The sequence below is a fragment of the Bradyrhizobium sp. BRP23 genome (assembly GCF_020194135.1).
GTDB lineage: Bacteria > Pseudomonadota > Alphaproteobacteria > Rhizobiales > Xanthobacteraceae > Bradyrhizobium > Bradyrhizobium yuanmingense.
Genome location: NZ_JADYVW010000018.1, coordinates 56,843 through 111,325, shown reverse-complemented (window position 1 = coordinate 111,325; position 54,483 = coordinate 56,843). Strand labels below are relative to the sequence as shown.

The following is a 54,483-nucleotide window of genomic DNA, read 5'->3' as shown; positions in this document are numbered from 1 at the left end:
GACGGCGCCAAAGACAACGGCGGAGATGCGGCATGAGCCACGACATCCGTGACCAGGTGCCCGCGGACAGCGCGGGGGCGCGCGAGATTGGCTTTGCCGTTCCCGACATCTACAATGCCGGCCGCGTGCTGTTCGACAATCTCGGCAAGGGCCGCGGCGACAAGCTCGCGCTCCTGGGGCCGGCAGGCACGCGCACTTATGCCGAGCTCTGCGCGGAGGCCTGCCGTTGGGGCAACGGTTTCGCCTCGCTTGGCCTGAAGCGCGGCGATCGCGTGCTGTTGTTTCTCGACGACACGCCGGCGAACCCCGCCGCCTTCTTCGGCGCCGTGCGCGCCGGCTTCGTGCCGCTGCTGATCAACACGTTGACGCCGCCGGACCTCTTGCAATTCTACCTCGCCGATTCCGGCGCGACCGTCGCGGTGGCGGATGCAGAATTCGTAACCCGCTTCAATGCCGAGGCCTGCAAGGAGACGAAGCTGCATACGCTGATCGTCGCCAACGGCGCGGCCGGCGAGCACGCAGCGCCGCGGGCGCTCGCGGCGGCGAGCTGGCTCGCGCAATTTTCTGCTGAGCTGGCGGAAGCGCCGACGCGGCGCGACGAAATGGCGTTCTGGATGTACTCCTCCGGCTCGACCGGACGGCCCAAAGGCATCGTGCACCTGCAGCACGACATGGCCTACACGGATGCCGCCTTTGCGCGGAACGTACTGAAGCTGACGCCTGACGACATCTGCTTCTCGGTGCCGAAGATTTTCTTCGCCTATGGCTTCGGCAATTCCGTCACCTTCCCGTTCTCGGCCGGCGCCGCAACATTGCTGCTGCCGGGCCAGCCGAAGCCGGCAGCGATCTTCGCGGCGATCGAGCAGTACAAGCCGACAATCTTCTTCGGCCTTCCGACGCTGTACACCGCGCTAACCAAGGCCGAGGGCGCGGACAAGACGGACTTCTCGTCGCTGCGCATGGCACTCTCCGCCGCCGAGGTGCTTTCGGCCGAGGTCTTCAACGGCTGGAAGACGCTCACGGGGCTCGAAATCGTCGAAGGCCTCGGCTCGACCGAGGTGCTGCACATCTATCTCTCCAACCGGCCCGAGCAGAAGAAGCTCGGCGCTGCGGGCCTGCGCGTTCCCGGCTACGAGGTCGCGCTGCGCGACAAGGACGGGCGCGAGGTCGGCGACAACGAGGAAGGGATTCTGTGGGTCCGCGGTGATTCCAACACGCCGCTGTACTGGAACCGGCCGGACAAATCCGCCGAGACCATCCGCGAGGGCGGCTGGATCTACACCGGTGATCGCTTCGTGCGGGATGCCGACGGTTTCCACTTCTTCCGTGGCCGCGCCGACGATCTCATCAAGATCTCCGGCCAGTGGGTCTACCCGCTCGAGGTCGAGCTGTGCCTCGCCGATCACCCCGACATCCGCGAATGCGCGGTGTTCGCCGCCGAGCTGCCGGACCGTCGCATGACGCTGAAGGCGGTGGTGGTGATGAACGGCCGAGCGGTCGACCAGAGTGAGGCGACGCGCAGGCTGCAGGACTATGTCAAGGCCAGGCTGCTGCCCTACAAATATCCGCGCGAGGTGATCTTCATCGACGAGTTGCCGAAGACGGGGACGGGGAAGATCGATCGGCAGGCGTTGCTGCGGATGTGAGGCGAGGACGGACTTCCGCGCATCGCAATCGTAGGGTAGGCAAAGCGGAGCGTGCCCACCATTCCCCAACAGAAGAGAGATCGTGGGCACGGCGCTTCGCGCCTTTGCCCACCCTACGAGATCGCGCTCCGGGCCGGCCGGGGCGCCCTCACCCAGCCTTCCCAAGATGCTCCAGCGCGTCCTCCGCGCGCAGCGGCACGCGGGAGGCTTCGTTGTTGAGATCGACCAGCTGCGCCAGCAGGCCCATCAGCGCCTTGCGGTCGGCGGGCTTGAGCGGCTCCAGCATCCGGGCCTGGGCGCGCTCGACGGCGGGGATGATCTCGCGCAGGATCGCGGCGCCGGACTTCGTCAAGTACAGGAGCTTGATCCGCTTGTCTTCCGGCGCCGGCTTGCGCTCGATATAGGCCTTGGCCTGGAGACGTTCGATCACGCTGCCGAGCGTGGAGCGGTCGAAAGCGATCACCGCCGACAGCCGCGTCGCGTCGATGCCGGGATGGGTGTGGATCGCGACCAGCGCGGCATATTGCACCGGCGTGAGGTCGAACGCCTTGCACTCCTCCATGAAGATCGAGACAGCGATCTGCTGCATGCGCCGGAACAGATAGCCCGGCGCGGCATAGACCGCGTCGATCGTGATCGGAGGGGGCGGCTTACTCGGCATCGGGCTGCTTCTCCGGCGCGGCATCGGCAAATGCCGGCAGTGCCTTGGCGGCGGCCTCGGCCTGGAGCAGGCGCGGATAGGCGGAGACGTCGACGCCGAAGCGGCGCGCATTGCCGAGCTGCGGCACGAGGCAGAGATCGGCCAGCGTCGGCGCATTGCCGAAGCAGAATGGGCCCTTCTCGTCCTTGATCAGCGTCTCGCAGGCCGACAGGCCCTCGCGGTTGACCCAGGCGGCCCAATCCTGGACCTTCTCCTCGGGCAGGCCGAGCTCACGCAGCCGCGCCAGCACTTTCAGGTTCTGCACCGGATGGGTGTCGCAGGCGATCGCCAGCGCAAACGCCCGCACCTTGGCGCGGCGCAGCGGATCCTTCGGCAACAGCGGCGGATTGGGATGGGTCTCGTCGAGCCATTCGATGATGGCGACCGATTGCGTCAGCACTCCGCCCGCATCGTCCTCCAGCGCCGGCACCAGGCCCTGCGGGTTGATGGCGAGATAGCTGGGGGCGCATTGCTCGCCCTTGCGCAGATGATGCGGCAGATGCTCGGCGCCGAGCCCCTTGAGGTTCAGCGCGATCCGCACGCGGTAGGCGGCGCTGGAGCGGAAATAGCCGTGCAGCTTCATTGAGACCTCCCTGCTTTTGTCATTCCGGGGCGACGCGCCAGCGTCGAGCCCGGAATCCATACTCCCGATCGTGGTTATGGATTCCGGGCTCGCCGGGCCACGCGTTGCGCGGCCCTTCGCCCCGGAATGACAACCTTGTATGTCATCCGTCACGTTGACGCTACCTAGATCCTCAGTATACTGTCAATCAACAAACGATCGGGAGCAGCAACCATGGAAGCCGTGACCAAGACGCCGGAACGCGAGGCGTTCTACCGGAAGATCGACGGCGAGAATCTCACCGCGCTGTGGACGGTGATGAGCGACCTGATCACGCCGGAGCCGAAGAGCGCCTGCCGGCCACACCTCTGGAAGTTCGACGTCATCCGAGACTACATGACGGAGGCCGGCAAGCTGATCACCGCCAAGGAAGCCGAGCGGCGCGTGCTGGTGCTGGAGAACCCGGGGCTGCGCGGGCAATCCAAGATCACGACCTCGCTCTATGCCGGCGTGCAGATGGTGGTGCCCGGCGACGTCGCGCCTGCGCACCGGCATAGCCAGTCGGCGCTGCGCTTCGTGCTCGAAGGCAGGGGCGCCCACACCGCGGTGGACGGCGAGCGCACCGCGATGGAGCCCGGGGACTTCATCATCACGCCGTCGATGACCTGGCACGATCATTCCAACGAGACCGATCAGCCGATGTTCTGGCTCGACGGCCTCGACATTCCACTGGTGCAATTCTTCGACTGCTCCTTTGCCGAAGGCGCGAAGGAAGACCAGCAGAAGATCACCAAGCCCGCGGGCGACAGCTTTGCCCGCTACGGCCACAACCTCCTGCCCGTTGATGTGAAGCGGAGCTCGAAGACTTCGCCGATCTTCAGCTATCCCTATGCCTACACCCGCGAGGCGCTGGAGAAGGCCAGAACGAGCCAGGAATGGGACGCCTGCCACGGCCTCAAGCTGAAGTTCAGCAACCCCGAGACCGGCGATTTCGCGATGCCGACGATTGGCACCTTCATCCAGCTGCTGCCGAAGGGTTTCAACACCGCGCGCTATCGTTCGACCGATGCGACGGTGTTCTGCCCGATCGAGGGTAAGGGTCGGAGCCACGTCGGCGATACAATGTTCGAATGGGGCCCGCGCGACCTGTTCGTGGTGCCGAGCTGGCATTGGGTGACGCACGAGGCGGATGAGGACGCCGTGCTGTTCAGCTTCTCGGATCGGCCGGTGCAGCAGAAGCTGGATCTGTTCAGGGAAGACCGCGGGAACGCGTGACGGTCGCCGGTCTCGTAGGGTGGGCAAAGGCGCCCTTGCGCCGTGCCCACGTCTTCGCGACTCATGAAGGAATGGTGGGCACACTTCGCTTTGCCCACCCTACGGCGCCGGTGATCGTATCTAGCGCCAGTGCAACAGCCGCATCTCCAGCCAGCCGATCACCTTCCCGACCGCCAGCCCAAACACCGACAGGATCACGACGCCCGCGAGCAGCTGATCGGTCTGCATCAGGTTGCCGGCCTGCAGCACGAAGGCGCCGATGCCGTATTGGGCGCCGATCATCTCGGCGCTGACGACCAGCAGCAGCGCGACGGAGGCGGTGATGCGGAAGCCGGCAAGGATCGCCGGCAGCGCGCCCGGCCAGATCACCTTGCGCACGATGGTGGCGAACGGAACGTTGAAGCTCTGCGCCATGCGGATCAGGTTGCGCGGCACGGCATCGACGCCGCTATAGACCGAGATCGCGGTCGAGAAGAATACCCCTAACGCAATGGTCGCGATCTTCGGCTCTTCGCCGATGCCGAGCCAGAGAATGAGCAGCGGCAGCAGCGCGATCTTCGGAATCGGAAACAGCGCCGAGATGAAGGTGATGCCGACGCTGCGCGCAAGGCGCGACAGGCCGATGGCGAAACCGACGGCGATGCCGGCCGCCGTTCCCAACAGCCAGCCGACGCCGATCCGCAGCAGCGAGGCCGAAACATGCTGCCAGAGTGCGCCGGAGACCGCGAGCTGGTAGATCGCACGGACAATTGCGGAAGGAGTCGGCAGAAACAGCGCGTTGACGAGGCCGACGCTGCCGGCCGCCTGCCAGATCGCGATGAGGAGGCCGAGCGCGATCCAGCCGCCGTACCGGCTCGAGGCAGGCACGAAACCGGCGCCGCGGAAGCGGACGGGCCGCGTCGCTTCGTTCTTGGCCGTGTCCGTTGCCGCGCGGTCAAGCATGCTGGACCTCGCGCTCGGCATCGATCGCCTCGTTGCGGATCAGCGACCAGATCTGATTCTGCAGCACCAGGAGCTTTTCGCGCGCCGCCGCTTCGCCGCGCGTCGCCCGCGCCATCGGCACGGTGACGACCTCGCGGATGCGGCCAGGACGGCGCGACAGCACCACGATGCGGTCGGCGAGCCGCGCGGCCTCTTCGAGATTGTGGGTGACGTAGACCGCGCCCATGCCGCCATCGGCAAGCAGGCGGATGAAATCCTCCAGCAGCAGCTCGCGGGTCTGCGAATCCAGCGCCGAGAGCGGTTCGTCCATCAAGAGGATCGCGGGCCTCACCGCAAGCGCGCGCGAGATGCCGACGCGCTGGCGCATGCCGCCGGAGAGCTGCTTTGGATAGGTTTGGCGAAAATCGGTGAGGCCGGTGCGGCGCAGCGCATCCTCGACCAGCGCGCGGCGCTGCGCGGCCGAGAGCTGGGTGTGCAGCAGCGGGAATTCGACGTTTTCCTCCACCGTCGCCCAGGGCAGCAGCGCAAAGTCCTGGAACACGAAGGTCAGCGGATTGAGACTGTCCGCCGGCGGCGCGCCGCGCAGCTCGGGCGCGCCGGAGGTCGGCTGCAGCAACCCGCCGAGGATCGACAGCAGCGTGCTCTTGCCGCAGCCGGACGGCCCGACGATCGCCACCACCTCGCCGGCACTGACGGTGAAGGAGACGTCGTCGAGCACGGCGAGATCGCCGAAGCGATGGGAGATGTGGCTGGCGATCAGGTCCATGAGGCGCACCGTTTCTGCTCGGACTGGTGTGCGCGCTCTTCACCCTCCCCTGGAGGGGGAGGGCATAGGCCGCCCATGGCGGCCGTCCCTGAGAACGCCGAAGCCAAGCTTCGGCTATGTCGTATTGAACGAAGCGAAATGCGAACCGGGGCGGGGTGACAGTCTATCGGCGCGGATGCTGGCAATTCCTGCCCCCGAAGCTCCCGCGAATGGTCGGAGCAAGCGACAGATAGACCACCGCCGTGGCTCACCCCGCCCCGCTCGCTCCGGACGATGCTGCGCATCGCCGGTGCGATCGACCCTCCCCCTCCAGGGGAGGGTGGCAGATCGCCTGCCGCGGGAGTTTGCACAATCAGCATCAATCCACCTTCACGAATTCCTTCGCGATGATCGCTTCCGCATCAAAGCCCTTGTCGACGAAGCCCTGCTCCTGCAGCCATTTGATCTGGTTGTCGACGTTCTTCACGTCGAGCTTGCCGTCGGGATCGATATAGGCGCAGTTGCCGACCACCTGCTCGACCGGCAGGTTGGTGTACTTTGCGATGATCTCCAGCAGCGGCCTGGTCTTGTCGTTGATCGGGGCGACACCGTCCTTCATCGCGGCAAGGATGACGTCGTGATATTCGCGGTCGGCTTTCGCGAGCACGCCGAGGAATTTCGTCACCAGCGCCTTGTTGGCCAACGTCTTCGGCGCGGCGAATACCGCGCCCAGCTGCCACGGCGTCTCGTCACCAACCCAGCCCAGGAATTTCGCGCCGCCCTCGTCCATCAGCTTTCGCGCAGTCGAGATCGGCAGCAACGCGGCATCGACGGTCTCGCCCTTGAGCGCGGCGGCGGCATTCGACAGCGATTGCAGCGGCACGATCTTTACGTCCGCCAGCTTGAAGCCGTATTTGTCGGCGAGCAGGCCGAGCGAATAATGGAAGCTCGATCCGACCTGCGTCATCGCCACACGCTTGCCGGCGAGGTCCTTCGGCGTCTTCAGGCCGCTCGCATAGGCATTGTTGCTGGCGAAATAGCCGATCAGGGGGTAGCCGGGCTTCTCGCGGCTCATGCCGCCGATCACCTTCAGCGTGCCCTTGCCGCCGAGATTGTAGAGCCCGGCGGTGAAGGCAGTGACGCCGAAATCGACGTCGCCCGAGGTGGTGGCGACCGCAATCGGCTGCGCTGCGTCGAAGAACTTCAGCTCGACCTCCAACCCGGCCTCACGGAAATAGCCCTTGTCCAGCGCGATGAAGACCGGGGCCGACGAAGACAGGCGGAGCACGCCGATCCTGGCTTTCGGCACATCCTCGGCCCGTGCCGTGCCCATAGCCATGATCGCCATCAGGCCCCCTACCGCGAGCCGCGCAATCCCGATCATCCCGTTTCCTCCGCTTTGTCTTGCAGTGCGTTACAGGCCTTCGGGCACCGCCTGATCCCGTCCGATGAAGGCGCCCTGTTGTTTCAACGTTTCCTGCAACTTTTCAATGGGGATTTCGCGTGGAATCCGGTTTCCGGACAGCGCCAGCGCGGCGGCGGAACCGGCGGCTTCACCCATCGCGAAGCAGGCACCGGAGACCCGGGCGGCCGACTGGCCCTCGTGGGTCATCGAGGCGCAGCGGCCGGCGACCAGGAGATTGTCGACGCCCTCAGGGACCAGCATCCGGTAAGGCAGCTCATTATAGCCGCGCGATTCCGGGATCGGCGGGAAGGTGAAGACGACGTCGCCGGGCACATGGGCCTCGATCGGCCAGCCGTTGACGCCGATGGAATCCGCGAACGAGGCGCAGCCGAGCACGTCCTCGCCGCTGAGCTGGTAGCCACCCTTGATGCGGCGGGTCTCGCGGATGCCGAGCTGTGGCGGCAGGTCGACGATGTAGGACTTCTCAAATCCGGGCACCGTGCTGCGCAGGAATTCGTACGCGGCGAGCGCCTGCTTGCGGCCTTCGATCTCGCCGCGGGTGAGATCGTCGGGCTCGATGCCGTTGATGGCATGACCGTCCTCGCGCGCCACCTGCGTAAAGTTCACCCGCCATTCGATGCCGGATTTCTGTGGCCGCACGATCGCGCTTCTGCGCGGAAACCTGTGCGTGCCGGCCGCTACGGCCTTTTCCATCAATTGCGGAATGGTGCGCCAGGCCTCGCCGGCCTTTGCGGGATCGATGCCGTTGAGACGGAGCATCATCGAGGGGTAGAGCGGATGGCCATGCTCGTCGCCGATCTCGAACGGCGCGCCGGCCCACACGGCGAGATCGCCGTCGCCGGAGCAGTCGATGAAGATCTCCGCGCGCACCGCCTGCCGGCCGGCCTTGGTCTCGATCAGCATCGCGTCGATGCGGCGCTCATCGGCCATCACGACGCTGGCGCCGAGGGCGTGGAAGAGCATATTCACCTTATGGCTGGCGAGCAGCTGGTCGGCCGCGATCTTGTAGGCGGCGGTGTCATAGGCCTGGGCAAAAACCTTGCCGAGGATCAGATGCGGCGCGTTGAGGCCGTTCAAGCGATCGATCCGCGCCAGCAGCTCCGAGGCGAGCCCCTGCACCAGCCGCCGGTGCTCGCCATGGACATTGCCGTGCAGGCCGCAGAAATTGGTGACGCCGGCCGCTGTGCCCATGCCGCCGAGAAAGCCGTAACGTTCGATCAGCAGCGTCTTCCGCCCCGCGCGCGCCGCTGCGGCTGCCGCCACGATGCCGGCCGGCCCGCCGCCGAGCACGACGACTTCATATTCGCCATAGAGCGGTACTTTGCGCGCTGGTTCGTCGATCGTCGTGGCCCACATGGCGCGTTCCTTCCCGGAATCTGGTTCGAACTGGATCACGGCTTAGCCGGCGGTCCTCATGCCCGCAAGATCGCGGTTGCTCGCTAACGGTGGACCTGAGACAAGTGCAGGCATGGATTCGATCATCGTCAGATACTGCTTCGCCGCTTCTATCGCCCTCGCGATCTCGGCCGTTCCCGCCTCGGCCGTGGAGCAAAACTGCCGCTTCATCCCCGCCAAGCCCGATCGCGAGGCCTGCTACAAGCGGCAGGAGGAAGACCTGTCGGCTAAGCGCAAGCCGGCCACGCCGGCGGCTGAGAGCACGACGCTCGACACGCTGCGCCAGTTGCGGCAGGACGACGACGCCGTCTACCGCAGCATCAACAACATCTGCCGCGGCTGCTGACGCCTAACCTTTGCCACTGCCCCAATTCGCCGCCCGCTTCTCGGCGAAGGAGGCCAGTCCCTCCGCCGCCTCCGCGCTCTGGCGCTTGAGCGAATGCAGCTCCACGAGCCGCGTGTAGGCAGCATCGTCCACGGCCATGCCGCCGAACGAGCTCTCCAGCGCGAGCCGCTTGGTTTCGGCCATGGCCTCCGGTCCGTTGGCGAGCAGCTGCTCGACGACCTTGGCGCCTGCAGCCTCGAGATCGGCGAGCGGCACCACCTCGTGGACGAGGCCGATGCGGCGGGCGTCTTCGGCGCCGAAGCGCTCGCCGGTCAGCGCGTAACGGCGGACTTGCCGTACACTAATGGCATCGCAGAGCTGCGGGATGATGATCGCCGCGGTCAGGCCCCAGCGCACCTCGGTGATCGAGAACAGGGCGTTGTCCGCTGCAATCACGACATCGCAGGCCGCGATGACGCCGGTGCCGCCCCCGAAGCAGCCGCCCTGCACCAGCGCGACGGTCGGAAGCGGCAAAGTGTTGAGCCGCTGCACGGCCTCGAACGTCGCCCGCGAGGCTGCCTCGTTCGCCTCGCGCGATTGCGGCCGCACGCTGTTGATCCATTTGAGATCGGCGCCGGCCTGGAAGTGCTTGCCGTTGCCCCGGAGCACGACGACGCGCAAATTGGGCTTGCTGCCGAGGTCGTCCATGGCCGCGAGCACGCCTGAGATCAGCGCGCCGTCATAGGCATTGTTGACTTCCGGCCGATTCAACGTGACGGTCGCAACCCCGCGTTCATCGAGGCTCCACAGGACGGGGCTGGCAGTCATCGGCGGTCCTCCGGTTGTTTGCCGCGCACTATGGCCGAGCGCGCGTGCCCTGATCCATATCTTTCCGGCGTAGGGCGGCCGCGTCCATCGCATGGCGGCTTGTGTCATGCTGGCTGCGGGCGACACCACGGGATGGATACGGGATATCAATATGCGCATCTGCATTTTCGGCGCAGGCGCCGTCGGCAGCCACATTGCGGTACGGCTGGCGCGCGCCGGCCATGAGGTCAGCTGCGTGATGCGGGGCGCGCATCTGGAGGCGGCCCGCGCGGGTGGGCTCAAGCTGCGCGTCGGCGATTCCGAGGTCGGCGCCAAGGTGAACGCGTCAGGCGACCCGGCCCAGCTCGGCCCGCAGGACGTCGTGATCTCGACCTTGAAGGCGACGGCGCTTCAGGGACTGGTTTCCAGCATCAAGCCGCTGCTCCAGGACGATACTGCGATCGTGTTCGCCCAAAACGGCATTCCCTGGTGGTACGGCATCGGCCTGCCGCCGCGGCACCCGACGCCGCCGGACATTTCATTCCTCGACCCCGGCGGACGCCTGCGCGCCTGCATCCCGAAGGAGCGGATCGTCGGCGGCGTGATCTTCTCCTCCAACGAGGTGATCGCGCCCGGCGTGGTGCAGAACCTGACGCCGGACCGCAACCGCCTCCTGATCGGCGAATGCGACGACCGCAATTGCGAGCGCATCACCAGGCTGCGCGGCGTCTTCAACGATGCGCGGCTGGAATCGCCGCCGGTCGCCGAGATCCGCGAGGCGATCTGGTCAAAGCTGCTGACCAACATGTCGCTGTCGGTGCTGTGCCTGCTCACCGGCCAGACCGCGCGCGGCGTGCGCGACGACCCCGCCTTCACGGAGGTGATTCCGCGTATGCTGAACGAAGCCAACGCGATCGCCCAATACTTCATTCCCGAGGTCAAGCGCGCCAGCCGCAGCGGCCCCGCCCCCAACCACAAGCCGTCGCTGCTGCAGGATTACGAGCTCGGCCGCGCCATGGAGATCGACGTGCTGGTGAAGGCGCCCCAGGCCTTCGCGCGCACCGCCGGCCTGTCGACACCTACGCTCGACCTGATCGCCGCGCTCGCGATCCAGAAGGCGCGCGACAAGGGGCTTTATTCCGCGTGAGCCTCAGGCGAGCGCATCGATCCAGGCCGCGAGCGTGTCCAGCACCTCGTTGAGCGCCTCGTCATTGCTACGGCCGGATTTCTTGAGCACCGCAAAGGAATGGTCGCCGCCTGCGACCTCATGCAGCGTCGCCTTACGCCCGAGCCGCTCGATGACGGGCTCGAGATGGGCAAGATCGGCAAGCTCATCGCGTGTGCCTTGCAGGAACAGCATGGGAATCGCGATTGCAGCGAGGTGCTCGGCGCGCTCGCTCGACGGCTTCTTGGCAGCATGGAGGGGAAAGCCGAGGAAGGCCAGCCCTTTGACATCGGGGAGCGGCGACTTCGACTGCGCCTGCGAGGTCATGCGGCCGCCGAATGATTTTCCACCGGCAACGAGCTTCAGCCCGGGGCAGAGCCGCCCCGCCTCCGCGACCGCGGCGCGCACGCTCGCGTGTGCGATTGCGGGCGGGTCAGGACGTCCCTTCTTCGCTTCCATGTAGGGAAAATTGAAGCGGAACGTCGCAATGCCGCGTTCGGCAAGGCCGGCTGCAACCTTCTCCATGAAGGAATGCCGCATGTCTGCGCCGGCGCCGTGCGCCAGGACGTAGCAGGCGCGCGCGTGGGTCGGCTGCGTCAGGATCGCCGAGACCGTGCCGATGCGCTCGATGTCGAACTTGAGCTCTGTCGTCTTGCCCGTCATGACCGCCTCGATTTGCATCTAAAGCGCGATGAGATCTGGATGAACGTCATCGCGCTTCAGGTTGTTGTTCGCGCATGATCTTTCCGGAAAACCGCTTCGCACTTTTCCGGATCATGCTCTATTGGCGCGTGCCGCTCGCGGGCCAGAGATAGTTCAGGACCTGATCGAGCGTCATCATGATCTCGCGGCGTCCGGCCTCATTGTTCACAGAGCCGAATTTCTCCTCGAGCGCAAGCTTGGCAAAGCCGTGAACGGTGGACCAGGCCGCCGCAGCCGCCGTCTTCGCCTCCTTCGCGGTGCCGCCGGTCAGCTCGGCGACGACGACCTCGAACGCATGGCCGGCGGCCCTGCTCGCCTGCTTCAGGCGCGCATCGTCGGCAACCAGCCGCTTGTTGGCAAACATCATCTGGAAACGGCCGGGATGCCTCAACGCATAATCGACATAGGCAAGTCCCTGGGCGTGGAGCTTGTCGCGGACGCCCTGCTTGGCGGAGGCCGCCTCGCGCAAGGCGCCGGCAAGCGCGTCGTAGCCGCGGATCGCCACTTCGGTGAGAAGGCCCTGGGCGTTGCCGAAATGATGCGATGGCGCGGCCGGCGAAACGCCGGCGCGGCGTGCGGCTTCGCGCAGCGTGAAGGCTTCCGCGCCTTGCTCGGCGAGAATGGCTTCGCTCGCGGCGATCAGCGCCTCCTGCAATTCGCCGTGATGGTATCCGACCTCCGGCTTTGCCTGGGTCGGAGCGGTGCTGCGCTTGGCGGCGGGGGGCCGTTTCTTCATGTAACTTGACACTGTTCAGATTGCAGCATATCTATCTTAACACTGTTCAGATTGAGCGGACCGGAGTTCGAAATGACCGAAATGCAGAATATCACCGCGAGCCATCCCGTAAAGCGGCGTCATCTGGTCGGGGGCGCGGCCCTCGGCATGCTCGCAGGTGCCGTCGGCGGCCTCGCCGGCGGCGTGGCGCTCGGCCAGGGCGCGGCGCTGCCGCAGCAAAAGCCGAGCGGCAAGCAAAGGTTCGCGGGCAAGGTCGTCATCGTCACGGGCGGCACCTCCGGAATCGGGCGGGCCGCAACGCTGATGTTCGCCGCCGAGGGCGGCCGCGTCGCCTTTTGCGGGCGCAACACCGACCGTGGCAAGCAGGTGGAGACCGAGGTGCGCGAGTCCGGCGGCGAGGCCGTCTTCATTCGCGCCGACCTGCGCCACGAATCCGAGGTGAAGGCGCTGGTCGATACGACCATCGCGCGCTACGGACGGCTCGACGTCGCCTTCAACAATGCCGGCATCTCCATCGAGAAGCCGCTGCATGAATTCAGCGCGGCCGAATTCGACGACGTGATCGGCACGGATCTGCGCGGCGTGTTCCTGTCGATGAAATATCAAATCCCGCACATGCTGGAGAAAGGCGGATCGATCGTCGTCACCTCCTCGTCGAACGCCATTGCGACGTCGGCCAAGCGCTCGGCCTATTCGGCTGCCAAGCGGGGACTGGTCGGCCTGGTGCAGGCCGCGGCACTCGACTACGCAAAGCATGGCATCCGCATCAACACCTTGATCCCCGGCACCACGGACACCCCGATGATCCGCCGGCTCGCCGGCATGGAGGGCCTGCCCGATGCGGCCTGGCATATCGGCATCGCGCAATGGGCCAAATCCAACGTCCCGGGGTTACAGCGCGTGGCAGCGCCTGAGGAGATCGCGGCTTTTGCGCTGGTGCTGGCCTCCGACGATCATCCCTACACGACCGGCGGCCAGTTCGTGATCGACGGCGGCAAGACGGCTCATGGCTAGATCGGACGCAGCCTGAAAACACAGTTCATGGCGATCCCGGTGGGCGTATCCGCGCGACCACGATCTGGAAAACATCAATCTTCGCGCGTCCTCGGCGCGCAGGCCGTAACGCGCGGGAGCCGTCAGCTGACCCGCCGTTCCCGCCCCTCCCAGAACGGCCTGCGCAGCTCGCGCTTCAGCACCTTGCCGGCACCGGACAACGGCAGCGGCGTCTCGGTGATCTCGATGCTGCGCGGACATTTGTAGCCGGCAATCAACGTCTTCGTGAACTCGATCAGCTCGCCGGTCGAAACCTCTACGCCGCTGCGTTTGACCACGACGGCATGGACCTGCTCTCCCCATTGCTCATTGGGAATTCCGATCACGGCGCATTGCAGCACCGACGGATGCTGCGCCAGCGCGTTCTCGACCTCGACCGAGTACACATTCTCCCCGCCCGAGATGATCATGTCCTTGACGCGGTCGACGACATAGATGAACCCATCTTTGTCCATGTAGCCGCCATCGCCCGTGTGCATCCAGCCGTCGACGACGGCGCGCGCGGTCTCCTCCGGCCGCTCCCAATAGCCCATCATCACGGTGTCGCCGCGCACCACGATCTCGCCGACGGCGCCCGCCGGCAGCGGCTGGTCGTTCTCGTCGACGATCCGCACCTCGCAACCGAGCGTGGCACGGCCGGCACCGCGATGGCGCCCCTTCCCGCGCCCCTCCCCGATGTGCTCGTCGGGATGCAGCAGCGTCGCGATCGGCGACAATTCTGTCATGCCGTAGGCCTGCGTGAAACGGACATGCGGCAGTGCGCGCGCGGCACGGTCGAGCACCGCCTCGCTGATCGGCGAGGCCCCGTAGATGATGTTCTTCAGGGACGAGAGGTCGTATTTGCCGATCGCGGGGTGATCGACGAACATCTGGATCATCGTGGGCACCAGCAGCACGTCTGTGACGCGCTCGTTCTGCATCGCAGCCATCACGCCTTCGGGCGTGAAGCCCTGAACGATCACGTTCGAGCCGCCGGAGAGCAGCAGCGAATACATCGCCGCCCCGTTGGCAAGGTGAAACATCGGAGCCGCATGCAGATAGATCGCGCTTGCCGGAAACAGGCCTTCGCCGAGTGCGTTGAGCGCATTGGCCATCAGATTCTGGTGACTGAGCATCACGCCTTTGGAACGGCCGGTGGTGCCGCCGGTGTAAAAGATGCCGGCGAGATCGTCGCTTTTGCGCATGGCGTCGGGCACCCGAGCGCTGCCCGCAACCAAAGCCTCATAGCTCTCCATCCCCGCCGGCGCCTCGCCATCGTCGGCATAGATCAGCTTCAGCCCCGGAATGGCGCCGGCGAGCTGCGCGCCGACCTGCGCAAAGGCCTTGTCGACCAGCAGAACGGACGCGCGGCAGTCGCGCAGCGCATCCTCGTTCTCCAGCGCGCTCCAGCGGATGTTGAGCGGCACGATCACGCCTCCCGCCCAGCCGGTCGCCAGATAGAGCTCGAGATAGCGGTCCGAGTTGAAGGACAGCACCGCAACACGGTCGCCGTTCCCGACGCCGCGCGTGCGCAGGCCGCCGGCCAGCCGTGTAACGCGCTCGCCGAGTTCGCCCCAGCTGCGCCGCCGCTGGCCATAAACGGTCGCCAGCCCATTCGGATTGATCTGCAGCGCCCTGCGCAGGCCGTGCGTGATGTTCATCCCGTTCCTCCTCCCGTGCGTTTCTTCCCTGTTGCTTTGCGTCCTGAGTTGCGCCCTTGCGGCGCCCTCGGCGTCTTCTTTGTCATTTGCAGCCGAACCTCGGCCGCCAGGCCGTCCGTCAGCCGCACCGTGAACTCGTCGGCGATCGCGGTCGGCGACAGCTTGCCCTCCCGTCGATACCAATGGCCGATCCAATTGAGCGAACCCGCGATCGCGAAGGCTGCAAGCTTTGGATCGCAAGGCCTGATCGAACCGTCAGCAATGCCTGCAGTAATGTATCGCCGGAAGGTGGCGTCGATCCGCCTCTTGGCGGCGCGTGCGACACCGGCGTTCCGCTCGGCCAGATCGCGCAAATCGAAACGCACCAGGCTCGCGCCGAAATCGGTCGCCATCAGTTCGGCATAGGCGTGCACCAGCTTGCGCAGCTTGGCGAGACCCGAACCGCCGCCGGCGTTGATCTCCGTGATCACGCCGTCGACGAGTTCGGCGCCCATCGACCAGCATTCGAACAGGATCTCGTCCTTGCCCCGGAAGTAATTGTACAGCGCGGGCTTGGTGATGTTCAGCCGGTCCGCAACCTCGTTCAGCGTTGCGCGATGATAGCCCTGCTCCAGGAACAGCTGCACCGCGGCGCGCAGCACCGCCTCGCGCTTCTCGTCGCGGGCGCGGCGCCGGCTCTCGAACGGCAGCCAGGGCGAAGGCGATGACGGCGGAGCGGGCGGCGCTGAATCCATGGCCGATCGGTTGACTCTGGTGGAAATCGGACGATATGTTACCCACGGGTAAGAAAAAGTCCAACGGGTAATTTATTGGGAGGAAGCGATGTCTGACGTGGTCGTCGCCGGGGTCGGCATGATTCCGTTTGCCAAGCCGGGCGCCAGCGCCCCCTATCACGAGATGGGAACGGAAGCCGTCAAGCTCGCGCTCGCCGATGCCGGCCTCGGCTACGAGAAGATCGAGCAGGCCTATGTCGGATACGTCTATGGCGATTCCACCTGCGGGCAGCGCGCGCTCTACCCCGTCGGGATGACCGGCATCCCCATCGTCAACGTCAACAACAATTGCTCGACCGGATCGACCGCGCTGTTCATGGCGCGGCAAATGATCGCAAGCGGGGCGCTGGATTGCGTGCTGGCGGTCGGCTTCGAGCAGATGAAGCCCGGCGCGCTCGGCAGCGTCTATGCCGATCGCCCGAGCGCGTTCGAGGAGTTCGACGCGGCTGCGGACCAGCTGATCGACGCCCCCGGCATTCCGCTGGCGTTGCGCTATTTCGGCGGCGCCGGGCTCAGCCACATGAAGAAATACGGCACGCCGCTCGACGCCTTCGCCAAGGTGCGCGCCAAGGCGAGCCGACATGCGAAGAACAATCCGCTCGCGCTTTTCCGCAAGGAAGTCACGGCGGACGACGTAATGAACGACCAGGTGATCTGGCCCGGCGTCATGACGCGCCTGATGGCGTGCCCGCCGACCTGCGGCGGCGCCGCCGCCGTGCTGGTCTCCGAGCGGTTTGCGGACAAGCATGGCATCGGCAAAGAAGTACGCATCGCGGCGCAGGCCATGACCACCGATACGCCCTCGACCTTCAAGGCCGGCGACATGATGCAGCTGGTCGGCTACGACATGGCAAAAGAGGCTGCCAGCCGGGTTTATGAGAGCGCCGGCATCGGCCCCGGCGATCTCGACGTGGTGGAGCTGCACGACTGCTTTGCTCATAACGAGCTCATCACCTACGAGGCGCTCGGCCTCTGCGGCGAGGGTGAAGCCGGCAAGTTCATCAATGACGGCGCCAATACCTATGGCGGCCGGATCGTGACCAATCCGTCCGGCGGATTGCTGTCCAAGGGACATCCGCTCGGCGCCACCGGGCTTGCGCAGTGCTACGAGCTGACGCGGCAGCTGCGCGGCACCGCCGGCGCCACGCAGGTCGAGGGTTCCAAGGTCGCACTTCAGCACAATCTTGGCCTCGGTGGCGCCTGCGTCGTCACGCTCTACAAGCGGCACTGATATCGGCCATGGTCGACCAGTCCGCCGTAGGGCGCAGCTTCACGCCGGTCACCGCGCGCGTGGAGCCCGGCCGTCTCCGCTACTTCCTCAACACGCTGGGTGAACAGAATCCGGTCTACCGCAATGCGGATGCTGCCCGGGCGGCCGGGTTCACCGGCATGCCGGTGCCGCCGACCTATCTGTTCTGCCTGGAGATGATGGACATCGACGATCCCTTCGAAATGTTCAGCGCGCTCGGCATCAATCTGTCCCGCGTGCTGCATGGTGAGCAAAGCTTCGCCTATCACGCGCCGGTTCTGGTCGGCGACACCCTGACGTTTCGGCCGCGCGTAACCAGCGTAACGGACAAGAAGGGCGGCGCGATGACGCTGATCGGCATCCGATGCGAGGTGACCAATCAGGACGGCGTGCATGTCGCCGATACCGCGCGCACCATCGTCGTGCGCAACGAGGCGGCGTCATGACGGCATCCGGAGACATCAAGGCCGGCGACCGCATCGTCCACAAGGTCTTTCCGCCGATCACCCGCCACACGCTCGCGCTCTATTGCGGCGCATCGGGCGATCATAATCCGATCCACGTCGACATCGACTTCGCCAAGGCCGCCGGATTTCCCGATGTGTTCGCCCACGGCATGCTGGTGATGGCCTGTCTTGGGCAGGCGCTGACGGATGTGGTGCCGCCGTCGAAGCTCCGCAGCTTTGCGACCCGGTTCGTCTCGATCACTCAGCTCGGCGCCAAGCTCACTTGCGAAGGCACCGTGACCGAGCTCTTCGTCGAGGACGGCGAGCGTCGCGCAAGGCTCGCGCTCACCACCAAGGACGATCGCGGCGAGGTCAAGCTCGAAGGCAGCGCCGTCGTCGCGCTGTGACAGCAAGAGGACTCATTCAAATGACAAAACTGCAGGGAAAGGTCGCGCTCGTCACCGGCTCAGGCCGCGGCATCGGGCGCGCGATCGCACTCAAGCTGGCGCGCGAAGGCGCCAGGGTGGTCGTCAACGACCTTGATGCCGAGCCCGGCAACGCCGTGGTCGCGGAGATCGAGGCACTCGGCGGCAATGCCACTGCCGTGAACGGCAGCGTCGCCGAGGCGGGCTTCGCCGATCGCTTCGTCGGCGCCGCGCTGGACAAGTTCGGCGGGCTGGACATCATCGTCAACAATGCCGGCTATACCTGGGACTCCACCATCCAGAAGATGACCGACGAGCAGTTCCAGGCCATGCTCGACGTCCACCTCGTCGCGCCGTTCCGGATCCTGCGCGCGGCCGCCGAGCCGATCCGCGTCTTCTCCAGGAAGGAGGCTGAAGAGGGAAGCGAGGTTTTCCGCAAGGTCGTGAACATCTCCTCCATCGCAGGTCTCTACGGCAATGCCGGGCAGGCCAGCTATTCCTCGGCCAAGGCTTCGCTGATCGGACTGACCCGAACCATGTGCAAGGAATGGGGCCGCTACAAGGTCAACGTCAATTGCGTCGCCTTCGGCCTCATCAACACCCGCCTGACCCAGCCGATCGAGGCACAGCAGAAGACCATCGACGTCGCCGGCCGGGACATCAAGGTCGGCGTGCAGCCGCACATGCTGGAAGCCATGTCGCGCATGATCCCGCTCGGCCGCGGCGGTACGCCGGAAGAGGCGGCCGACGCTGTCTATCTGTTCTGCAGTCCGGAATCCAATTATATCAGTGGTCAGGTGGTCGTCGCCGGCGGCGGCCTGATTGTCTGAGAGCGAGGCGCTGATGCATTATCGATCCTCCTGGATGACCGAAGAGCTCGACGTCTTCCGCGACCAGTTCCGCAAATATCTCGCCAAGGACCTGGCGCCGCATGCCGAGAAGTGGCGTGAGCAGAAGATGGTCGACCGCTTCGCCTGGCGCGGGCTCGGCGAGATGGGCGCGCTGCTGGCGAGCGTGCCGGAGGAATATGGCGGCCTGGGCGCGACCTTCGCCTATGACGCCGCCGTGCTCGACGATCTCGAAAGCACGGTGCCGGAGCTGACCACCGGCGTCTCCGTGCACAGCGCCATCGTCGCACATTACATCCTCAACTACGGCTCGGAGGAGCAGAAGAAGCGCTGGCTGCCGAAGATGGCGTCCGGCGAGGTGGTCGGCGCCATCGCCATGACCGAGCCCGGCACCGGCTCGGACTTGCAAGCTGTCAAGACCACGGCGAAGAAGCAGGGCAATTCCTACGTCATCAACGGCCAGAAGACCTTCATCACCAACGGCCAGGCCGCCGATCTCGTCATCGTGGTCGCGCGCACCGGCGAGCTAGGTGCCAAAGGCATTTCGCTGATCGTGGTCGAGACCGCGGGCGCGGACGGCTACAAGCGTGGGCGCAACCTCGACAAGATCGGCCTGCACGCCTCCGACACCTCGGAGCTGTTTTTCGACAACGTGACCGTGCCGCCGGAAAACCTGCTCGGCAAGGAGGAGGGCCAGGGTTTTGTCCAGTTGATGCAGCAATTGCCGCAGGAACGCCTTGCGCTCGCGGTCGGCGCCGTCGCCTCGATGGAGCGCGCGGTCAAGCTCACCACCGACTACACCAAAGAGCGGAAGGCGTTCGGCAAGCCGCTGATGGATTTCCAAAACACCGCCTTCACGCTGGCCGAGCGCAAGACCGAGGCGATGATCGCGCGCGTCTTCGTCGATTGGTGCATCGAGCGCCTGGTCGCCAAGGACCTCGATACCGTGACGGCATCGATGGCGAAATATTGGTGCTCGGAGAAGCAGGTCGAGACCGCCGACGAATGCCTGCAGCTGTTCGGCGGCTACGGCTACATGCAGGAATACCCGATCTCGCGCATCTTCATCGATTCCCGCATCCAGAAGATCTATGGCGGCACCAACGAGATCATGAAGCTCTTGATCGCGCGGTCGCTGTGAGGCGCTCCACCTCGCCCCGCTTGCGGGGAGAGGTCGATCGCGTAGCGATCGGGTGAGAGAGCCTCTCCACAGGTCCGTCTCTCACCGTATTCGCGGAAGCAGCCCCCTCACCCCAACCCTCTCCCCGTAAGAACGGGGAGAGGGGGCGCATCGAGCGAGTTGCCGCATAGTTTCCCTCAGCGCGTGCGCCAGTCGCGCGGCCGGCAGCCGAAGCGCTGCTTGAAGCGGCGGGTGAAGTGGGAGAGGTCCGAAAAACCCCAATCGAACGCGATGGCGCCGATCGCGTGCTCCGCCATCGTGGGAGTCCTGATATCCCTGGCCGCGCCGTCGAGACGATGGTCGATGACGTAGTCGGTGAAGCTGGAGCCCGATCGCGCCAGCAGCTTGTGCACGTAGCGCTCGCTGATGCCGACGGCGGCGGCGACGTCTGCGACCGCAAGTCCCGGCTGGCGGAGCCGCCGGTGGATGGCACGTTTCACCGCCAGCGTGGTTGCATCGGCGAGACTCTCGGCTTCAGCGGCGTGCAGGCGGCTGCCTCGCGACAGGCTCACCGCAACCAATTCGATCAGCGCCCGGAACAGCCGCACACCTTCGTCCTCGCCCATCTGCAGCGCACCCTCGCTGAGCGTGCGCGCGGTCTCGACAATGAGGTGGCCGACGACGGGATCGTCCGAGAGGCGTGCCGCAACGACGTCGAACGAAGCCGGCAGCCGTTCACGCAAGGCTTCTGCCGGCACCCAGAACGAGGCGACGCGCAGCTGCGGACCACGATCGTGCAGGAGCGCGAACTGGCGGTCGCTGTCGAAGATGCCGACCTGTCCGGGCGACAGGCTGATCTCGCGACCGTCCTGCTGGATGCGGCAGCGGCCGGCCAGCTTCAGGTTGAGGTAGAAGCAGCTGCGATCCGACGCCGCAATATCGGCCGCGGAACGGCGCACCAAATGCTCAGGGAAGCTGACGCGGTTGATCGCGGCATTACCGAGACGGACGTGCTCGACGCTGGCGGGAAAGCCGCTTGCCGCCGCCGGCTCCGGCGTCAGATTCATGAAAGCCTGGCAGATTGCCTCGCGATAATAGGCGAATTGCTCGTGAGGCCGTACACCCACCGTATTCCAGGCCGAGTGGCGCGACGGGACGGGGCGCTCGATCTGCTGCATCGGTTCACTCCGAGACCAATACGGTTCACTTCCAGCCAAGCGGCAAATCGGTCGCCGGTCCACACTTGCCGTGCGGCGACGCTGCGCCGATCTAACCACACCCTCGGGAGGAGCCACAATATGTCGACCTACGTTCTCGTCCATGGCGCCTGGCATACAGGCGCCGAGCTCGAGCCGGTCGCCGCGCCGATCCGCGCCGCCGGCCATCAGGTCCATACCCCCACCATCAAGGGCAACCGTCCGGGCGATGCCAAGACGACCGGGTTGAAGGAAGCGATCCAATCGATCGCGGACTACCTGGCCGAGAATAATCTGAAGGACGTCATCCTGCTCGGCCATTCCTATGGCGGCATGGTCATCACTGGCGTTGCCGACCTCGCGCCGGAGCGCATCCGCCGCCTGGTCTACTGGAATGCCTTCGTGCCCAATGACGGCGAATGCCTCAACGACATGGTGCCGCCGCATTATGTCGGACTATTCGACGCCATCGCGGCCGAGCGCGGCGACGGCTCGGTGGTGCTGCCCTTCCCGATCTGGCGCGAGGCCTTCATCAACGATGCCGATCTGGAGACGGCGCAGCGCGCTTATGACGTGCTCAATCCGCATCCGCTGGCGACCTTCAGCGACAAGATCGCGCTCAAGAGCAATCCGGCCGAGATGCCGCTGGCCAAATCCTACATCAACTGCACCGAGGATACCGCGATGCCGCACAGCCATGGCTGGCATCCGCGCCTGTCGGAGAAGCTCGGCCTGTTCCGCTTGGTGCAGGTGCCGGGAAGCCACGAGCTGTGCTTCTCGGACCCGGCGCGGCTCGCCAAGGCCATCATGGAGGCGGGACGCGATTGACGATGCGTCTCTCGACGGCGCTCCCGGTCCATGAGCGCCGTCAATTCGGATGCCACCAGCGGCCGCCGATGACGACGCCTTCGGACACGATCTTGCGATCGCCGATCAGGTGCTCGCCGACGACGTCCTCGTAGTCGAACTGGCCCTGCCGCACCGAGATCAACGTGGCGTCGCCGACGCTGCCCGGCTTGAGGCTGCCGAGCTCAGGACGCCGCAGCGCCATCGCCGCATTCACCGTCGATGCCGCGATCACATCCGGCAGCTCCATGCCCATGCACAGGAACTTCGACATGGTCGTCACCTGGTCATAGGCCGGGCCGTCGATGCAGAGCTGATGGATGTCCGAGGAAATCGTGTCCGGATGGAAACCATTGGCCAACATGGCGCGCGCGGTCTTGAACGCGAACGAGCCCTTGCCGTGGCCGATATCGAACAGCACGCCGCGCTCGCGCGCTTCCAGCACCGCCTTCTTCACGGTGCCTTGCGCCGTCGCCGGCGTGTTCGGGAAGGGGCGGAACGCGTGGGTCAGCACGTCGCCGGGACGCAGCCGCGCCAACACGTCCTCATAGCTCGGCGGCGGATGGTCGATATGCGCCATCAGCGGCATGCCGACCTCGTTCGCGACCTCGAGCGCGATGTCGAGCGGCACCGCGGCCGACGTGCCCGACGAATGCAGGCCGACGCGCACCTTGATGCCGACGATGAGATCGCGGTTGGCATCGGCCACCTCGGCCGCCTCGATCGGATTCATCAGGCGCAGCTCCTCGCTCTCTCCGACCATGATCCGGTGCGAGAAGCCGAAGATGCCGGCATGCGAGACGTGCAAATAGGCGAGGATGCGGACCTGGCTCGGCTCGATCACATGCTTGCGGAAGCCGGCGAAATTGCCGGGGCCAGCGCTGCCGGTATCGACCGCCGTGGTGACGCCGGAGAGGCGGCAGAACTCCTCGGCATCGATGCCGAGCGAGGTGCCGCCCCAATAGACATGGGTGTGCAGATCGATCAGCCCAGGCGACACGATGAACTGCGAGACGTCGCGGACATCGGTGCCCGGATCCGCCTTGAGCCCTGTGCCAACAGCGGCAACCTTGCCGTTCGAAAATGCGACATCCGTCACGGCATCAAGCTTCTGCGAGGGGTCAATGACCCTTCCGCCGCGAAGGATCAAGTCAAAAGGCATCATGGTCTCCGGGTATGGCAACGGACAGGCATGGACCGGGCTGGAAGGTGCCCCTTCCGGCCCGGTCGCTTCTGTTAGCAATTTTTGCACCAGCCGAGCAAATCAGCGGGCATCCTGTCCGCCCGGCTTGCGGGCCGCCGGATGCATGACGGCTTACTCCGTGAACGTATGCGCGACTCTACGGGAGCGAAGGACGTAGGTTATCCAAATCGCGGCACTGATCGCACCGACGACCATTCGTGCGACTTGAAGAGGTTCGATAGTGAAAAAATCACCGAACGGACGGTTCAAGCCGATGGAAAAGATCGATGCAACCCAAACCAGATCGATCAACGGCATCAGTACCGCACAGATCATCTGCACAATGAAGAACGCTGGAAATCTACGGGAATGCATGAACAGGAGCACCGCCGTCCAGATTGCGAGACCGATCAGCGCGGCGTTCATCGCTATCTCGCCCCAAAATACGATTGAGAATTGCACCCAGGTCTCGCTGGAGATCGACTGCACATATTGCGCGGTATTGACGACGAGGCGCACGATGCCGATCATTTGGCCGAACGCCAGAAGCCCGAGCCAGCCGCTGATGCCGGTCATCTCTGGCTGGACGTCCTTGAATGAAGCGCCGTCTTCTGCGGGAGCGGCCGCCTCGCGAATGACCTCAACCGGCGGCGATGCTGGGCTTGGCGGCGGCGATTGAAGGAGCTGCTGCGTGATCTCGTGCACCTCCCCGGCCGGCTTCCAATTCTCGAAGCCGTGCCGCCAGACCAGCACGCGCCGAGGATCGGCGTTACCCGCGAGAAGCGTGAGGAGTTCAGAAATCGAGAACGGGCCGCGCCGCTGCCCGCCCTCAGCGTAGTACCATGAGTCCGCCATGCAAGGCCCCCTGCACCCGCCGTATTTTAGCCGGCTGTCGGCACACGTCACGATGGAATAACGCTTGGGGGGGAATACCGGCGTTGCGTGCCCTAGGCGCGGCGTAAACGCGCGGAAAAGTGGCGATCCCGGGAAGACTCGAACTTCCGACCTACGGTTTAGGAAACCGCCGCTCTATCCGGCTGAGCTACGGGACCGCGGAACCCGTGGGTGCGGGCTCGGCCCCCTCATAGCAGAGCAAAATGCGGTTCGCCAGCCGTCAGGCGGGCGAGATCGATCGTCAGCCTGAACGGGGCGGCTATACTTCCAGGCCCCTCCCAACGGAGCAGCTCACATGATCGAAAGCATCAGCGCCATCACGCTCGGCACGCATGACATGGGGCGCGCCGTGCACTTCTACCGGTCGCTGGGGTTCGAGCTCTTGTATGGTGGCGAAGCCGCCGCATTCACGAGCTTTCGCGTCGGCCCCGGTTATCTCAACCTGACGGCACAGCCGGACGACAAGCGCTGGTCCTGGTGGGGCCGCGTCATCTTCCATGTCGCCGATGTCGACGCAACCTATGAGCAGGCGCGCGCCGCCGGATGGCAGCCGTCAACCACGCCGCGCGACGCCGAATGGGGCGAGCGCTACTTCCATCTCACCGACCCCGATGGCCATGAGCTCAGTTTCGCACGTCCCCTTCGTCGGGCATGACGGGGCCTCACGCCTTGATATTGTTGTCCTTCACGACCTTGCCCCAGGTGGCGACCTGCTTGTCGAAGAAGGTCTTGAAGGCGGCGCCGTCCTGGAGCAGCAGCGTCATGTGTTGCGTCTCCTTCAGCTGGGCGGCGGTCGCGGGCTCGCTCAGGATCTCCTTGGACGCCGCCGCGAAGGCCGCGACGACGTCCGGCGGCGTGCCCGTGGGCGCGAAGATGCCCCACCAGGCCAGCGTCTCGAAGTCCGGGAAGCCGGCCTCGATCGCGGTCTGAGTATCAGGCAGGGCCGGCAGCCGCTCGCGGCCGAGCTGCAGGATCGGACGCAGCATATTGGTGCCGAGCTGGGCGGCGACCAGCGCCGCCGATCCCGCGATGAGATCGACGTGGCCGCCGAGCACGTCGTTCATGGCCGGCCCGCCGCCGCGATAGGGCACGTGCATGATCTCGACGCCGGCCTTGCTGCCGAGCACGGTCATGGCGAGATGGCCGAGCGTGCCGATGCCGACCGAGGCGTATTTCACCGCGCCGGGGCTTGCCTTGCAGGCGGCGACCACGTCGGCGAAGCTCTTGTAGGGGCGGCCGGCGCCGGCCGCGATCACGTAAGGCGCGGTGCCGATCAGCAGCACCGGCATCAGCTCGCGCTCGACATCGACCGGCGGCTTGTCGAGAATCGACGGGATCACCGCGTGGGAATCGAAGGTGACCAGGAAGGTCGAGCCGTCGGCCGGACTCTTGGCGACCTGCGCAGCGCCGAGCGCACCGGCCGCGCCCGACTTGTTCTCGACCACCACGATGCGACCAAGCTTGGTCTGCAGGTTCGTCTGCAGCAGCCGCGCCATGGCGTCGGTCGATCCGCCCGGCGGGAACGGCACCACCAGCGTGATCTTGCCGGCCTGCGCCATCGCCGGCGTCAATGCGAGAATAGCCGGCGCGGCCAGCAGCGCCCGTCGTGTGATCGTCATGGTCCCCTCCCTTTATGTGTAGCGCTTTGCTTTTTTGCTTTTAAGCGCTAGGTCGTGCCGAAGCCTGATCCTGCTTTTCTGTATTCTGGCCGAGGCGGACTGAAGATGTCCAGCACGCGGGCGCCGTCCGGCCCGGCGCGCATGGTGTGCGGCACGTTCCCGGGCGTGCGCCAGAAATCGCCTTTCTTCACCGGGATTTCCTCCTCGCCCTGGACGCGGATGGCGGAGCCGTCGAGCAGCACGCCCCACTGCTCCTCGGGGTGATGATGCAGCGTGCCTTGCGCATGCGGTGCCAGCGTCACCACCGACAGCATCGCCTGCTCGCCTGAGAAGATGCGCGTGGTCACGCCGGCGGCAAGCTCGCGGAAGAGTCCGTCGCTGGCATCATCGAGATTGTGAAATTCTTCCTTCTGGCTCACGCCATCCTCCCTTCACGCTCCTCTGATCAGGACTTGCCGTAGGCGCCCTGGTAACGGCCCTCGCGGATCGCCTTCAGCGTCTCCTCCTCGCGCGCGACCTGGACACGCACCGCTTCCAACAGGGCGGCCGCGCCGGCAGCGGGAAACGACACCACGCCGTCCTCGTCGCCGACGACGATGTCGCCGGGCGCAATCACGCTGCCGCCGATCGTCACCGGCACGTTGATCTCGCCGGGGCCGTTCTTGTAGGGACCGCGATGGATCACTGCGCGGGCGTAGCAGGGGAAGTCGTCGGCCGCGAATGCTGCGACGTCGCGGATCGCGCCGTCGATGACGTAGCCTTCGGCTTTGCGCCATTGCGCGATGTTCTTCATGATCTCGCCGATCAGCGCGCGCGTCTCGTCCCCGCCGCCGTCGACCACGATGACGTCGCCGGGCCCGACCAGATCCAGCGCGCGGTGGATCGCGAGATTGTCGCCGGGACGGGTGCGCACGGTGAAGGCCGTGCCCACCAGCTTGCCGCCGCGGTGATAGGGCCTCAGCCCCACTGCACCGGGCAGCCGGGCGAGATTGTCCGAGATCACCGAGGTCGGCGCGTCCCTGAAACCTTCGATGATATTTGCCGGCGGCTTCGGCACGCTGCTCGCTACGATGGTGATCGTCATGTCAGTCCTTCCTTGCTTGTCTCATTCGGCATGCGCCCGCGCCTTCGAAGGCAAGATCCGGAACGCGCGCCCCTCCTTCATCCACGTCGCACGCTCATCGCGCAACAGGGTGCGCCGGACTTTTCCGGAATCGTCGCGCGGCGGGGCGCTGACGAATTCGAAGCTTTCGGGATGCTTATAGCGGCTGAGCCGGTCCTTGAGGAAATCCGCCATGCCGTCGGCAATGGCCTGCCCGTCCGCATCGGGCTCCGGCTCGATGATGGCATGCACACGCTGGCCCAATTCCGGATCGGGCAGGCCCACCACGACGCAGGAGCGCACACCGGGAGCCTCGGACACCGCGGCCTCGACCTCGGCCGGATAGATGTTGGCGCCGCCGCGCAGCACCATGTCGGCGAGGCGGTCGCCGAGATAGAGATAACCTTCGGCGTCCAGCCGGCCGATATCGCCGAGCGATTCCCAGCCGTCGGCGCGGCGCTTCGGCTCGGCGCCGAGATAATGGTAGGTGGCGTCCTTGCCGTCATTGTTGAGGAAATAGATCTCGCCGGTCTCGCCGGGCGCAACGTCCTTGCCGTCCTCGCCGACGATGCGAAGCTTCGCCATGTCGCCGATCTTGCCAACCGAGCCCTTGTGCGTCAGCCATTCAGTGCCGGAGATGATGCAGGCGCCCTGCCGCTCGGTGCCACCATAGAGCTCCCAAATCCGCTCGGGTCCGAGCCAGCCGATCCAGTTCTCCTTTAGCCACGGCGGCATCGGCGCAGCCATGTGGAAGACCGTCTGCAGGCTCGACAGATCATAAGAGTTGCGCACGCTCGCAGACAGCGCCCAGATCCGGTGCATCATGGTCGGCACGAAATTGACCCATTGCACGCGCTCGCGTTCGATCTGCCGCAGCGTCTCCTCGGCGTCGAACTTGGTCAGCCCCGTGAGCTTGCCGCCGACGAACAGCGCGTAATGCGACACGATGAACGGCGCGTTGTGGTAGAGCGGACCGGGATTGAGCAGCGATACGCCGAAGGGAATATTGAGCGCCGGCGCAGCCGCGGTATCGGTCACCGCCGGCTGATGATCCAGAATCACCTTGGGACGGCCGGTCGAGCCGCCTGAGGTCATCGCCTTCCAGTATCGCGCCACCGGCGGCGCCAGCGGCCCATCCGAAAATCCTTCCGGCACGAAGTCGGCAGGCAACCGGTTCGGCGCATTCCAGTCCGCCTCGCCTCCGACCACCAGCGCAGGCTTGAGAATGTCGAGCACGGCGGCGGCTTCGCCGCGCGGCAGCCGCCACGACAGCGAGGTCGGCGTCGCGCCGCATTTCCACACCGCAAAGGAGGTCTCGAAGAACGCGTTGCCGTTCGGCAATCCGATCGCGACGAAATCCCCGGGCTTGACGCCCTTGGCCATGAACGCCCGCGCGCGGCGGTTGGCGCCGTGCTCGAGCTCGTCCCAGGTCAGCGTGTCCTGCCCGTGACGGATCGCAATCGTGCCATGTGGTTTGCGTTCAGCGTACCAGCGCGGCACATCTGAGAGCGGCAGCAACATCAGGCGTTTCCACTTCGTGTTCTTGGCGTCGCCGCGGAGCAAGGCGCTCGCAGCACGAGTGTACCAGCCCGCGGTCCGGGCGCTGTGACTCTCGCGCCACGTCAAGCATAAAATGTCAGCATCGCAGCCCTGAATTTCCTGGGTTCCATGGGTGACAAGCCGGCAAGAAAGAGGCAAAAATCCGGCTCGACTCAGTTCGGGTTGAGTTGCGCAAGGAATGCTCTCGTAGAATGTCGTCGGTCGTTACATCGCGTCGTGCGGCGCTGCTCGCCGTAGGTACAGCAGGTTTTTTCCTGCTGACGCACGGGCATGCCGAGGCGCAATGGTGGAAGCGGGCTCCGGTTGATTTCGAGGAATGCGCCGACGCCGCCGAGAAGGCCGCAACCAAGGCGGAGAAGACGGCCGCCCTTGCCGATTGTAACGCCAAGTTTGCCGGCCGCCGCAAGCCGGGCGGCGGCTACTCCTATTACGATTTCCTCCAGGATCGCACCTTCGACATCGCCGGCCCCAATCCGACGCCGGAGGAGCAGAAGAAGATCGACGAAGCCTATACGGCCTATCTCGCCAACCAGCGCCGCAGCAACGAAGCGGCCCAGGCTATCGCCCGGCAGCAGCGCGAACAGCAGGAGCAGCAGTTGCAGCAGCTGCAGCAGGTCGCGCTGCGGACCGAAGTCGCGCGCGTGCCGGTGCCGGTCGAGCGGCCGAAGGTGCAGCAAGCCGCGGGCGCGAAGCCGAAGGCTGCATCTTGCGCCAAGGGCTCGTTCTCCTGCGAATGGCCGCGGCTGTCGGAGAGCTTGAACGACCTGAAGAAGCTGTTCAACCCGACCCCGAGCAAGCCCGCGAAGAAGGGGTGAGTTGCACCCATAACCGTCATTGCGAGGAGCCCTTGCGACGAAGCAATCCAGGGTCTTTCCGCGGTGGGATTCTGGATTGCTTCGCGGAGCCTGTCATCGGGCGGCGCTTTGCGCCGACCCGGTGGCTCGCAATGACGAGTTGGATGCAGATCAGCTCCCACCCTCAGTTCGTGCGCTTCTTCTTGCCCTGCTTCGGTTTCGCCAACGGCGCAGTCGCCGGCTCCGTCACCATCGGCGAAGCACCCAACTGCGACCGGCTCTCCTGCAATCGCCTGTCATATCCAGGTGAGTTCATCACCGTCGGCGGCCTCGCATAGGCGAGCGTCGATGTGCCGCAAAAGGCGGTCAGCGCGAGCCCGATCACAAGACCACGTTTCATCGCGCTCCTCCTTTCGGGCGCTACCCCCGAATCTGCTGCGGCGTCATACGGAGCGGACCGTTGCCGGCCGCCTCGGCTTCCTTGATCAGCGCAACAATGCGGCGCATCAGCGGCACGGCGACATGGTTCCGCTCGGCGAGCGCGATCACCGCGCCCTGCAGATAGTCGATCTCGGTCTTGCGGCCCTGCTTCAGATCCTGCCACATCGAGGAGCGCGCCTCGGGATCGATCTTCATGGTCCGGCCCAGGATTGCACCGAAGATCGCATCCGGCAGCCGCAGCAGGGTTGGAGACCAGCTCATCGGGATCGGCGTCGACGACACCGGCACGATGTGGGCGGCCTTCAGCACGGCCAGCCCTTCGGCCATCTGGTCGGCGAACAGCCTGCGCCAGTCGCGGCTGGCCAGTTGCGCGGCAAGCGGCATGTCCGACAGCGCGCTGAGCGCGTTGTTCAGGTTGATGATCAGCTTGCCCCATTGCACGCCCGTGATGTCGCTGCTCGCGCGCATCCTGAGGCCGGCGACCGAGAGCTTCCCGGCCGTGTTCTCCGCATCCTCGCCAACATGAATGTCGCCGGAGGTCGAGCGGTGGAAGCGGCCCTCGCCCATCGCGATCACGTTGAACGGCACCATGCCGGCCAGCACGCGGCGGCCGCCCAGCCGCTCGCGCAGCGCAGCGACATTGCCGACGCCGTTCTGAAGCGAGACGATGACGGCATCCTCAGGCGCATGCTGCGCGATCTGCTCGGCGACAGCAGCGGTATCGGCGCTTTTCACCGTCACCAGCACGATGCCGGCGTTGTGGAAGATCGAGGGATCCTCCGACAGCGCCAGTTGACCCGCGCCGAGCTTGTTCTCGGAGCCGTCCAAATCAGTCAGAAGCAAGCCGAACCGCTCGATCTCGGTCTTTACCCGCGGCCGCACCAGGAGCGCGACGCGGCGGCCGCTGGCGGCCAGCATGCCGCCGACGAAACAGCCGATGGCGCCGGCGCCGGCCACAACGATCGGTCGATCCGCAATCACCGAGCTCACTCCCTGAATGACCGGCCTTCGATAGCAGAGCCGAGCCCGACAACCAATCGCGGCGCATCCGACTTGTAACGGTCATGAGCGCCCCATATCTTCTCGCCCCGGGGGCAGTCAGCGGCGAGCGCTCGCCGAACGAGACGCCAAAGGAGAGCACCATGGGTCTACTCGACGTCCTCAACGGCATGCAGAACGGCCCGCGCGGCCAGAGCACACCGAGCTCCGAGAAATCCTCCGGCGGCATGTCGCCGATGACCATGGCGCTGCTCGGCCTGCTCGCCTGGAAGGCATTCAAGCATTTCACCGGCAACCAGTCCGGCTCAGCGCCCCAACCGTTGCCGACACCCGCGCCTCCGCCGGTGAACGTAGGTCGGGGCGGCGGTCTGAACGACATGCTCAAGGGCGGCCTCGGCGGCCTGCTCGCCGGCGGTGCGGCCGGCAGCATTCTGAGCGGCGGGCTTGGCGATCTCCTCAACCAGCTCCAGCAGAGCGGACACGGTGATGCCGCCAATTCCTGGGTCGGCAAGGGCGAGAACAAGCCAATCGCGCCGGGCGATCTCGCCAGCGCGCTCGGCGCCGACCAGATCGAGAGTTTGTCCGCCCAGAGCGGCCTGTCACGCGAAGAGCTGCTCTCCGGCCTCAGCCAGTATCTGCCGCAGGTGGTCGACCATTTGACGCCGGACGGACGGCTGCCGACCGAGAATGAACTCTCGGATCGGGTCTGATCGGTTCAAAGAGAGGGGAGCACTGTCATGAGCATGGGCGGCCTGTTTTGGATCATCCTGGTCGGCTTCATTGCCGGCCTCATCGCGCGCTGGCTGTCGCCGGGGCCGAACAATCCGAGCGGCTTCATCCTCACCACCATCCTCGGCATTGCCGGCGCGTTTCTGGCCACCTGGATCGGCCAGGCCATCGGCCATTACAGCCCCGACCAGGGCGCCGGCTTCATCACCGCGACCATCGGCGCGGTGGTGGTGCTGTTCATCTGGAATCGGCTGGTAGCGAGCGGCGTGATCAAGGGGTAGCGCTTAGAAGCGGTAACGACGAGAGCACGCCACCTCCTCATCGTCATGCCCGGGCTTGACCCGGGCATCCACGTCCTTCGACCCGAGCGGCCTCACGTGGATGGCCGGGTCAAGCCCGGCCATGACGCGGAGAGGGCGTATCGGGTCTCACGTAATCAAATGCATCCCCGCATCCATGCGCACGACCTCGCCGGTCATGTTGCTGGAGGCCGGCGTCGCCAGGAAGCAGACGAGCTGGGCGATGTCCTCCGCGGATGATGCGACCTTCAGCGGCACTTTCGCCACGACGCTGTCGCGCACCTGCTTGGCCTGCGCCTCGCCGCGGCCCTTGGTGAACCAGGGCGTGTCGATATAGCCAGGGCAGACCGTGTTGACGCGGATCAGCGGCGCCAGCGCGCGCGACAGCGACAGCGTCATGGTGTTGAGCGCACCCTTGCTCGCGGCGTACGCAATCGACGAGCCGACGCCGCTGATGCCGGCGACCGAGGAGACGTTCACGACCGCAGATGGCCGCCCCGAAGCCTTGGCGGCGGCTTCGAGCAGGCTGCGCGCCGCGCGCACCATCTGGAACGGACCGATGGTGTTGACGCCATAGACCCGCTGGAAATCTTCCGCCGACAGACCGTCGAGATCGGCGTGAGCCACATGCTTGGTGGTGCCGGCATTGTTGACGAGGATGTCGAGCCGGCCCCAGCCGCTCGCCGCCGCGACGATCGTGCGACAATCCTCATCCTTGGAGACGTCGCCCTGTGCGACCAAAACCTCCGCGGCGCCGGCCTTGCGGCAGGTCTCGGCCGTCGCCTCGGCTTCCTTCCGGCTCGACGAATAGTTGATGACGAGCCGCGCCCCGCTGCGGGCGAGAATCTCCGCAGTCGCTGCACCCAGCCCGGATGCGGACCCCGTCACGATTGCGCACAAGCCGTCTTTTGCCATCCGGATTTCCTTCCCCTGTATCTGGTGTGGCGTCCTGTTTAGCGAGTTTGCCGCGCCCTGCAAATCGAGCAAACTCCGCTAAGCGGAATTAGCATTTCCTGAAGCCTGGCCCCATGCCCACGCCGCAGATGGACCTGCGATCAACGCTTGTCAGGGCCATGGCTTTTTCCGATCATCGGGCGCAAGAAGAGACTGCGCACTGGCCGATCTGACCGGACGCGCCAATGGCAAGATACGGGGAACGCTGTGGCGGAGAGTGACATTATCGTCGTCGAGACCGCGGAGAAGATCTTCGCCGATCTCGCCGACCCGCAAACCATCAACAACGACAAGAACAATTCCTGGCAGGCGCCGCTGTGGCAGGCGCTGAGCGAAGCCGGCCTGCCGCTGTCCTGGGTGCCGGACGATCTCGGCGGCTCGGGCGCGAGCCTCGCCGACGGCTTTGCGCTGCTGAACGCCGCCGGCCGTTTCGCAGTCGCGGTGCCGCTGGCCGAGACCATGCTGGCGGGATGGCTGCTGGCACAGGCCAAGATCGCTTCCCCCGAAGGCGAGATGACGATCGTGCCGGCGTCCCCGAAGGACCGTATCACCCTCGATGCCGACGGTGCGCTCTCCGGTCGCGCGCGCGGCGTGCCCTTTGCAAAAGCAGCGAAGCATTTTGCGGTGCTGGCACACGGCAAGGACGGTGCTTCCATTGCGCTGATCGACGCGGCCAAGGCGCGGATCGAGGCCGGGCTCAATGTCGGCTACGACCACAGCGATACCGTCACGCTTGACAAGGTCCAGCCCGTCGCCATCAAGCCCGCGCCGAACGGCTTTGAGCAGACCCATCTGATGCTGATGGGCGGCGTCGCGCGCAGCCTCCAGATCGCCGGCGCGCTGGAATCCATGCTCGACATCTCCGTGCGCTATTCCAACGAGCGTGTCGCCTTCGAGAAGAAGATCTCGAAATTCCAGGCCGTGCAGCACAATCTCGCCCGCCTTGCCGGCGAATCCGCCGCGGCGCTCGCGGCGGCGACGTCCGCCGCCGACGCCATCGCCAATGCAAGATCGTTCAACGACGAGATCTATCTCGAAGCCGCCTCCGCAAAGATCCGCTGCGCGGAAGCTGCCGAGAAGGGCGGCGGCATCGCGCATCAGGTCCATGGCGCGATCGGCTTCACCATGGAGCACATCCTGCACCGCTATTCGCTGCGCGCGCTGGCCTGGCGCGACGATTTCGGCTCGGAAAGCTACTGGGCCGTCGAGCTCGGCAAGCTCGTCGCAAACCGCGGCGCCGACGAATTGTGGCCGCTCGTGGCATCGCGCTGATCCGGGAGAGAGACACAATGACTGCTGCCCTCCGTTTCGATCCGATCCGCCTGCCGGAGAAATGCGAGCAATTGCGCAAGGAAGTCCGCGCCTTTCTCGCCGAGGAGATCGCCGCCGGCACTTTCGATCCGCACAAGCCCAATCGCGAGGACACCGACGCGCCGGAATTTTCCCGCCGGGTCGGCGCCAAGGGCTGGCTCGGCATGACCTGGCCGAAAAAGTATGGCGGCCAGGAACGCTCCTTCCTCGAGCGTTACGTGGTGACCGAGGAGATGCGCGTCGCCAATGCGCCGACGCGGCGCTTCTTCGTCGCCGACCGCCAGAGCGGGCCGGTGCTTTTGAAATACGCGCCCGAGCACATCAAGATGGAGATCCTGCCGAGGATCTGCCGCGGCGAGATCTGCTTTGCCATCGGCATGAGCGAGCCGAACTCGGGCTCCGATTTGTTCGCGGCGAAGACGCGCGCGACCAAGACCGACGGCGGCTATCTCATTAACGGCACCAAGATCTGGACCTCGTCGGCGCATATCGCCGACTACATGATCGCGATCTTCCGGACCTCGCCGCCGACCAAGGAGAACCGCCGCCACGGCCTGACCCAGTTCCTGGTCAAGATGAAGCAGCCGGGCATCAAGGTGAATCCGATCGGCCAGATCACTGGGCAATACGAGTTCAACGAGGTGGTCTTCACCGATCACTTCATTCCCGATGACCATGTGCTCGGCGAGGTCGACGGCGCCTGGAAACAGGCGACGAGCGAGCTCGCCTATGAACGCTCGGGCCCTGAGCGTTTCCTCGAGACGTATTACGTCCTCACCGAGCTGGTCCGCGCTGTCGGTCCCAATCCCGATACGCGCAGCGCCGAGGGCATCGGCCGCCTGGTCGCGCAGCTCCACACCATGCGGCGGATGTCGGTCTCGGTGGCCGGCATGCTCGAAGCCGGCAAGGAGCCGGTGGTCGAAGCGTCCATTGTCAAGGACATCGGCACGGTCTGGGAGCAGCAGCTGCCGAATCGCGTGCGCGATCTCGCCGCCTTCGTCGAGGAGACCGCGAGCAACCGCGAGACCTTGGAGCGGCAGCTCGACTTCGCGATCAAGACCGCGCCGAAACTCACCATCCAGGGCGGCACCACCGAGGTGCTGCGCGGTATCATCGCCCGCGGATTGGGTCTGCGTTAAGTCAATCGAGGATCATCATGAGCACCTATCAAGATATCGGCGTCGAGAAGGTCGGGCATGTCGGCACCATCGAGATCCGCCGTCCGCCGCTCAACTTCTTCGATATCTCGCTGATCAACCAGATCGCGGACGCGCTCGACGAGTTCGACCGCGACATCGAGATCCGTGCCTCCGTGCTCTCCGCGCAGGGCAAGGCGTTCTGCGCCGGCGCCAATTTCGGCGATCCGGCGCGGCAGGCCCAGGAGGCGCGCGAGGCCGAGAAAAAGGGCGATCCGGCCGACAGTCTCGGCCCGATCAACCATCTCTACATCCAGGCCGTGCGCATCTTCCGCGCCAAGAAGCCGATCGTTGCCGCCGTGCAGGGCGCGGCCATCGGTGGCGGACTCGGGCTTGCCGTGTCGGCCGATTTCCGCGTCACCTGTCCCGAAGCGCGCTTCTCCGCAAACTTCACCAAGCTCGGCTTCCACCCCGGCTTCGGCCTGACCGTGACGCTGCCGGAGCTGATCGGCAAGAACAACGCCGAGCTGATGTTCTATACCAGCCGCCGCGTCACGGGCGAGGAAGCCTACAAATGGGGCCTCGCCAACGAGCTGGTGCCGCAGGACCAGGTGAAGGCGGCCGCGATGAAGCTCGCCGGCGAGATCGCCGAATGCTCCCCGCTCGGCCTGCTCTCCACCCGCGCCACGATGCGCAATGGCCTCGCCGACCGCGTGATGGCCGCGACCAATCACGAACTCGCCGAGCAGACGCGGCTGCGCGCGACGGACGATTTCAAGGAAGGCGTGAAGGCCACGGAAGAGCGGCGGGTGGCGAATTTCAAGGGAAGGTAGTTTATTACAAAGCGATCGCTTCTTTCTTCCTTCTCCCCTTGTGGGAGAAGGTGGCGCGAAGCGCCGGATGAGGGGCTGCTTCAGCGCATTCAAACGCAAGTGATTCGCTCGCGGAGAGAGACCCCTCACCCGTCTCGCCGCTCGCGGCGAGCCACCCTCTCCCACAGGGGGAGAGGGTTTGCCCGCTCAACTCACGCGGAACGTCACTCCGCCCAGCAGAAACTCGTTGCCCTCAACCGCGAGCCCTTTTGCCTTGGCGGTATGCAGCACCTGCGCCACGTCAGTCACCCGAAACTCCAGCGCACTCATGATCTCGCTGGCGCCCTTGACGAAGCGGAAGGTCGCGTTGGGTAGCTTCAGTTCGGCGCCTTCAGGCGCAATTCCGATGATCCTGCCCCAGTGCTCGGCCAGCCCTTGCGGATCCGGGCTCTGCATCTCCACCGCCGTCAGCGCCTCGGTCACATCCTTGCGAATGAATTTCTGCCAGTCCGGTCCCGCCGGAGGATACGGCCCGAGGATGTCGTCGCTGCCTTCGGTGTGATTGAACTCGATGAAGGCGGCGCGGCAGTCGCGGGGGTGGAGCTGGACGCCGTGATACGGCGCGTGGTCGATGACATTGGCGGTGCGCACGCCGAGCGCATTGGCGTTGCGGCCGCGCTCGTCCGGGTCGTCGCAGCAGAAGATCGCCATGTAACCGCCGCGGCCGCCGGTCTTCTCGATGAAGCGACCGGCCGTGGTGCCGTCCTTGAACGGCGCGACCACCTCCAGCAGGATCGTGTCGACCGGGAGCAGCGCGTTCTCGAGGCCGTATTTGGCGACATTGCCGTCGCGATAGCAGACGGCGAGGCCCATGATCCGACCGATATCCGTGATGACGGGCTCGAGCTGCGGCGCGACCAGGCAGATCTGACGCAGCCGGATATAGGGCGCCATGGTCATGCGCCCCTAAAGGTCGGCTTGCGCTTCTCGACGAAGGCCTTGGCCGCCTCCTTGTGATCCTCGGTGTCGCCGCAACGGGTGTGATGGATCGCCTCGCCGTCGAAGCAATCCTCCAGCGCCAGGTGCTCGGCGTTGTTGATGTTGCGCTTGATGAAGCCGAGCGCGATCGACGGCCCTTGCGCCAGCGACAGCGCGAGCTCGTGCGCGGCCGCGTCGATCTCGGCGTCGGGCACGACCTTCGTCACCATGCCGATCGCATGTGCCTCCTTCGCGGTGAGCACCGGCGACATCAGATAGAGCTCGCGCGCCCGCGCACTGCCGAGCAGCTGGGTCAGGAAATAGGTGCCGCCGTAATCACCGGAGAACCCGACCTTGGCGAAGGCGGTGGTGATCTTGCAGGATTCGGAGGCGATGCGCAGGTCGCAGGACAGCGCCATGGACAGGCCGGCGCCAGCCGCCGCGCCATCGAGCTGGGCCACCACGGGCTTTGGCATCTGATGCAGGATGCGCGAGACCTCCATGCCGCGGCGCAGATTTGCGAGCTTCTGCTCGAACGGCAGCGGCGCGCGCCCCTGCGCCATCGACTTGACGTCGCCGCCGACGCAGAACGAGCCGCCGGCGCCCTTGAACAGCACCGCCCGCACCTCGGGATCATCAGCCGCGCGCCGTGCCGCCTCGACCAGCCCGGCGACCATCTCGGGATTGAGCGCGTTCTTCCGCTCCGGCCGGTTCATCGTGATGGTGAGCAGCCCGCCTTCGAGCTTTTGCAAGACCATGTCGTTCATGGATGTTGGCCTCATTCTGTGGTGCCACTCTCTCACTTTGTCATTCCGGGGCGCGACGAAGTCGCGAACCCGGAATCCATCTCTCAACCGTCAATGCCGCCCAATGGATCCCGGGCTCTCGCTTTCGCGAGCCCCGGGATGACGACCTATTGTTTGGCGCGCCCCGGGATGACGGCGTGCCTTACGTCACGCCGTCACTTCTTCACCAGCGGGCAGCGCGACAGCTCCAATGACTGGAACGCCTCGTTGCCGGGGACGGTGGCGAGCAGCTTGTAATCGTCCCAGCGCCCCTTGGACTCCGACGGCTTCTTCACCTCGAACAGGTACATGTCGTGGATCATGCGGCCGTCCTCGCGGATCTTGCCGTTCTTGGCGAAGAAGTCGTTGATCGGCGTCTCCTTCATAACCTTGATCACCGCCGCCGCGTCGGTCGTGCCGGCTGCCTTCACAGCTTTCAGATAATGGGTGACGGAGGAATAGACGCCGGCTTGTGCCGAGGTCGGCACGCGCTTGGTGCGCTCCATGAAGCGCTTCGAGAATGCCCGCGTGTCGTCGTTGAGATCCCAGTAGAACGCTTCCGCGAGCAGCAGGCCCTGCGCGGTCTCGAGCCCGATCGAGTCGATATCGGTGACGAAGGCGAGCAGCGGCGAGACCTTCTGGCCGCCCTTGGTGATGCCGAACTCCGCCGCCTGCTTGATGGCGTTGATGGTGTCGCCGCCGGCATTCGCGAGCCCGATCACCTTGGCCTTGGTGGCCTGAGCCTGGAGCAGGAAGGACGAGAAATCCGACGTGTTGAGCGGGTGGCGGACGGCGCCGAGCACCTTGCCGCCGGTCTTGGTCACGACCGCGCTGGTGTCCTTCTCCAGATCCTGGCCGAAGGCGTAGTCGGCAGTGAGGAAGAACCAGCTGTCGAGACCCGACTTCACCGCCGCAAGACCGGTCACGTTGGCCTGGCCGTAGGTGTCGAACACGTAGTGGATGGTGTAGGGGCCGCAGGCCTCGTTGCTGAGACGGATCGAGCCCGGCCCGTTGAACATGATGATCTTGTTGCGCGCTTTCGCGATCTCGCCGGCGGCAAGCGCGGTCGCGGAGGCCGCGACGTCGTAGATCATCTCGACGTCCTGATTGTCGAGCATGTCGCGGGCAATGTTGGCGGAGAGATCGGCCTTGTTGAGATGGTCGGCCGCCAGCACCTGGATCTTGCGTCCCAGCACCTCGCCGCCGAAATCCTCGACCGCCATCTTCGCCGCAGTCTCGCTGCCGGAGCCGGTGATATCTGCATAAAGGCTCGACATGTCGAGGATGCCGCCGATCTTCAGCGGCGGCTTGTCCTGAGCCTGTGCGGCGCTCGCATTGAGGGCAAACGCGGCGGCAAAAATGCCGGACAAAATAGTCTTCATCGAAAACGACCTCCCTTATCGCGCCGTGCTCTGATGGCGGCTTGGTTATTGCTCTTGGGTTATTGCTCTTGGCTATTCGCTGTTGCCGCAATCATGCCGCATGCGCAAGAGCGCAGCAAGCGCAGGTGCGATGCAGATGAATGATCAATGCGCGCTTTCCGCAAAGCGGAATGCCGCGAGGACGGAAGCTGTCCCCGCATTGTCATTGCGAGCCAACGGGTCCGCGCGAAGCGCGGCCGGATGACAGGCTCCGCGAAGCAATCCAGAAATGCGTCCGCGGAAACAGTCTGGATTGCTTCGTCGCGAAGAGCTCCTCGCAATGAAGGGTGTGAGAAAGCCCCTTCGCGTCTCACCACGCATGAGTTAAGGTCCGGCCGCAATGCAACCTCTCCGGATCACGTGACGCAACGGCTTCGCTTCATCGTCGCATGTCTTCTCGTCGCAAGTAGCTCGGCATTCGCGGGCCCCTGCCAGTTCGAGTCCCAAGGCGAAGGCCGCGTCGCTGCCATCGTCGATGCGCGCAGCGTGCGGCTCGATGACGGGCGCGAGATCCGCCTCAGCGGCATCGCGCCGACCGCGACCACGAAGCAGGCGCTGACCTCGCTGCTCGCCGGCCACGACGTGATGCTGCGGAGCGCTGACGACACGCCTGATCGCTACGGCCGCCAGAGTGCGCTTGTCTTCATCGGCGAAGGCGACATCTCGGTGCAGGCCATGCTGCTCGCTCGGGGCGATGCCATCGCCTCCGCCGAGATCCTGGACAAGGACTGCGCGGCCGCCCTGATGGCGTCCGAAGCTGCGGCGCGGCGCCAAAAAATGGGCAGCTGGGCTGACCCGTCGGCCATAAAAAACGCGGAAAGTCCGGACGATATTTTGGCGGAGATCGGGCGCTTTACGGTGGTCGAAGGCAAAGTCCTGTCGGTCCGGCAAGCTGGGGCAACGACCTACCTCAACTTCGGACGAAACTGGACACGCGGCTTTGCCGTGACTATTTCAAAGCGCACGCTAGCGGCGTTCGAAAGCGCTGGTATGGCCCTTAAGTCCCTGGAGAATCGGCGTATTCGCGTTCGGGGCTGGGTTGAGGGGAATACGGGGCCACGCATCGATGTACGCCTCGTGGGGCAGATCGAGTTGCTGGGCGCAAACGAGCCGACAGGGGTAAGGCCTTAAGACAGGCCGGGCACGGGTTAAACGACGTGAATGGGGTGCTAGAACGGCACGGACTGGGCGATTGCCGCCGCCTGCGGGCTGCGCCGGCCGCGCTTTGCCTTGCGCTGGGCGGACTTCTCGCTGGCTGCGGCGATATGGGCCGGTTCCAGACTGCGGCGACCCCGGCAGCCGTCGCGATGCCGAAGCCGAAGCCCGCCGTCGCCCAAACCCCGGCCACCGAGAAGGAGCACGAGCGCATCCTGGCGAGCTATGGCGGGACCTATGACGATCCCAAGCTCGAGGCGCTCGTCAGCAAGACCGTCGACCGGCTGGTCGCGGCCTCCGAGCGGCCCGACCAGGGCTACAAGGTCACCATCCTCAATTCCGGGGCGGTGAACGCCTTCGCGCTGCCCAACGGCCAGCTCTATGTCACGCGCGGCCTGCTCGCGCTCGCCAGCGACACCTCCGAATTGTCCTCCGTGCTCAGCCACGAGATGGCGCATGTGCTGTCCAAGCACGCGGCAATGCGCGAGGACCAGGCCCGCCAGGCCGCGATCGTCACCCGCGTCGTCACCGACATGAGCAACGATCCCGACCTCACCGCGCTGGCGCTGGCCAAGACCAAGCTCACCATGGCGAGCTTCTCGCGCAAGCAGGAGTTCGAGGCCGACGGCATCGGCGTCGGCATCTCCGCCAAGGCGCATTTCGACCCGTACGGCGCGGCGCGCTTCCTGTCCGCGATGGAGCGAAATGCCGAGCTGAAGGCCGGCAAGAGCTCGCTCGATCCGCGCGCGCAGGACTTCACCTCGTCGCATCCGGCAACTCCGGAACGCGTCCAGAACGCGCAGAACATTGCCCGCCAATACACCGCGCCTGAAGGCGCCGAGCGCGATCGCGAAAGCTATCTCGCCGCGATCGACAACCTCGTCTATGGCGAAGACCCGAGCGAAGGTTTTGTCCGCGGCCGGCGCTTCCTGCATCCGAAGCTCGGCTTCACCTTCCAGGCGCCGGACAATTTCACGCTCGACAACACCGCGCAGGCCGTGATCGGCGTCCGCGAGGGCGGCGCGCAGGCGATGCGCTTCGACGTCGTGCGCGTGCCGGCCGAACAGTCGCTCGGCGACTACCTCAATTCCGGCTGGATGGAAGGCGTCGAGAAGGCTTCGACCGAGGATCTCACCGTCAACGGTTTTCCAGCGGCGTCCGCCACCGCCAAGGGCGACCAATGGCAGTTCAAGGTCTATGCGCTGCGCTTCGGCAGCGACGTCTATCGCTTCATCTTCGCGGCACGGCAGAAATCGACCGAGAGCGAGCGGAATGCGCGCGAGACCGTCAACTCGTTCCGCCGGCTGACGCTGGAGGAAATCCAGGCCGCGCGCCCGCTGCGCATCAAGGTCATCACTGTGCAGCCCGGCGATACCGTGGAGTCGCTCTCCCACCGCATGGCCGGCGTCGACCATCCCGCCGAGCGCTTCCGCGTGCTGAATGGCCTCGATCGCACCGCGCAGGTGAAGGTGCGCGACCGCGTCAAGATCGTCGCGGACTAATTTGTTTGAGCATGATCGTATCGGAAAACCGCTACACACTTTCCGGATCATGCTCTAACGCCGCTCCAAGCGCGTCTCATCCCACTGAAGAGAACTTTGCCCGCGGCTTCCCCCGCACCATGATCAGCGCCGCCGCCATCACCTCCAGCGCGATGCAGAGATAGAAGGGCAGCGTATAGCCGCCGGAGAGATCGCGCAGGAAACCGACCACGCCGGGACCGAACGCGTAGGTCACCTGGTTGATCGCGGTGTTGAGGCTGATCAGCACGCCGAAGGCGGCGGAGTCGAACTCCTGCTGCACGATAAGCGAGGGCAGCGTGATGAGATTGCCGACCGAAAAGCCGAACACGGCGCAGGCCGCGATCAGCACGTAATCGTTGTGCAGGTTGACGACGACGAGAAGCGCGGCGGCCTGGCTGAGGAACGACAGCGCGGACGCGAGGCGCTGATTGATGCGGTCGATCACCAGCGAGAACAGCACGCGGCCGACCACCGCCATCGCGGTGAGCACCGCGACGGCCACGGCGGCGCGCTCGCGTCCGATCACGGGATCGAGGAACGAGATCAGATGCACGATGAAGCCGACCTGGGCGAACAGCACCAGGGCGAAGGCGATCGTCACCGTGAGGAAGCCGGCGTCCCGCAGCGCCCAGGCGCGGATCTCAGTCGATGATTGCGGCTTCGCCTTCGCCGCCGCCTGCCACCCGTGGCGATCGGGCGGGCGGCCGACGAGAAGGAGGATGACCGGCACGAGCAGCACCAGCATGGCGCCGGCGGCGGCGTACATCGCACCGGCAAAGCCGATATGGCCGATCAACGCCACCAGCAGCGGCACGCCGGCGATGCCGCCGAAGCTGGCGCCATTGAGCGCGAGACTGATCGCCATGCCGCGCTTCTCGTCGAACCACAGGCTGATCGTATTGGTGATCATGGCAAGACTGGTGCCGGCCCAGCCGAAGGCGAGCACGGCATTAGCGAGATAGAGCTGCCAGGGCTCGCGCACCGCGCCGATCGCGACCGCAGCCGCCGCCATCGCCAGCGTCCCGGCGATCAGGCTCAGCCGCGGACCGTATTTCCGCACGGCCTCGCCGACGAAGACGACCAACAGCGCGCCGAACAGGTAGAAGAACGTGGTGCCGGAGGAGATCAGCGAGGCCGGCCAGCCCCGCGCGCGCTGCAGCTCGGCGACGTAGACGCTCTGGCCGTAGAAGCCGAGGCCCCAGCCGAAGGTCGCGAGCAGGAAGCAGACCGCGACGATGCGCCAGCCTTCATAGCGGAGCGAGGATTCGTCGATTGGCACAGCGTGGCGGGGACTGTCGAGCATTTGCGCTTCTCCTTCGCATCCCCCGCAAGCGCCTGGCTCTGCGCTCGCTTCTTCATGACGAGCATCATGTAACAACGCGGCCCTCGAAAATCACTTCGACCTGCATCGAAGTATTAACGCTGCTGACAGCCTCTTGCCAAACTAGACCGCGTCGGGGAATTCGCCCATGGCTGCCTCCAGCCGCGCCTTGCGGCGCTTCGCCCAGGAGACCAGCGAGAGCACCGCAAGACCCAGCACCACCGGCGGGAACACCACGAGGTTCACCGCGGACCAGCCGTAATTGGCGAGCAGCTGGCCCGACGAGAACGAGCCGATCGCCATCATGCCGAACACCAGGAAATCGTTGAAGGCCTGCACCTTGTTGCGTTCCTGCGGGCGATGTGTCTCCAACACCAGCGCGGAGGCGCCGATGAAGGAGAAATTCCAGCCTACGCCAAGCACGATCAGCGTCGCCCAGAAATGCATCGCCGTGAGGCCGGAGAGACCGATGATGGCGGCGCCCGCTTCCAGCAGCAGGCCGGCGGCGACGATCTTCGGAGCGCCGAAGCGCGCGATCAGCGTGCCCGTGAAGAAGCTCGGCCCGTACATCGCAACGATGTGCCATTGCAGGCCGAAATTGGAATCGGACACGGACAGGCCGCACAGCTTCATCGCAAGCGGCGCCGAGGTCATGACCAGGTTCATCATGGGATAGGAGATGACGCCGCACAGCGCTGCCGCGATGAAGCGCGGCTGCGCCACGATCGTGAGCAGCGGCCGGCCGCCGTGCAGATCGGCCGGCGCGGGCTTCGGCATATCGACGCCAGCGACGATGCCCATCGCGATCAGCGCGACGGCGGCCTGCACCAGGAAGCTGAAGGCGAACAGATAAGGCTGCCAGACATCCATGGTCCATTGCACGAGCTGCGGACCGAGCACGCCGGCGAACACGCCGCCCGCCATCACCCAGGACACGGCCTTCGGCCGGTAGGCCGCACTGGCGCCATCCGCGGCGGCGAAGCGATAGGATTGCGCCACCGCGCCGTAGAGGCCGCCGAGGAAGGTCGCGAGACAAAACAGCGCGAACGAGCCGCGCAGGATTGCGAGCGAGCCGAGCAGTCCGGTGAGCGTGCCGAGACCCGTGCCGATGACGAAGGCGGCGCGGCGGCCGAAGCGGCGCGAGATCGCGCCGGTCGGCAGCGTCCCGGCGGCGAGCCCGACCACATACATCGAGATCGGCACGGTCGCGAACGACATGTCGGGCGCGAGCGTGGCGCCGACGATCGCTCCGGTGGCGAAGATCACGGCCGAGTTGGCGCCGGTCAGCGCCTGCGCGGCGGCGAGGCGCACCACGTTGGCGCGCACGCGGGCATCGTCGGCGATCTCATTGGCGGCAGTCACGTCCAGCATCGGCATTTCCGCCCGAAGGGCTCTGTTGATTCGCGGCACTATGGAGGGGTGAGTGAGGGCCGGCAACCGGCGCAAACGGGCGCGGGCCATGCCCCTGACGCAATCGCTGGGATGATAACGCTGCACGCCCTTGACGGCTTGCGCTCGATCAAATCCTATCCGCCGCGATCTTCCCGGGAGTTACCTTCATGTCCGTCGACGACAGGCCCACGCTTCAAGCGCCCGACGACGATCCCTGGCTGTGGCTGGAGGAGATCGAGGGCCGGCAGGCGCTCGATTTTGTCGAGCGGCAGAACAGCCTGACGCTCGCCGCGTTCGGCGGCAAGGCCTTCGAGCACGATCGCGACATCCTCGCGGCGATCTATGACCGACCTGACAACATTCCCTATGTCAGCCGGCGCGGCAACGACCTGCACAATCTCTGGAAAGACGCCGCCAACCCGCGCGGCCTGTGGCGGCGGACTTCGCTTGCGGAATTTCGCAAAGCCGATCCGGCATGGGAGACCATGCTGGACATCGACCAGCTCGCGAGAAGCGAAGACGAGGACTGGTTGCTTAGCGGTATCGCCACGATGCCGGGAAGCTCGCGGGCGATCTTGAGCCTGTCGCGCGGCGGCAGCGATGCCGTCACCTTGCGGGAATTCGACCTCGCCACGAAAAGTTTCGTGGCGAACGGCTTTGCGCTGCCGGAAGCGAAAGGCGGCGTCGACTGGCTCGATGCCGACACGCTGCTGCTGTCAAGCGCGCATGGCGAGGACATGGCGACGAGCTCGGGCTATGCGCGCACCGTCCGCCTGTGGCGGCGCGGCCAACCGGTCGATCAGGCACAGATGGTCATCGAGACCACCGCCGATCACATGGTAATCTATGGCATGGCCGACGACACCGGAGCGGCGCCCCGGGTCTGGATCGTCGACCAGATCGACTTCTTCAACCACGCCATCTGGCTGCGCGATGCGGCCGGCACGACGACGAAGCTCGATCTGCCGACCGGGATTTGGATGCAGGCGCATGGCGACTGGTTCGCGATGAAGCTACGCAAGGACTGGCAGGTCGATGGCCGGACCTATGCCACCGACACCGTGCTCGGCATCTCGCTCTCGGCCTTCCTCGCCGGCAGCCGCGATTTTGTCGTCCTGTTCGAGCCCGCACCGCGGCGCGCGCTGCAAGGGTTGTTCTGGGCGGAAGGAAAGCTGGTGATGTCGATTCTCGACGAGCTCAAACCTCGCTTCGAGATCTGCACACCGTCTGCCACTAGCTGGAGCCGCGAGACACTTGGCGGCCTGCCGCAGATCGGCGTCGTCGATGTCTGGCCGCTCGACCGCCATGCATCGGAGAGCAATGGCGATCTGCTCGCCAATGTGCAGGACCCGCTGACGCCGCCGGCGCTGCTGCTGATCGAGCGCGGCGTCGCAAGCCCGATCGTGCTGAAGCAGGCGCCGAAGACGTTCACCGCCGATGGCCTCGTGGTGACGCAGCACGAGGCGATCTCCGTTGACGGCGAGCGTATCCCCTATGTGCAGACGGGCCCTGCCGGCGAGACCGGCGATGCGCCGGTCTATCTGAGCGCCTATGGCGGCTTTGGTCACTCGGTGAAGCCGTACTACAATTCCTCGCTCGGCAAGTTGTGGCTGGAGCGCGGCGGCACGATTGTGCAGGCGAATCTGCGCGGCGGCGGCGAGTTCGGCACGCGCTGGCACGATGCCGGACGGCTTGCCGGCAAGAAGCTTTCACACGACGATTTCGCCGCGGTCGCGGCCGATCTCGTCCGCCGCGGTGTGACGAGCGCAAAACGCATCGCCGCGCAGGGCGGATCGAACGGCGGCATCCTCATCACCAACATGCTGGTACGCTACCCCGAGCGTTTCGGCGCATTGTTCTGTACCATCCCGCTGATCGACATGCGCCGCTACACCAAGCTGCTCGCCGGCGCGAGCTGGATCGCGGAATATGGCGATCCCGACAAGCCCGACGAATGGGAGTGGCTGAAGACCTACTCCGCCTATCACAACGTCAGGGACGGCCAGTCGTACCCGCCGATCCTGATTGCGACCACGCGGCGCGACGACCGCGTCCATCCCGGCCATGCCCGCAAGATGGCGGCAAAGCTGCAGGCCATGGGCTATGAGGCCTGGTTCTACGAGCCGCCCGCAGGCGGCCACGGCTACGGCAAGGACAACAAGGAGCGCGCCGGTTTCGAGGTGCTGGGCTATCGGTTCTTGAAGGAGAAGATCGGGTGGCGGGATGAAGGCTAGAGTTGGGTGCGCTGACGTCTCCACATCGTCATGGCCGGGCTTGGCCCCGCCATCCACGCCTTGCCTTACCGCCCGAAGAACGTGGATGCCCGGGACAAGCCCGGGCATGACGACCTCCTAGCCTCTTGCAAACACCAGCGTCAGATTGTTCGCGGGCATCTCGATCGTGTCGACGAGGCCGAGGCCTGCCGCCTTCGCCAGCTTCTCGACGTCGACGACGTCGCGCACGCCCCATTCGGGATTGCCCTCGCGCAAGGAGGTGTCGAACACCGCATTGCTGAGCGCGGTATGCTTGCCGTCGCGCTTGAAGGGGCCGTAGAGGAACAGCTTGCCGTCGCGGCGCAGATAACGCCCGGCGCCGGCGAACAGGCCTTCGGCCACGGCCCAGGGCGCGATGTGAATGACATTGGCGCAGAACACGGCCGCGAGGCTGGTCGGCCCCTGCCCGCTTTTCATTTCCGGGCACCAGTCGGGATCGGTGAGATCGATGCGCAGGGGTGGGCGGATGTTCGGCAGGCCGGCATGCACGCGCCAGGCTTCGATGCTCTTGAGGTGGCGCTGGTTGAGATCGCTCGGCCACCAGATCAGGCCCGGCGTGTGGCGGGCGAAATGCACCACGTGCTGCCCGGTTCCACTGCCGAGTTCCACGACGCTGCCGGTCGCATCCGCGAGATGCTTTTCCAGCGCCGCCCAGATCGGTTCGTGATTGCGATGGAAGGCCGGCGCATCGAGCCGGCCATCCGGCTCGACCCGTCCGCCATCCCTGCCAAATTCGACCACATATTCAGCCAAGTGACGTCCCCAAAAAATGCGAACCGGAAAAGGCGGCCAAACGTCCGAGAATAATCTGCTAGTTCACGCCCATCCGAATGAACGAACTATCTCGTCAGTTGCAATGCGCAGGATATTAACTCCATTTCACCGCGTGCATAGTCTTGATTGTCAGGCGATGGCCTTTGTGCTTTTGAACAATTCCGCAAACGAGATCATCGAGATAACGCCGGGACGATGCCTTGACCGCCTTTCCTCGCAAGCCCGCTCTGCTTGCTGCGCTGGCCCTCCTCGCCGGCGCGGCAATGGCCCCGGCGGGGGCGCAATCCACCGTGACGGAAGGCCAGAAGCTCGCCTTCGACCGCGGCAAGGGCAATTGCCTCACCTGCCACGTCATCAAAGGCGGCGACCTGCCGGGGACGATCGGACCGGAGCTGAAGGACATCAAGGCCAAATACCCCGATCGCAACGAGCTCACCGCGATCATCTTCGACGAGACCAAGCGCAATCCGCAAACCATGATGCCGCCGTTCGGCCGGAACCGGATTTTGACCGAGCAGGAGATCAACGCGATTGTTGATTTCCTGCAGACCCTGTAACCGCCGGCGGCCCCTAGGAGACTTGAGATGACCACGACCCCCAAGCCTCATTGGAGGCCTCATCCGACGCGGCGCCTGATCCTTCAGGGCGCTACCTCCGTGGCGCTGCTCGGCCTCGGCAATCTGCCGTTCGCGCCCGCGCGCGCCGCGGCGAACGACAAATATCCGGAAGAGGCCTTCAGGCAGAAGAGCGAGGCGGATGCGATCAAGGCGCTCTACGGCAAGGCCGCCGAGCCGTCGGACAAGGTCAAGCTGGATGCGCCGGAGATCGCCGAGAACGGCGGCGTCGTGCCGATCTCGGTGACGACGACGCTGGACAAGGTCACCTCGATCTCGTTCTTCGTGGCGGAGAACCCGAGCGCGCTGGCGGCCAGCTACAGGATTCCCGATGGCACGATCCCTGCCGTCGCCAACCGGCTCAAGATGGCCAGGACCACCAAATTGACCGCGATCGTAGAGGCCGACGGCAAGCTCTACAGCGCGACCAAGGAGGTCAAGGTCACCGTCGGCGGTTGCGGCGGCTAAGCGAGGCAGTTCGACATGGCATCCAGCATTCGCGTGCGCGCAACATCGACCGGCGACATCACCGAGGTGCAGACGCTGATCCAGCACCCCATGGACACCGGCCTCGTCAAGGACTCCAAGGGCGAGTTGATCCTGGCGCATTTCATCCAGCAGCTGAAGTTCGAATGTAACGGCAAGGACGTGTTCGTCGCCGATTGGGGCACAGCGGTCTCCAAGGACCCCTACGTCAAGTTCAGCTTCAAGGGCGCCAAGAAGGGCGACGAGCTCAAGATCTCCTGGACCGACAACAAGGGCGGCTCGGATACGACCACCGCGAAGATCGCGTGATGAAGGCCCGCATCCACCTCCTGCTGGGCTCGCTCAGCGCTGCGCTCGTCGCGTTCGCGCTCGCCGCGCCGCGCGTGATCGCTGCCGACAAGGTCGATCCCGTCGCCGACGCCAAGGCGTTCCAGAACTTCTTCTTCCAGAAATTTCCGAACGTGAAGCATGAGGATTTCGTCAACGGTCCGTATTCCATGAACGAGGACATGAAGCGGCAGTGGCAGGAGAAGGAGGAATTCCCTCCTTACGAGTTCGCGCTCGAGGCCGGCAAGGAGATGTTCTCGACCCCGTTCAAGAACGGCAAGACCTATGCCGACTGCTTTCCGAACGGCGGCATCGGCATCCGCCAGAACTATCCGTACTTCGACAGCGGCGAAGGCAAGGTCATCACGCTGGAGCTCGCGCTCAACCGCTGCCGCGAGGCCAATGGCGAGGCGCCCTATTCCTACGTCAAGGACGAGATGGCCTCGCTCACCGCCTACATGGCCTACACCTCGCGCGGCAAGCTGATGGACATCAAGATCCCCGACGATCCCCGCGCGCTGGCGGCGTACGAGAACGGCAAGCGCTATTTCTACACGCGGCGCGGCCAGATGAATTTCTCCTGCGCGAGCTGCCACGTGCAGAGCCCGGGCGAGCGCATCCGCGCCGAGACCCTCGCCCCAGCGCTCGGCATCCTCAACGCGATGCCGATCTACCGCTCCGAATGGAGCGGCATGGGCACGACCAGCCGCCGCTTCGTTACCTGCAACAGCCAGACCCGCGCGGTTCCACTGGAGCCGCAGTCGGATGAATATCGCGACGTCGAATATTTCCTGTCCTACGTCGCCAACGGCCTGCCGATCTCGGGACCGGGAGCACGGCCATGAAGCTGTCACTTGGCTTGGCCATGCTGCTCGCCTTGAGCCTTGCGCCATCCGCGCGCGCGGCGAGTGAGGCGGACTACAAGGCGGCCTATGCGGCCGCCGAAGCCGCCTCCAAGGAGGCGGCGGGCATGCGCAACCAGTGGACGGTGACCGTATCTGCGCTGGCGGCCGCGAAAAGGGCTGCCGATGGCGGCGATTTCGGCCGTGCGGTGGCCGCGGCCAGGGAAGCCGAAGCGCTGGCGAGAGCGTCGATCTTCCAGGCTGTTTCCGAAAAAGAAGCCTGGAAGGCGATGGAAATCCGCTAGACTGCCCCGCGGTGAACGCAGTCCCCACGAGAGGCGCGGAGAATTCTTGAATGGCGATCCGCCGCCGCGATTTCCTGAAAGGTGCAGGCCTTGCCGCGGCAACGATTGGCCTGCCGCGGCTCGCCCGCGGCGCTGACGCCGCCAGCATCTACGACCTCGAACGGTTCGGCAATGCGCGCATCCTGCACATCACCGACACGCATGCGCAGCTCAATCCGGTCTATTTCCGCGAGCCCAGCGTCAATATCGGCATCGGCGAGATGGCGGGACGGCCGCCGCATCTGGTCGGCCGGGCCTTTCTCGAGCGCTTCGGCATCCGCTCCGACAGCGCCGATGCCTATGCCTTCACCTGCTTCGAGTTCGAGAAGTCCGCAGGCCGCTTCGGCAAGCTCGGGGGCTTTGCCCATCTGAAGACGCTGGTCGATCGCCTGCGCGCCGATGTCGGCGAGCGGCGTTCGCTGCTCGTCGACGGCGGCGATCTCTGGCAGGGCACGGGGCTGGCCAACCTGATGCAGGGCCGCGACATGGTCGAGGTCGCCAATCTGCTCGGCATCGAGGCGATGACGGGCCATTGGGAATTCACCTATGGCGAGCAGGCGCTGCGCGACAATCTCGAGCGTTTCAAGGGCGAGTTCCTGGCCCAGAACGTGTTCCTGACCGAAGAGGCCGCGTTCAACGACGCGCCCGCCTTCGACAAGGCCACTGGGCGCGTGTTCAAGCCTTCCGTCATCAAGGAGCTCGGCGGGCATCGCATCGCGATCGTCGGCCAGGCCTTCCCCTACACTCCGATCGCGCATCCCAGGAGGTTCACACCGGACTGGAGCTTCGGCATCCGCGAGGAGGAGTTGCAGAAGCATGTCGATGCCTTGCGCGGCACCGACAAGGTCGACGCCGTCGTGCTGCTGTCGCACAACGGCATGGACGTGGATCTCAAGCTCGCCAGCCGGGTCACCGGCATCGACGTCATTCTCGGCGGCCACTCCCATGATGCCGTGCCGCAGCCCATGCCGGTGAAGAACGCAGGTGGTACGACGCTCGTCACCAATGCCGGCTCCAACGGGAAATTTCTGGGTGTGCTCGATCTCGCGCTCGACAGCGGCAAAGTCAGCGATGCCAGATATCGTCTGCTGCCGGTCTATTCGGAGCTGCTGAAGCCCGATCCGGCGATGGCCGAGCTGATAGGCCGGGTCCGTGCACCACACGTGGCCGACTGGTCGGAAAAGATCGCGACGCCCGACCGGCTGCTTTATCGCCGCGGCAATTTCTCCGGCCCCATGGACGAGCTGATCTGCACCGCGCTGCGCACCGAGCTCGATGCCGAAATCGCGCTGTCGCCGGGCTTCCGCTGGGGCGTCACCGCGCTGTCCGGCCAGGCCATGACCATGGAGGATCTGCTCGCGGAAACCGCGATCACCTATCCCGAGACCTATGTGCAGGAGATGACGGGGGCCCAGATCAAGGACCTGCTCGAGGACGTCTGCGACAACCTCTTCAACGCCGATCCCTACTACCAGCAGGGCGGCGACATGGTGCGTGCCGGCGGGCTCAGCTACACCTGCACGCCGGACGCTGCGATCGGCAGCCGCATCTCGGAGCTGAAGCTCGGCAGCGGCAAGGCGCTCAGCGCCAGCCACCGCTACAAGGTCGCGGGCTGGGCCTCAGTCAACGGCCAGCAGGGCGCGCCGGTGTGGGACGTGGTCGGCAAATATCTGCGCTCGGGCCGGATGATGCCCGAACGGCTCGGCTCCGGCGTGACGCTGAAAGGCGTCGAAGGCAATCCAGGCATTGCAGGACTGGGATGATGTGTTTTGTCCGCGATCATGCGACCATAATAATAATCTTCTAAATTTTTCTGCTCATGCAGTGAATTACTTCTCTTTCCGACCCGTATTGTAGTAGAATCTTGGAAGTCAGTTCCAAGCCGGGTCCTGCCATGATCTTCCGACAGCTCTTCGACAGCGTTTCGGGCACCTACAGCTACGTCCTCGCCAGCCGCCCCGGCGGCGAGGCGCTGATTCTCGACCCCGTGCTGGAGAAGGTCGACCGCTACTGCCAATTGCTGCGCGAGCTCGACCTCAAGCTGGTCAAGGCGGTGGACACGCATCTGCATGCCGACCACGTCACCGGCCTCGGCGAGCTGCGCGATCGCACCCATTGCATGACCGTGATGGGCGACCAGACCAAGGCCGACGTCGTCGCCATGCGGGTGGCCGACGGCGACAAGGTGACGATCGAGGGCCTGTCGCTCGACGTGATGTACACGCCGGGCCACACCGACGATTCCTATTCTTATTTGATGGGCGACCGCGTCTTCACCGGTGACACGCTGCTGATCCGCGGCACCGGCCGCACCGATTTCCAGAACGGCTCGGCGCGCGCGCAATACGATTCGATCTTCAACCGCCTCTTGAAGCTGCCGGACGAGACGATGGTGTTTCCGGCCCACGACTACAAGGGCGACACCGTCTCCACCATCGGCGAGGAAAAACGCTACAATCCACGGCTCCAGGTGCGCTCGGTCGACGAATATGTCGAGCTGATGGCCAATCTGAAGCTGCCCAATCCGAAGATGATGGATGTGGCGATTCCCGCCAACATGCATGTCGGCCTGCACCAGGAAGAGCTGGAGAAGGAAGGCCGCGCGCTCAGCGCGATCGAGGCGATCCGCAGCCTCGGCCGGCCCGACATCCTGCTGGTGGACTTGCGCGAGACCAATGAGCGGATGAAGCACGGCATGCTCGAAGGCGCGCTGCACACGCCGTATCCCTCCGTCGAGGAGAGCCTCAAGCCCGGCGGCATGCTGCGCGAGGTCGCGGCCGCTAGCGGCCGCCGCGTGGTGTTCTTCTGCGCCTTCGGCGAACGCTCGGCGATGGCCGTTGCGGCTGCAAAGGAGGCGGGGCTTCTCAACACCGCACATATCGCCGGCGGCCTCGATGCCTGGAAGAAGGCGGGCGGGCCGGTGGTGCACTGACGATCTCGTCGCCCCTTGAGATAAATCAGGCGCCGCACATATTTGGCAGGTAGATTCGGATGCAGCATCACCCATCCGGGACCAGCCATGGCCAAGACCGGCAAGTCGAGCGAGCCGCCCAAGATCACCGAGAAGAAGCCCGCGGACGACAAGGCGAAGAGGGCCCCGCGCCGGCGCGAGACCGATGACGACGACTACGAAGACGGCGACATCGCAACGCCGAAGCGCGACCGCTATGGCCCGGACGACGAGCCGTTCTGAGGATGCAGCTCCGCTGTCGTTCCTGCGCTCGCCGGGGACAACGGCGTGAAGCACACCTGACCCCGCACGGCCCCGCCCGCACTACCTGCCATGCGCCTGCGTTCATGGACAAATAACCGCCAGCCCCGATAGTTTGCCGGTCCATCGGGAGTGAAACGGAACTGCAATGGTCGACGTTCTCGCCGCACCGCAACAAGGCAAGACGGACAGTGCGCTGCGCACGCTGACGGGGATCTCGATCGCGCATTGGGTCAGCCATTTCCATCTGCTGGTCCTGCCGATGCTGTTTCCGTTCCTGAAGGAGAAGCTCGGCGTCGGCTATGTCGAGCTCGGCTTCGCCCTCACCGTGTTCGCGGTGGTATCGGGGTTAACCCAGGCGCCGACCGGCTACCTCGTCGACCATTTTGGCGCGCGGCGCATTCTCTTGGCCGGGCTCGCGCTCGGCGGCGCCGCGCTGATCCTGCTCGGTCTGCATCTCAGCTACGCCTCGCTGATCGCCTGCGCAGTGCTGCTGGGTCTTGCCAACAGCGTCTATCATCCCGCCGATTACGCGATTCTTGCGGAGCACATGGACGAGGGGCGGATGGGCCGCGCCTTCTCGATCCATACCTTTGCCGGCTTTCTCGGCGGCGCCGTCGCACCGGCGATCGTGGCCGCGCTCGTAACGCTGTCCGGCGGCACCGGCGCGCTGATCGCCTCGGGCGCGATCGGCATTGCGGTGGCGCTGCTGCTGATCATCATGAACATACCCGATGCCGGTGCGCACAAGAAGAAGCCCGGCAGCGAAAGCGCGCCAAAGCAGGCCATCATCACGCCGGCGCTGATCACGCTGACTGCGCTGTTCATGCTGCTGAGCCTGTCGGTTGCCGGCATCAACAATTTCGGCGTGGTGGCGCTGATGAGCGGCTACGGCACGTCCTATTCGATCGCCAATGTCGCGCTGACGGCGTTTCTCGCCGCAAGCGCCGCGGGCGTACTCGCCGGCGGCTTCCTCGCCGACCGCACCGAGCGTCACGGCTATGTCGCCGCAGCCTGCTTCGCCGCGAATGCGGCCATCGTGCTGCTGATCGCGCTGGTGACGCTGCCGGGCTGGGCCTTGACGGCGACGATGGCGACCGCGGGTTTCCTCTCCGGCGTGATCGCGCCTTCGCGCGACATGCTGGTGCGCAATGCCGCGCCTCCGGGTGCCGCGGGGCGCGC

The 54,483-nt window shown here is 65.3% G+C and carries 58 protein-coding genes and 1 tRNA gene (2 of these 59 only partly in view); 31 read left to right on the top strand and 28 right to left on the bottom strand.

The genetic code is table 11. The features are described 5' to 3' along the window. A protein-coding gene (locus I6F24_RS32930) for an FAD-dependent monooxygenase (protein WP_225150772.1) crosses the window boundary here: on the top strand, positions 1-36 show its final stretch. Its footprint begins 1,128 nt before the window's first position; the window shows 36 of its 1,164 coding nt (coding positions 1,129-1,164); its start codon lies off the left edge, out of view; it ends in the stop codon at positions 34-36. Further along, positions 33-1,646, top strand: coding sequence for a benzoate-CoA ligase family protein (locus I6F24_RS32925; protein WP_225150769.1), 1,614 nt, complete (start codon positions 33-35; stop codon positions 1,644-1,646). Before I6F24_RS32930 ends, I6F24_RS32925 begins: the two co-directional genes overlap by 4 nt. Positions 1,647-1,794: 148 nt before the next feature. Here I6F24_RS32925 and I6F24_RS32920 read toward each other — a convergent pair whose 3' ends face one another. Together I6F24_RS32920 and maiA are read right to left on the bottom strand one after the other, a co-directional pair. Continuing rightward, complete coding sequence (locus I6F24_RS32920; RefSeq protein WP_225113689.1) at positions 1,795-2,307, bottom strand: MarR family transcriptional regulator; 513 nt, start codon at positions 2,305-2,307, stop codon at positions 1,795-1,797. Continuing rightward, positions 2,297-2,929: a maleylacetoacetate isomerase gene (gene maiA, locus I6F24_RS32915; RefSeq protein ID WP_109145513.1), complete on the bottom strand. Its 633-nt coding sequence runs from the start codon at positions 2,927-2,929 to the stop codon at positions 2,297-2,299. The genes I6F24_RS32920 and maiA overlap by 11 nt, the downstream gene beginning before the upstream one ends. A gap of 213 nt (positions 2,930-3,142) precedes the next feature. On the opposite strand from maiA, the gene gtdA reads away from it, so the two are divergent. Next, entirely contained in the window at positions 3,143-4,183 is a 1,041-nt protein-coding gene (gtdA, locus tag I6F24_RS32910) for a gentisate 1,2-dioxygenase (RefSeq protein ID WP_225113687.1), read from the top strand. Positions 4,184-4,303: 120 nt separating this feature from the next. On the opposite strand, the gene I6F24_RS32905 is transcribed toward gtdA, so the two are convergent. The 4 genes from I6F24_RS32905 to I6F24_RS32890 form a co-directional block, all read right to left on the bottom strand. Next, complete coding sequence (locus I6F24_RS32905; RefSeq protein WP_225141025.1) at positions 4,304-5,125, bottom strand: ABC transporter permease; 822 nt, start codon at positions 5,123-5,125, stop codon at positions 4,304-4,306. Then, the gene (locus I6F24_RS32900; protein WP_225141027.1) at positions 5,118-5,891 is read right to left on the bottom strand and encodes an ABC transporter ATP-binding protein; all 774 of its coding nucleotides are present in this window, start codon (positions 5,889-5,891) and stop codon (positions 5,118-5,120) included. The genes I6F24_RS32905 and I6F24_RS32900 overlap by 8 nt, the downstream gene beginning before the upstream one ends. A 358-nt stretch (positions 5,892-6,249) precedes the next feature. Then, positions 6,250-7,254 carry an ABC transporter substrate-binding protein gene (locus tag I6F24_RS32895; RefSeq protein WP_225141029.1) on the bottom strand — a complete coding sequence of 335 codons (1,005 nt, stop codon included), beginning with the start codon at positions 7,252-7,254 and terminating at the stop codon, positions 6,250-6,252. Positions 7,255-7,284: 30 nt separating this feature from the next. Then, positions 7,285-8,652, bottom strand: coding sequence for an FAD-dependent oxidoreductase (locus tag I6F24_RS32890; protein ID WP_225141031.1), 1,368 nt, complete (start codon positions 8,650-8,652; stop codon positions 7,285-7,287). A gap of 112 nt (positions 8,653-8,764) precedes the next feature. Here I6F24_RS32890 and I6F24_RS32885 point away from each other — a divergent pair, with 112 nt between their 5' ends. Continuing rightward, positions 8,765-9,037, top strand: coding sequence for a hypothetical protein (locus I6F24_RS32885; RefSeq protein WP_225113683.1), 273 nt, complete (start codon positions 8,765-8,767; stop codon positions 9,035-9,037). 3 nt (positions 9,038-9,040) lie between these two features. Here I6F24_RS32885 and I6F24_RS32880 read toward each other — a convergent pair whose 3' ends face one another. Further along, complete coding sequence (locus I6F24_RS32880; RefSeq protein WP_225141033.1) at positions 9,041-9,844, bottom strand: enoyl-CoA hydratase-related protein; 804 nt, start codon at positions 9,842-9,844, stop codon at positions 9,041-9,043. 151 nt (positions 9,845-9,995) lie between these two features. Here I6F24_RS32880 and I6F24_RS32875 point away from each other — a divergent pair, with 151 nt between their 5' ends. Continuing rightward, entirely contained in the window at positions 9,996-10,970 is a 975-nt protein-coding gene (locus tag I6F24_RS32875) for a ketopantoate reductase family protein (RefSeq protein ID WP_225141035.1), read from the top strand. 3 nt (positions 10,971-10,973) lie between these two features. On the opposite strand, the gene I6F24_RS32870 is transcribed toward I6F24_RS32875, so the two are convergent. Next, complete coding sequence (locus I6F24_RS32870) at positions 10,974-11,651, bottom strand: alpha/beta family hydrolase (protein ID WP_057027800.1); 678 nt, start codon at positions 11,649-11,651, stop codon at positions 10,974-10,976. Between the two features lie 118 nt (positions 11,652-11,769). Then, positions 11,770-12,426, bottom strand: a complete 657-nt coding sequence (locus tag I6F24_RS32865; RefSeq protein ID WP_225141040.1) for a TetR/AcrR family transcriptional regulator — start codon at positions 12,424-12,426, stop codon at positions 11,770-11,772. Positions 12,427-12,498: 72 nt separating this feature from the next. Here I6F24_RS32865 and I6F24_RS32860 point away from each other — a divergent pair, with 72 nt between their 5' ends. Further along, complete coding sequence (locus tag I6F24_RS32860) at positions 12,499-13,440, top strand: SDR family oxidoreductase (protein WP_225150768.1); 942 nt, start codon at positions 12,499-12,501, stop codon at positions 13,438-13,440. A gap of 122 nt (positions 13,441-13,562) precedes the next feature. On the opposite strand, the gene I6F24_RS32855 is transcribed toward I6F24_RS32860, so the two are convergent. Together I6F24_RS32855 and I6F24_RS32850 are read right to left on the bottom strand one after the other, a co-directional pair. After that, entirely contained in the window at positions 13,563-15,119 is a 1,557-nt protein-coding gene (locus I6F24_RS32855; RefSeq protein WP_225150766.1) for a long-chain fatty acid--CoA ligase, read from the bottom strand. Then, on the bottom strand, positions 15,116-15,853 hold the full coding sequence (locus tag I6F24_RS32850) for a TetR/AcrR family transcriptional regulator (protein WP_225150764.1): 738 nt from the start codon (positions 15,851-15,853) through the stop codon (positions 15,116-15,118). Before I6F24_RS32850 ends, I6F24_RS32855 begins: the two co-directional genes overlap by 4 nt. 88 nt (positions 15,854-15,941) lie before the next feature. On the opposite strand from I6F24_RS32850, the gene I6F24_RS32845 reads away from it, so the two are divergent. Genes I6F24_RS32845 through I6F24_RS32825 form a run of 5 tightly spaced genes read left to right on the top strand, consistent with a single transcriptional unit; the run spans position 15,942 to position 20,001 of the window. Further along, entirely contained in the window at positions 15,942-17,123 is a 1,182-nt protein-coding gene (locus tag I6F24_RS32845; protein WP_225150762.1) for a lipid-transfer protein, read from the top strand. An 8-nt stretch (positions 17,124-17,131) separates the two neighbouring features. Beyond that, positions 17,132-17,587: a MaoC family dehydratase N-terminal domain-containing protein gene (locus I6F24_RS32840; protein ID WP_109141709.1), complete on the top strand. Its 456-nt coding sequence runs from the start codon at positions 17,132-17,134 to the stop codon at positions 17,585-17,587. Beyond that, positions 17,584-17,994, top strand: a complete 411-nt coding sequence (locus I6F24_RS32835) for a MaoC family dehydratase (protein ID WP_057027456.1) — start codon at positions 17,584-17,586, stop codon at positions 17,992-17,994. Before I6F24_RS32840 ends, I6F24_RS32835 begins: the two co-directional genes overlap by 4 nt. A gap of 20 nt (positions 17,995-18,014) precedes the next feature. Further along, positions 18,015-18,842, top strand: a complete 828-nt coding sequence (locus I6F24_RS32830) for an SDR family oxidoreductase (RefSeq protein ID WP_225150760.1) — start codon at positions 18,015-18,017, stop codon at positions 18,840-18,842. A gap of 13 nt (positions 18,843-18,855) precedes the next feature. Further along, entirely contained in the window at positions 18,856-20,001 is a 1,146-nt protein-coding gene (locus I6F24_RS32825) for an acyl-CoA dehydrogenase family protein (RefSeq protein WP_225150758.1), read from the top strand. Between the two features lie 176 nt (positions 20,002-20,177). Here the strand turns inward: I6F24_RS32825 and I6F24_RS32820 are convergent, their stop codons facing one another. Then, complete coding sequence (locus I6F24_RS32820) at positions 20,178-21,158, bottom strand: helix-turn-helix domain-containing protein (protein ID WP_225150756.1); 981 nt, start codon at positions 21,156-21,158, stop codon at positions 20,178-20,180. A gap of 120 nt (positions 21,159-21,278) precedes the next feature. On the opposite strand from I6F24_RS32820, the gene I6F24_RS32815 reads away from it, so the two are divergent. Further along, positions 21,279-22,004 carry an alpha/beta hydrolase gene (locus tag I6F24_RS32815; RefSeq protein ID WP_109141713.1) on the top strand — a complete coding sequence of 242 codons (726 nt, stop codon included), beginning with the start codon at positions 21,279-21,281 and terminating at the stop codon, positions 22,002-22,004. Between the two features lie 40 nt (positions 22,005-22,044). On the opposite strand, the gene I6F24_RS32810 is transcribed toward I6F24_RS32815, so the two are convergent. The 3 genes from I6F24_RS32810 to I6F24_RS32800 all read right to left on the bottom strand — a co-directional run bounded on the left by I6F24_RS32810 (position 22,045) and on the right by I6F24_RS32800 (position 24,257). Continuing rightward, positions 22,045-23,184, bottom strand: a complete 1,140-nt coding sequence (locus tag I6F24_RS32810) for an amidohydrolase/deacetylase family metallohydrolase (RefSeq protein WP_109145515.1) — start codon at positions 23,182-23,184, stop codon at positions 22,045-22,047. A gap of 153 nt (positions 23,185-23,337) precedes the next feature. Beyond that, positions 23,338-24,060, bottom strand: coding sequence for a DUF2569 family protein (locus I6F24_RS32805; protein ID WP_225150754.1), 723 nt, complete (start codon positions 24,058-24,060; stop codon positions 23,338-23,340). A gap of 120 nt (positions 24,061-24,180) precedes the next feature. Then, positions 24,181-24,257, bottom strand: a tRNA-Arg gene (locus tag I6F24_RS32800). Positions 24,258-24,394: 137 nt separating this feature from the next. On the opposite strand from I6F24_RS32800, the gene I6F24_RS32795 reads away from it, so the two are divergent. Then, complete coding sequence (locus I6F24_RS32795; RefSeq protein WP_036014526.1) at positions 24,395-24,754, top strand: VOC family protein; 360 nt, start codon at positions 24,395-24,397, stop codon at positions 24,752-24,754. A 7-nt stretch (positions 24,755-24,761) separates the two neighbouring features. Here I6F24_RS32795 and I6F24_RS32790 read toward each other — a convergent pair whose 3' ends face one another. The 4 genes from I6F24_RS32790 to I6F24_RS32775 are packed head-to-tail and all read right to left on the bottom strand — an operon-like array spanning position 24,762 to position 28,341. Then, on the bottom strand, positions 24,762-25,718 hold the full coding sequence (locus I6F24_RS32790; RefSeq protein WP_074448067.1) for a tripartite tricarboxylate transporter substrate-binding protein: 957 nt from the start codon (positions 25,716-25,718) through the stop codon (positions 24,762-24,764). 47 nt (positions 25,719-25,765) lie between these two features. Next, complete coding sequence (locus I6F24_RS32785) at positions 25,766-26,137, bottom strand: dimethylsulfonioproprionate lyase family protein (RefSeq protein WP_036014542.1); 372 nt, start codon at positions 26,135-26,137, stop codon at positions 25,766-25,768. A gap of 26 nt (positions 26,138-26,163) precedes the next feature. Then, complete coding sequence (locus I6F24_RS32780) at positions 26,164-26,802, bottom strand: RraA family protein (protein ID WP_036026331.1); 639 nt, start codon at positions 26,800-26,802, stop codon at positions 26,164-26,166. Positions 26,803-26,823: 21 nt separating this feature from the next. Next, positions 26,824-28,341, bottom strand: a complete 1,518-nt coding sequence (locus I6F24_RS32775) for an AMP-binding protein (RefSeq protein ID WP_074448083.1) — start codon at positions 28,339-28,341, stop codon at positions 26,824-26,826. A gap of 230 nt (positions 28,342-28,571) precedes the next feature. Between I6F24_RS32775 and I6F24_RS32770 the strand changes: the two genes are divergently transcribed. Then, positions 28,572-29,195 carry a hypothetical protein gene (locus I6F24_RS32770; RefSeq protein ID WP_036026327.1) on the top strand — a complete coding sequence of 208 codons (624 nt, stop codon included), beginning with the start codon at positions 28,572-28,574 and terminating at the stop codon, positions 29,193-29,195. A gap of 163 nt (positions 29,196-29,358) precedes the next feature. Here the strand turns inward: I6F24_RS32770 and I6F24_RS32765 are convergent, their stop codons facing one another. Next, entirely contained in the window at positions 29,359-29,574 is a 216-nt protein-coding gene (locus I6F24_RS32765; protein WP_074448068.1) for a hypothetical protein, read from the bottom strand. Between the two features lie 20 nt (positions 29,575-29,594). Continuing rightward, positions 29,595-30,596 (bottom strand): 2-dehydropantoate 2-reductase, encoded by a 1,002-nt coding sequence (locus I6F24_RS32760; RefSeq protein ID WP_225150752.1) that lies wholly within the window; start codon positions 30,594-30,596, stop codon positions 29,595-29,597. 161 nt (positions 30,597-30,757) lie between these two features. Here I6F24_RS32760 and I6F24_RS32755 point away from each other — a divergent pair, with 161 nt between their 5' ends. After that, complete coding sequence (locus I6F24_RS32755; protein ID WP_036014559.1) at positions 30,758-31,324, top strand: YidB family protein; 567 nt, start codon at positions 30,758-30,760, stop codon at positions 31,322-31,324. 33 nt (positions 31,325-31,357) lie between these two features. After that, on the top strand, positions 31,358-31,624 hold the full coding sequence (locus tag I6F24_RS32750) for a GlsB/YeaQ/YmgE family stress response membrane protein (RefSeq protein ID WP_036014563.1): 267 nt from the start codon (positions 31,358-31,360) through the stop codon (positions 31,622-31,624). Positions 31,625-31,771: 147 nt separating this feature from the next. On the opposite strand, the gene I6F24_RS32745 is transcribed toward I6F24_RS32750, so the two are convergent. Then, complete coding sequence (locus tag I6F24_RS32745) at positions 31,772-32,557, bottom strand: SDR family oxidoreductase (RefSeq protein WP_225150750.1); 786 nt, start codon at positions 32,555-32,557, stop codon at positions 31,772-31,774. Positions 32,558-32,803: 246 nt separating this feature from the next. Here I6F24_RS32745 and I6F24_RS32740 point away from each other — a divergent pair, with 246 nt between their 5' ends. From I6F24_RS32740 to I6F24_RS32730, 3 genes are read left to right on the top strand one after another with little or no spacing between them, the layout of a single operon-like run. After that, positions 32,804-33,868, top strand: a complete 1,065-nt coding sequence (locus I6F24_RS32740) for an acyl-CoA dehydrogenase family protein (protein WP_225150749.1) — start codon at positions 32,804-32,806, stop codon at positions 33,866-33,868. Between the two features lie 17 nt (positions 33,869-33,885). Beyond that, complete coding sequence (locus I6F24_RS32735; protein ID WP_036026316.1) at positions 33,886-35,046, top strand: acyl-CoA dehydrogenase family protein; 1,161 nt, start codon at positions 33,886-33,888, stop codon at positions 35,044-35,046. A 17-nt stretch (positions 35,047-35,063) separates the two neighbouring features. Continuing rightward, the gene (locus I6F24_RS32730; RefSeq protein ID WP_225141058.1) at positions 35,064-35,876 is read left to right on the top strand and encodes an enoyl-CoA hydratase/isomerase family protein; all 813 of its coding nucleotides are present in this window, start codon (positions 35,064-35,066) and stop codon (positions 35,874-35,876) included. Positions 35,877-36,062: 186 nt separating this feature from the next. Here the strand turns inward: I6F24_RS32730 and I6F24_RS32725 are convergent, their stop codons facing one another. The 3 genes from I6F24_RS32725 to I6F24_RS32715 all read right to left on the bottom strand — a co-directional run bounded on the left by I6F24_RS32725 (position 36,063) and on the right by I6F24_RS32715 (position 39,000). Continuing rightward, on the bottom strand, positions 36,063-36,809 hold the full coding sequence (locus tag I6F24_RS32725; RefSeq protein WP_036026313.1) for a hypothetical protein: 747 nt from the start codon (positions 36,807-36,809) through the stop codon (positions 36,063-36,065). Positions 36,810-36,811: 2 nt separating this feature from the next. Beyond that, entirely contained in the window at positions 36,812-37,600 is a 789-nt protein-coding gene (locus I6F24_RS32720; protein WP_109141720.1) for an enoyl-CoA hydratase, read from the bottom strand. A gap of 194 nt (positions 37,601-37,794) precedes the next feature. Continuing rightward, positions 37,795-39,000, bottom strand: coding sequence for an ABC transporter substrate-binding protein (locus I6F24_RS32715; RefSeq protein ID WP_225150746.1), 1,206 nt, complete (start codon positions 38,998-39,000; stop codon positions 37,795-37,797). A 399-nt stretch (positions 39,001-39,399) separates the two neighbouring features. Between I6F24_RS32715 and I6F24_RS32710 the strand changes: the two genes are divergently transcribed. Both I6F24_RS32710 and I6F24_RS32705 read left to right on the top strand, forming a co-directional pair. Beyond that, positions 39,400-40,170: a thermonuclease family protein gene (locus I6F24_RS32710; protein ID WP_225113658.1), complete on the top strand. Its 771-nt coding sequence runs from the start codon at positions 39,400-39,402 to the stop codon at positions 40,168-40,170. 134 nt (positions 40,171-40,304) lie between these two features. Further along, positions 40,305-41,696, top strand: a complete 1,392-nt coding sequence (locus I6F24_RS32705; protein WP_074448070.1) for a M48 family metalloprotease — start codon at positions 40,305-40,307, stop codon at positions 41,694-41,696. Positions 41,697-41,772: 76 nt separating this feature from the next. Here I6F24_RS32705 and I6F24_RS32700 read toward each other — a convergent pair whose 3' ends face one another. Beyond that, complete coding sequence (locus tag I6F24_RS32700; protein WP_036026305.1) at positions 41,773-43,020, bottom strand: MFS transporter; 1,248 nt, start codon at positions 43,018-43,020, stop codon at positions 41,773-41,775. A 141-nt stretch (positions 43,021-43,161) separates the two neighbouring features. Continuing rightward, entirely contained in the window at positions 43,162-44,409 is a 1,248-nt protein-coding gene (locus tag I6F24_RS32695; RefSeq protein ID WP_074448085.1) for an MFS transporter, read from the bottom strand. A gap of 188 nt (positions 44,410-44,597) precedes the next feature. On the opposite strand from I6F24_RS32695, the gene I6F24_RS32690 reads away from it, so the two are divergent. Beyond that, positions 44,598-46,664: a prolyl oligopeptidase family serine peptidase gene (locus I6F24_RS32690; protein WP_036026289.1), complete on the top strand. Its 2,067-nt coding sequence runs from the start codon at positions 44,598-44,600 to the stop codon at positions 46,662-46,664. Positions 46,665-46,781: 117 nt separating this feature from the next. Here the strand turns inward: I6F24_RS32690 and I6F24_RS32685 are convergent, their stop codons facing one another. Next, a complete protein-coding gene (locus I6F24_RS32685) occupies positions 46,782-47,456 on the bottom strand; it encodes a DUF938 domain-containing protein (RefSeq protein ID WP_036026286.1) in 675 nt (224 codons plus the stop codon). Positions 47,457-47,740: 284 nt separating this feature from the next. On the opposite strand from I6F24_RS32685, the gene soxX reads away from it, so the two are divergent. The 9 genes from soxX to I6F24_RS32640 form a co-directional block, all read left to right on the top strand. Continuing rightward, on the top strand, positions 47,741-48,034 hold the full coding sequence (gene soxX / locus I6F24_RS32680; RefSeq protein ID WP_225113698.1) for a sulfur oxidation c-type cytochrome SoxX: 294 nt from the start codon (positions 47,741-47,743) through the stop codon (positions 48,032-48,034). 27 nt (positions 48,035-48,061) lie between these two features. After that, a complete protein-coding gene (soxY, locus tag I6F24_RS32675) occupies positions 48,062-48,559 on the top strand; it encodes a thiosulfate oxidation carrier protein SoxY (RefSeq protein WP_036026285.1) in 498 nt (165 codons plus the stop codon). 15 nt (positions 48,560-48,574) lie between these two features. Continuing rightward, positions 48,575-48,886, top strand: a complete 312-nt coding sequence (soxZ, locus tag I6F24_RS32670) for a thiosulfate oxidation carrier complex protein SoxZ (protein WP_225150744.1) — start codon at positions 48,575-48,577, stop codon at positions 48,884-48,886. Further along, on the top strand, positions 48,886-49,749 hold the full coding sequence (gene soxA, locus I6F24_RS32665) for a sulfur oxidation c-type cytochrome SoxA (RefSeq protein ID WP_036014603.1): 864 nt from the start codon (positions 48,886-48,888) through the stop codon (positions 49,747-49,749). The genes soxZ and soxA overlap by 1 nt, the downstream gene beginning before the upstream one ends. Next, entirely contained in the window at positions 49,746-50,051 is a 306-nt protein-coding gene (locus tag I6F24_RS32660; protein ID WP_036014604.1) for a hypothetical protein, read from the top strand. The genes soxA and I6F24_RS32660 overlap by 4 nt, the downstream gene beginning before the upstream one ends. Before the next feature lie 50 nt (positions 50,052-50,101). Beyond that, a complete protein-coding gene (soxB, locus tag I6F24_RS32655) occupies positions 50,102-51,853 on the top strand; it encodes a thiosulfohydrolase SoxB (protein ID WP_225150742.1) in 1,752 nt (583 codons plus the stop codon). Positions 51,854-51,984: 131 nt separating this feature from the next. Then, positions 51,985-53,022, top strand: a complete 1,038-nt coding sequence (locus I6F24_RS32650) for an MBL fold metallo-hydrolase (RefSeq protein WP_057027433.1) — start codon at positions 51,985-51,987, stop codon at positions 53,020-53,022. 87 nt (positions 53,023-53,109) lie between these two features. Further along, on the top strand, positions 53,110-53,283 hold the full coding sequence (locus tag I6F24_RS32645; RefSeq protein ID WP_036014608.1) for a hypothetical protein: 174 nt from the start codon (positions 53,110-53,112) through the stop codon (positions 53,281-53,283). Between the two features lie 166 nt (positions 53,284-53,449). Further along, positions 53,450-54,483, top strand: partial view of an MFS transporter gene (locus tag I6F24_RS32640; RefSeq protein WP_036026276.1) — the 5' portion only. The gene runs 175 nt beyond the window's last position; 1,034 of the gene's 1,209 nt are visible here — the first part of the coding sequence; its start codon is at positions 53,450-53,452; the stop codon falls past the right edge of the window.

What these genes read in the sequence shown, in the direction of transcription:
- I6F24_RS32925 (WP_225150769.1), top strand. Translation starts at nt 33, where the DNA reads ATGAGCCACGACATCCGTGACCAGGTGCCCGCGGACAGCGCGGGGGCG.
- I6F24_RS32920 (WP_225113689.1), bottom strand. Translation starts at nt 2,307, where the DNA reads ATGCCGAGTAAGCCGCCCCCTCCGATCACGATCGACGCGGTCTATGCC.
- maiA (WP_109145513.1), bottom strand. Translation starts at nt 2,929, where the DNA reads ATGAAGCTGCACGGCTATTTCCGCTCCAGCGCCGCCTACCGCGTGCGG.
- gtdA (WP_225113687.1), top strand. Translation starts at nt 3,143, where the DNA reads ATGGAAGCCGTGACCAAGACGCCGGAACGCGAGGCGTTCTACCGGAAG.
- I6F24_RS32905 (WP_225141025.1), bottom strand. Translation starts at nt 5,125, where the DNA reads ATGCTTGACCGCGCGGCAACGGACACGGCCAAGAACGAAGCGACGCGG.
- I6F24_RS32900 (WP_225141027.1), bottom strand. Translation starts at nt 5,891, where the DNA reads ATGGACCTGATCGCCAGCCACATCTCCCATCGCTTCGGCGATCTCGCC.
- I6F24_RS32895 (WP_225141029.1), bottom strand. Translation starts at nt 7,254, where the DNA reads ATGATCGGGATTGCGCGGCTCGCGGTAGGGGGCCTGATGGCGATCATG.
- I6F24_RS32890 (WP_225141031.1), bottom strand. Translation starts at nt 8,652, where the DNA reads ATGTGGGCCACGACGATCGACGAACCAGCGCGCAAAGTACCGCTCTAT.
- I6F24_RS32885 (WP_225113683.1), top strand. Translation starts at nt 8,765, where the DNA reads ATGGATTCGATCATCGTCAGATACTGCTTCGCCGCTTCTATCGCCCTC.
- I6F24_RS32880 (WP_225141033.1), bottom strand. Translation starts at nt 9,844, where the DNA reads ATGACTGCCAGCCCCGTCCTGTGGAGCCTCGATGAACGCGGGGTTGCG.
- I6F24_RS32875 (WP_225141035.1), top strand. Translation starts at nt 9,996, where the DNA reads ATGCGCATCTGCATTTTCGGCGCAGGCGCCGTCGGCAGCCACATTGCG.
- I6F24_RS32870 (WP_057027800.1), bottom strand. Translation starts at nt 11,651, where the DNA reads ATGACGGGCAAGACGACAGAGCTCAAGTTCGACATCGAGCGCATCGGC.
- I6F24_RS32865 (WP_225141040.1), bottom strand. Translation starts at nt 12,426, where the DNA reads ATGAAGAAACGGCCCCCCGCCGCCAAGCGCAGCACCGCTCCGACCCAG.
- I6F24_RS32860 (WP_225150768.1), top strand. Translation starts at nt 12,499, where the DNA reads ATGACCGAAATGCAGAATATCACCGCGAGCCATCCCGTAAAGCGGCGT.
- I6F24_RS32855 (WP_225150766.1), bottom strand. Translation starts at nt 15,119, where the DNA reads ATGAACATCACGCACGGCCTGCGCAGGGCGCTGCAGATCAATCCGAAT.
- I6F24_RS32850 (WP_225150764.1), bottom strand. Translation starts at nt 15,853, where the DNA reads ATGGATTCAGCGCCGCCCGCTCCGCCGTCATCGCCTTCGCCCTGGCTG.
- I6F24_RS32845 (WP_225150762.1), top strand. Translation starts at nt 15,942, where the DNA reads ATGTCTGACGTGGTCGTCGCCGGGGTCGGCATGATTCCGTTTGCCAAG.
- I6F24_RS32840 (WP_109141709.1), top strand. Translation starts at nt 17,132, where the DNA reads ATGGTCGACCAGTCCGCCGTAGGGCGCAGCTTCACGCCGGTCACCGCG.
- I6F24_RS32835 (WP_057027456.1), top strand. Translation starts at nt 17,584, where the DNA reads ATGACGGCATCCGGAGACATCAAGGCCGGCGACCGCATCGTCCACAAG.
- I6F24_RS32830 (WP_225150760.1), top strand. Translation starts at nt 18,015, where the DNA reads ATGACAAAACTGCAGGGAAAGGTCGCGCTCGTCACCGGCTCAGGCCGC.
- I6F24_RS32825 (WP_225150758.1), top strand. Translation starts at nt 18,856, where the DNA reads ATGCATTATCGATCCTCCTGGATGACCGAAGAGCTCGACGTCTTCCGC.
- I6F24_RS32820 (WP_225150756.1), bottom strand. Translation starts at nt 21,158, where the DNA reads ATGCAGCAGATCGAGCGCCCCGTCCCGTCGCGCCACTCGGCCTGGAAT.
- I6F24_RS32815 (WP_109141713.1), top strand. Translation starts at nt 21,279, where the DNA reads ATGTCGACCTACGTTCTCGTCCATGGCGCCTGGCATACAGGCGCCGAG.
- I6F24_RS32810 (WP_109145515.1), bottom strand. Translation starts at nt 23,184, where the DNA reads ATGCCTTTTGACTTGATCCTTCGCGGCGGAAGGGTCATTGACCCCTCG.
- I6F24_RS32805 (WP_225150754.1), bottom strand. Translation starts at nt 24,060, where the DNA reads ATGGCGGACTCATGGTACTACGCTGAGGGCGGGCAGCGGCGCGGCCCG.
- I6F24_RS32795 (WP_036014526.1), top strand. Translation starts at nt 24,395, where the DNA reads ATGATCGAAAGCATCAGCGCCATCACGCTCGGCACGCATGACATGGGG.
- I6F24_RS32790 (WP_074448067.1), bottom strand. Translation starts at nt 25,718, where the DNA reads ATGACGATCACACGACGGGCGCTGCTGGCCGCGCCGGCTATTCTCGCA.
- I6F24_RS32780 (WP_036026331.1), bottom strand. Translation starts at nt 26,802, where the DNA reads ATGACGATCACCATCGTAGCGAGCAGCGTGCCGAAGCCGCCGGCAAAT.
- I6F24_RS32775 (WP_074448083.1), bottom strand. Translation starts at nt 28,341, where the DNA reads ATGTTGCTGCCGCTCTCAGATGTGCCGCGCTGGTACGCTGAACGCAAA.
- I6F24_RS32770 (WP_036026327.1), top strand. Translation starts at nt 28,572, where the DNA reads ATGTCGTCGGTCGTTACATCGCGTCGTGCGGCGCTGCTCGCCGTAGGT.
- I6F24_RS32765 (WP_074448068.1), bottom strand. Translation starts at nt 29,574, where the DNA reads ATGAAACGTGGTCTTGTGATCGGGCTCGCGCTGACCGCCTTTTGCGGC.
- I6F24_RS32755 (WP_036014559.1), top strand. Translation starts at nt 30,758, where the DNA reads ATGGGTCTACTCGACGTCCTCAACGGCATGCAGAACGGCCCGCGCGGC.
- I6F24_RS32750 (WP_036014563.1), top strand. Translation starts at nt 31,358, where the DNA reads ATGGGCGGCCTGTTTTGGATCATCCTGGTCGGCTTCATTGCCGGCCTC.
- I6F24_RS32745 (WP_225150750.1), bottom strand. Translation starts at nt 32,557, where the DNA reads ATGGCAAAAGACGGCTTGTGCGCAATCGTGACGGGGTCCGCATCCGGG.
- I6F24_RS32735 (WP_036026316.1), top strand. Translation starts at nt 33,886, where the DNA reads ATGACTGCTGCCCTCCGTTTCGATCCGATCCGCCTGCCGGAGAAATGC.
- I6F24_RS32730 (WP_225141058.1), top strand. Translation starts at nt 35,064, where the DNA reads ATGAGCACCTATCAAGATATCGGCGTCGAGAAGGTCGGGCATGTCGGC.
- I6F24_RS32725 (WP_036026313.1), bottom strand. Translation starts at nt 36,809, where the DNA reads ATGGCGCCCTATATCCGGCTGCGTCAGATCTGCCTGGTCGCGCCGCAG.
- I6F24_RS32720 (WP_109141720.1), bottom strand. Translation starts at nt 37,600, where the DNA reads ATGAACGACATGGTCTTGCAAAAGCTCGAAGGCGGGCTGCTCACCATC.
- I6F24_RS32715 (WP_225150746.1), bottom strand. Translation starts at nt 39,000, where the DNA reads ATGAAGACTATTTTGTCCGGCATTTTTGCCGCCGCGTTTGCCCTCAAT.
- I6F24_RS32705 (WP_074448070.1), top strand. Translation starts at nt 40,305, where the DNA reads ATGGGCCGGTTCCAGACTGCGGCGACCCCGGCAGCCGTCGCGATGCCG.
- I6F24_RS32700 (WP_036026305.1), bottom strand. Translation starts at nt 43,020, where the DNA reads ATGCTCGACAGTCCCCGCCACGCTGTGCCAATCGACGAATCCTCGCTC.
- I6F24_RS32695 (WP_074448085.1), bottom strand. Translation starts at nt 44,409, where the DNA reads ATGCTGGACGTGACTGCCGCCAATGAGATCGCCGACGATGCCCGCGTG.
- I6F24_RS32690 (WP_036026289.1), top strand. Translation starts at nt 44,598, where the DNA reads ATGTCCGTCGACGACAGGCCCACGCTTCAAGCGCCCGACGACGATCCC.
- soxX (WP_225113698.1), top strand. Translation starts at nt 47,741, where the DNA reads ATGGCCCCGGCGGGGGCGCAATCCACCGTGACGGAAGGCCAGAAGCTC.
- soxY (WP_036026285.1), top strand. Translation starts at nt 48,062, where the DNA reads ATGACCACGACCCCCAAGCCTCATTGGAGGCCTCATCCGACGCGGCGC.
- soxZ (WP_225150744.1), top strand. Translation starts at nt 48,575, where the DNA reads ATGGCATCCAGCATTCGCGTGCGCGCAACATCGACCGGCGACATCACC.
- soxA (WP_036014603.1), top strand. Translation starts at nt 48,886, where the DNA reads ATGAAGGCCCGCATCCACCTCCTGCTGGGCTCGCTCAGCGCTGCGCTC.
- I6F24_RS32660 (WP_036014604.1), top strand. Translation starts at nt 49,746, where the DNA reads ATGAAGCTGTCACTTGGCTTGGCCATGCTGCTCGCCTTGAGCCTTGCG.
- soxB (WP_225150742.1), top strand. Translation starts at nt 50,102, where the DNA reads ATGGCGATCCGCCGCCGCGATTTCCTGAAAGGTGCAGGCCTTGCCGCG.
- I6F24_RS32650 (WP_057027433.1), top strand. Translation starts at nt 51,985, where the DNA reads ATGATCTTCCGACAGCTCTTCGACAGCGTTTCGGGCACCTACAGCTAC.
- I6F24_RS32645 (WP_036014608.1), top strand. Translation starts at nt 53,110, where the DNA reads ATGGCCAAGACCGGCAAGTCGAGCGAGCCGCCCAAGATCACCGAGAAG.